Annotated in this window: 54 protein-coding genes (1 of these 54 cut by a window edge); 29 read left to right on the top strand and 25 right to left on the bottom strand. The window is 32.0% G+C overall.

Annotated features, from left to right (window positions below):
* From B0A81_RS09805 to B0A81_RS09790, 4 genes are all read right to left on the bottom strand, one after another.
* On the bottom strand, positions 1 to 835 hold the 5' portion of the coding sequence (locus tag B0A81_RS09805; protein ID WP_089057854.1) for a bestrophin family protein. It extends 29 nt beyond the left edge of the window; the window shows 835 of its 864 coding nt (coding positions 1-835); it begins with the start codon at positions 833 to 835; the stop codon falls past the left edge of the window.
* Between the two features lie 25 nt (positions 836 to 860).
* Entirely contained in the window at positions 861 to 2,171 is a 1,311-nt protein-coding gene (locus B0A81_RS09800) for a TolC family protein (protein ID WP_089057927.1), read from the bottom strand.
* A gap of 68 nt (positions 2,172 to 2,239) precedes the next feature.
* Positions 2,240 to 5,338, bottom strand: coding sequence for an efflux RND transporter permease subunit (locus B0A81_RS09795; RefSeq protein WP_089057853.1), 3,099 nt, complete (start codon positions 5,336 to 5,338; stop codon positions 2,240 to 2,242).
* 129 nt (positions 5,339 to 5,467) lie between these two features.
* A complete protein-coding gene (locus B0A81_RS09790) occupies positions 5,468 to 6,526 on the bottom strand; it encodes an efflux RND transporter periplasmic adaptor subunit (RefSeq protein WP_089057852.1) in 1,059 nt (352 codons plus the stop codon).
* A 573-nt stretch (positions 6,527 to 7,099) separates the two neighbouring features.
* On the opposite strand from B0A81_RS09790, the gene B0A81_RS09785 reads away from it, so the two are divergent.
* The 3 genes from B0A81_RS09785 to B0A81_RS09775 all read left to right on the top strand — a co-directional run bounded on the left by B0A81_RS09785 (position 7,100) and on the right by B0A81_RS09775 (position 9,307).
* Positions 7,100 to 7,699: a DUF6436 domain-containing protein gene (locus B0A81_RS09785; protein WP_089057851.1), complete on the top strand. Its 600-nt coding sequence runs from the start codon at positions 7,100 to 7,102 to the stop codon at positions 7,697 to 7,699.
* 28 nt (positions 7,700 to 7,727) lie between these two features.
* Complete coding sequence (locus tag B0A81_RS09780; protein WP_089057850.1) at positions 7,728 to 8,582, top strand: hypothetical protein; 855 nt, start codon at positions 7,728 to 7,730, stop codon at positions 8,580 to 8,582.
* Between the two features lie 122 nt (positions 8,583 to 8,704).
* Positions 8,705 to 9,307 (top strand): PAS domain-containing protein, encoded by a 603-nt coding sequence (locus tag B0A81_RS09775; protein WP_089057849.1) that lies wholly within the window; start codon positions 8,705 to 8,707, stop codon positions 9,305 to 9,307.
* Between the two features lie 247 nt (positions 9,308 to 9,554).
* Here the strand turns inward: B0A81_RS09775 and recG are convergent, their stop codons facing one another.
* Positions 9,555 to 11,663: an ATP-dependent DNA helicase RecG gene (recG, locus tag B0A81_RS09770; protein ID WP_089057848.1), complete on the bottom strand. Its 2,109-nt coding sequence runs from the start codon at positions 11,661 to 11,663 to the stop codon at positions 9,555 to 9,557.
* Positions 11,664 to 11,950: 287 nt separating this feature from the next.
* Between recG and B0A81_RS09765 the strand changes: the two genes are divergently transcribed.
* Together B0A81_RS09765 and B0A81_RS09760 are read left to right on the top strand one after the other, a co-directional pair.
* The gene (locus B0A81_RS09765; RefSeq protein ID WP_089057847.1) at positions 11,951 to 12,385 is read left to right on the top strand and encodes a hypothetical protein; all 435 of its coding nucleotides are present in this window, start codon (positions 11,951 to 11,953) and stop codon (positions 12,383 to 12,385) included.
* 159 nt (positions 12,386 to 12,544) lie between these two features.
* Positions 12,545 to 13,087 carry a DUF1697 domain-containing protein gene (locus B0A81_RS09760; protein ID WP_089057846.1) on the top strand — a complete coding sequence of 181 codons (543 nt, stop codon included), beginning with the start codon at positions 12,545 to 12,547 and terminating at the stop codon, positions 13,085 to 13,087.
* Positions 13,088 to 13,200: 113 nt separating this feature from the next.
* Here the strand turns inward: B0A81_RS09760 and B0A81_RS09755 are convergent, their stop codons facing one another.
* Positions 13,201 to 13,944: a Dph6-related ATP pyrophosphatase gene (locus B0A81_RS09755; RefSeq protein WP_244281351.1), complete on the bottom strand. Its 744-nt coding sequence runs from the start codon at positions 13,942 to 13,944 to the stop codon at positions 13,201 to 13,203.
* Between the two features lie 88 nt (positions 13,945 to 14,032).
* Here B0A81_RS09755 and B0A81_RS09750 point away from each other — a divergent pair, with 88 nt between their 5' ends.
* From B0A81_RS09750 to B0A81_RS09735, 4 genes are all read left to right on the top strand, one after another.
* Positions 14,033 to 14,665, top strand: a complete 633-nt coding sequence (locus B0A81_RS09750) for a transposase (RefSeq protein WP_089057844.1) — start codon at positions 14,033 to 14,035, stop codon at positions 14,663 to 14,665.
* The gene (locus B0A81_RS09745) at positions 14,662 to 16,722 is read left to right on the top strand and encodes a M1 family metallopeptidase (RefSeq protein WP_089057843.1); all 2,061 of its coding nucleotides are present in this window, start codon (positions 14,662 to 14,664) and stop codon (positions 16,720 to 16,722) included. The genes B0A81_RS09750 and B0A81_RS09745 overlap by 4 nt, the downstream gene beginning before the upstream one ends.
* Positions 16,723 to 16,829: 107 nt before the next feature.
* The gene (locus B0A81_RS09740) at positions 16,830 to 17,729 is read left to right on the top strand and encodes a patatin-like phospholipase family protein (RefSeq protein WP_089057842.1); all 900 of its coding nucleotides are present in this window, start codon (positions 16,830 to 16,832) and stop codon (positions 17,727 to 17,729) included.
* Positions 17,730 to 17,777: 48 nt separating this feature from the next.
* Positions 17,778 to 18,506: an SIMPL domain-containing protein gene (locus B0A81_RS09735; RefSeq protein WP_089057841.1), complete on the top strand. Its 729-nt coding sequence runs from the start codon at positions 17,778 to 17,780 to the stop codon at positions 18,504 to 18,506.
* A 59-nt stretch (positions 18,507 to 18,565) separates the two neighbouring features.
* Here B0A81_RS09735 and B0A81_RS09730 read toward each other — a convergent pair whose 3' ends face one another.
* A complete protein-coding gene (locus tag B0A81_RS09730; protein WP_089057840.1) occupies positions 18,566 to 19,087 on the bottom strand; it encodes a DUF7935 family protein in 522 nt (173 codons plus the stop codon).
* A 126-nt stretch (positions 19,088 to 19,213) separates the two neighbouring features.
* On the opposite strand from B0A81_RS09730, the gene B0A81_RS09725 reads away from it, so the two are divergent.
* From B0A81_RS09725 to B0A81_RS09715, 3 genes are all read left to right on the top strand, one after another.
* Positions 19,214 to 19,981: a sulfite exporter TauE/SafE family protein gene (locus B0A81_RS09725; protein WP_089057839.1), complete on the top strand. Its 768-nt coding sequence runs from the start codon at positions 19,214 to 19,216 to the stop codon at positions 19,979 to 19,981.
* Positions 19,982 to 20,339: 358 nt separating this feature from the next.
* Positions 20,340 to 22,676: an ATP-dependent helicase gene (locus B0A81_RS09720; RefSeq protein ID WP_089057926.1), complete on the top strand. Its 2,337-nt coding sequence runs from the start codon at positions 20,340 to 20,342 to the stop codon at positions 22,674 to 22,676.
* A gap of 119 nt (positions 22,677 to 22,795) precedes the next feature.
* The gene (locus B0A81_RS09715) at positions 22,796 to 23,416 is read left to right on the top strand and encodes an L-threonylcarbamoyladenylate synthase (protein WP_089057838.1); all 621 of its coding nucleotides are present in this window, start codon (positions 22,796 to 22,798) and stop codon (positions 23,414 to 23,416) included.
* 188 nt (positions 23,417 to 23,604) lie between these two features.
* Here B0A81_RS09715 and B0A81_RS09710 read toward each other — a convergent pair whose 3' ends face one another.
* Genes B0A81_RS09710 through B0A81_RS09700 form a run of 3 tightly spaced genes read right to left on the bottom strand, consistent with a single transcriptional unit; the run spans position 23,605 to position 25,968 of the window.
* Positions 23,605 to 24,438 carry an OmpA/MotB family protein gene (locus tag B0A81_RS09710; protein ID WP_089057837.1) on the bottom strand — a complete coding sequence of 278 codons (834 nt, stop codon included), beginning with the start codon at positions 24,436 to 24,438 and terminating at the stop codon, positions 23,605 to 23,607.
* 34 nt (positions 24,439 to 24,472) lie between these two features.
* Complete coding sequence (locus tag B0A81_RS09705; RefSeq protein WP_089057836.1) at positions 24,473 to 25,492, bottom strand: glycosyltransferase family 2 protein; 1,020 nt, start codon at positions 25,490 to 25,492, stop codon at positions 24,473 to 24,475.
* A 29-nt stretch (positions 25,493 to 25,521) separates the two neighbouring features.
* Positions 25,522 to 25,968, bottom strand: coding sequence for a type I restriction enzyme HsdR N-terminal domain-containing protein (locus B0A81_RS09700; RefSeq protein WP_089055670.1), 447 nt, complete (start codon positions 25,966 to 25,968; stop codon positions 25,522 to 25,524).
* 109 nt (positions 25,969 to 26,077) lie between these two features.
* Between B0A81_RS09700 and holA the strand changes: the two genes are divergently transcribed.
* The 3 genes from holA (at position 26,078) to ettA (ending at position 29,090) form a co-directional block, all read left to right on the top strand.
* Positions 26,078 to 27,082 (top strand): DNA polymerase III subunit delta, encoded by a 1,005-nt coding sequence (gene holA, locus B0A81_RS09695; protein WP_089057835.1) that lies wholly within the window; start codon positions 26,078 to 26,080, stop codon positions 27,080 to 27,082.
* A gap of 66 nt (positions 27,083 to 27,148) precedes the next feature.
* A complete protein-coding gene (locus tag B0A81_RS09690) occupies positions 27,149 to 27,331 on the top strand; it encodes a CAL67264 family membrane protein (RefSeq protein WP_071637907.1) in 183 nt (60 codons plus the stop codon).
* A gap of 67 nt (positions 27,332 to 27,398) precedes the next feature.
* Positions 27,399 to 29,090, top strand: coding sequence for an energy-dependent translational throttle protein EttA (gene ettA / locus B0A81_RS09685; protein ID WP_089057834.1), 1,692 nt, complete (start codon positions 27,399 to 27,401; stop codon positions 29,088 to 29,090).
* 81 nt (positions 29,091 to 29,171) lie between these two features.
* On the opposite strand, the gene B0A81_RS09680 is transcribed toward ettA, so the two are convergent.
* Together B0A81_RS09680 and B0A81_RS09675 are read right to left on the bottom strand one after the other, a co-directional pair.
* Entirely contained in the window at positions 29,172 to 30,431 is a 1,260-nt protein-coding gene (locus tag B0A81_RS09680; RefSeq protein WP_089057833.1) for a mechanosensitive ion channel family protein, read from the bottom strand.
* The gene (locus B0A81_RS09675; RefSeq protein WP_089055674.1) at positions 30,424 to 30,711 is read right to left on the bottom strand and encodes a DUF3817 domain-containing protein; all 288 of its coding nucleotides are present in this window, start codon (positions 30,709 to 30,711) and stop codon (positions 30,424 to 30,426) included. The genes B0A81_RS09680 and B0A81_RS09675 overlap by 8 nt, the downstream gene beginning before the upstream one ends.
* A gap of 104 nt (positions 30,712 to 30,815) precedes the next feature.
* On the opposite strand from B0A81_RS09675, the gene B0A81_RS09670 reads away from it, so the two are divergent.
* The 4 genes from B0A81_RS09670 to B0A81_RS09655 all read left to right on the top strand — a co-directional run bounded on the left by B0A81_RS09670 (position 30,816) and on the right by B0A81_RS09655 (position 35,881).
* Complete coding sequence (locus B0A81_RS09670) at positions 30,816 to 31,349, top strand: DUF6155 family protein (protein ID WP_089057832.1); 534 nt, start codon at positions 30,816 to 30,818, stop codon at positions 31,347 to 31,349.
* Positions 31,350 to 31,458: 109 nt separating this feature from the next.
* Positions 31,459 to 32,997 (top strand): DEAD/DEAH box helicase, encoded by a 1,539-nt coding sequence (locus B0A81_RS09665; protein WP_089055676.1) that lies wholly within the window; start codon positions 31,459 to 31,461, stop codon positions 32,995 to 32,997.
* Positions 32,998 to 33,202: 205 nt separating this feature from the next.
* Positions 33,203 to 34,537, top strand: a complete 1,335-nt coding sequence (locus tag B0A81_RS09660; RefSeq protein ID WP_089057831.1) for a DEAD/DEAH box helicase — start codon at positions 33,203 to 33,205, stop codon at positions 34,535 to 34,537.
* Between the two features lie 84 nt (positions 34,538 to 34,621).
* The gene (locus B0A81_RS09655; protein WP_089057830.1) at positions 34,622 to 35,881 is read left to right on the top strand and encodes an NAD(P)/FAD-dependent oxidoreductase; all 1,260 of its coding nucleotides are present in this window, start codon (positions 34,622 to 34,624) and stop codon (positions 35,879 to 35,881) included.
* 118 nt (positions 35,882 to 35,999) lie between these two features.
* Here B0A81_RS09655 and B0A81_RS09650 read toward each other — a convergent pair whose 3' ends face one another.
* Entirely contained in the window at positions 36,000 to 37,229 is a 1,230-nt protein-coding gene (locus B0A81_RS09650; protein ID WP_089057925.1) for a multidrug effflux MFS transporter, read from the bottom strand.
* 117 nt (positions 37,230 to 37,346) lie between these two features.
* Between B0A81_RS09650 and B0A81_RS09645 the strand changes: the two genes are divergently transcribed.
* Together B0A81_RS09645 and B0A81_RS09640 are read left to right on the top strand one after the other, a co-directional pair.
* Positions 37,347 to 37,769 (top strand): hypothetical protein, encoded by a 423-nt coding sequence (locus tag B0A81_RS09645; RefSeq protein ID WP_089057829.1) that lies wholly within the window; start codon positions 37,347 to 37,349, stop codon positions 37,767 to 37,769.
* Between the two features lie 401 nt (positions 37,770 to 38,170).
* Positions 38,171 to 38,899, top strand: coding sequence for a hypothetical protein (locus B0A81_RS09640; protein ID WP_089057828.1), 729 nt, complete (start codon positions 38,171 to 38,173; stop codon positions 38,897 to 38,899).
* 167 nt (positions 38,900 to 39,066) lie between these two features.
* Here the strand turns inward: B0A81_RS09640 and B0A81_RS09635 are convergent, their stop codons facing one another.
* The gene (locus tag B0A81_RS09635) at positions 39,067 to 39,318 is read right to left on the bottom strand and encodes a hypothetical protein (RefSeq protein ID WP_089057827.1); all 252 of its coding nucleotides are present in this window, start codon (positions 39,316 to 39,318) and stop codon (positions 39,067 to 39,069) included.
* 25 nt (positions 39,319 to 39,343) lie between these two features.
* Positions 39,344 to 39,790 (bottom strand): hypothetical protein, encoded by a 447-nt coding sequence (locus B0A81_RS09630; RefSeq protein ID WP_089057826.1) that lies wholly within the window; start codon positions 39,788 to 39,790, stop codon positions 39,344 to 39,346.
* A 94-nt stretch (positions 39,791 to 39,884) separates the two neighbouring features.
* Here B0A81_RS09630 and B0A81_RS09625 point away from each other — a divergent pair, with 94 nt between their 5' ends.
* Positions 39,885 to 40,301, top strand: coding sequence for a hypothetical protein (locus B0A81_RS09625; RefSeq protein WP_089057825.1), 417 nt, complete (start codon positions 39,885 to 39,887; stop codon positions 40,299 to 40,301).
* A 296-nt stretch (positions 40,302 to 40,597) separates the two neighbouring features.
* Here B0A81_RS09625 and B0A81_RS09620 read toward each other — a convergent pair whose 3' ends face one another.
* From B0A81_RS09620 to B0A81_RS09585, 9 genes are all read right to left on the bottom strand, one after another.
* On the bottom strand, positions 40,598 to 41,248 hold the full coding sequence (locus tag B0A81_RS09620) for a hypothetical protein (RefSeq protein ID WP_089057824.1): 651 nt from the start codon (positions 41,246 to 41,248) through the stop codon (positions 40,598 to 40,600).
* Position 41,249: 1 nt separating this feature from the next.
* Positions 41,250 to 41,771 (bottom strand): hypothetical protein, encoded by a 522-nt coding sequence (locus B0A81_RS09615; RefSeq protein ID WP_089057823.1) that lies wholly within the window; start codon positions 41,769 to 41,771, stop codon positions 41,250 to 41,252.
* Positions 41,772 to 41,928: 157 nt separating this feature from the next.
* The gene (locus B0A81_RS09610; RefSeq protein ID WP_089057822.1) at positions 41,929 to 42,474 is read right to left on the bottom strand and encodes a hypothetical protein; all 546 of its coding nucleotides are present in this window, start codon (positions 42,472 to 42,474) and stop codon (positions 41,929 to 41,931) included.
* The gene (locus tag B0A81_RS21615; protein WP_165768051.1) at positions 42,467 to 42,643 is read right to left on the bottom strand and encodes a hypothetical protein; all 177 of its coding nucleotides are present in this window, start codon (positions 42,641 to 42,643) and stop codon (positions 42,467 to 42,469) included. Before B0A81_RS21615 ends, B0A81_RS09610 begins: the two co-directional genes overlap by 8 nt.
* A 103-nt stretch (positions 42,644 to 42,746) precedes the next feature.
* Complete coding sequence (locus B0A81_RS09605; RefSeq protein ID WP_089057821.1) at positions 42,747 to 43,148, bottom strand: hypothetical protein; 402 nt, start codon at positions 43,146 to 43,148, stop codon at positions 42,747 to 42,749.
* A gap of 114 nt (positions 43,149 to 43,262) precedes the next feature.
* Positions 43,263 to 43,739: a hypothetical protein gene (locus B0A81_RS09600; RefSeq protein ID WP_089057820.1), complete on the bottom strand. Its 477-nt coding sequence runs from the start codon at positions 43,737 to 43,739 to the stop codon at positions 43,263 to 43,265.
* A gap of 3 nt (positions 43,740 to 43,742) precedes the next feature.
* The gene (locus tag B0A81_RS09595) at positions 43,743 to 44,462 is read right to left on the bottom strand and encodes a hypothetical protein (RefSeq protein WP_089057819.1); all 720 of its coding nucleotides are present in this window, start codon (positions 44,460 to 44,462) and stop codon (positions 43,743 to 43,745) included.
* A gap of 276 nt (positions 44,463 to 44,738) precedes the next feature.
* Entirely contained in the window at positions 44,739 to 45,932 is a 1,194-nt protein-coding gene (locus B0A81_RS22005) for a hypothetical protein (RefSeq protein WP_089057818.1), read from the bottom strand.
* A gap of 85 nt (positions 45,933 to 46,017) precedes the next feature.
* On the bottom strand, positions 46,018 to 46,344 hold the full coding sequence (locus tag B0A81_RS09585; RefSeq protein WP_089057817.1) for a hypothetical protein: 327 nt from the start codon (positions 46,342 to 46,344) through the stop codon (positions 46,018 to 46,020).
* A 639-nt stretch (positions 46,345 to 46,983) separates the two neighbouring features.
* Between B0A81_RS09585 and B0A81_RS09580 the strand changes: the two genes are divergently transcribed.
* Positions 46,984 to 48,897: a DUF294 nucleotidyltransferase-like domain-containing protein gene (locus tag B0A81_RS09580; RefSeq protein WP_089057816.1), complete on the top strand. Its 1,914-nt coding sequence runs from the start codon at positions 46,984 to 46,986 to the stop codon at positions 48,895 to 48,897.
* 2 nt (positions 48,898 to 48,899) lie between these two features.
* Positions 48,900 to 49,496, top strand: a complete 597-nt coding sequence (locus B0A81_RS09575; protein WP_089055690.1) for a 3'-5' exonuclease — start codon at positions 48,900 to 48,902, stop codon at positions 49,494 to 49,496.
* A gap of 65 nt (positions 49,497 to 49,561) precedes the next feature.
* Here B0A81_RS09575 and B0A81_RS09570 read toward each other — a convergent pair whose 3' ends face one another.
* Positions 49,562 to 50,731, bottom strand: a complete 1,170-nt coding sequence (locus B0A81_RS09570) for a proline dehydrogenase family protein (RefSeq protein WP_089057815.1) — start codon at positions 50,729 to 50,731, stop codon at positions 49,562 to 49,564.
* Positions 50,732 to 51,001: 270 nt separating this feature from the next.
* Between B0A81_RS09570 and aroB the strand changes: the two genes are divergently transcribed.
* From aroB to recQ, 5 genes are all read left to right on the top strand, one after another.
* A complete protein-coding gene (gene aroB / locus B0A81_RS09565) occupies positions 51,002 to 52,069 on the top strand; it encodes a 3-dehydroquinate synthase (RefSeq protein ID WP_089057814.1) in 1,068 nt (355 codons plus the stop codon).
* Between the two features lie 297 nt (positions 52,070 to 52,366).
* Positions 52,367 to 53,770 carry a type III PLP-dependent enzyme domain-containing protein gene (locus tag B0A81_RS09560; protein ID WP_089057813.1) on the top strand — a complete coding sequence of 468 codons (1,404 nt, stop codon included), beginning with the start codon at positions 52,367 to 52,369 and terminating at the stop codon, positions 53,768 to 53,770.
* A gap of 110 nt (positions 53,771 to 53,880) precedes the next feature.
* Positions 53,881 to 54,849, top strand: coding sequence for a deoxyhypusine synthase family protein (locus B0A81_RS09555; RefSeq protein ID WP_089055694.1), 969 nt, complete (start codon positions 53,881 to 53,883; stop codon positions 54,847 to 54,849).
* Positions 54,850 to 54,858: 9 nt separating this feature from the next.
* Positions 54,859 to 55,266, top strand: a complete 408-nt coding sequence (locus B0A81_RS09550) for a DNA primase (RefSeq protein ID WP_089057812.1) — start codon at positions 54,859 to 54,861, stop codon at positions 55,264 to 55,266.
* A 136-nt stretch (positions 55,267 to 55,402) separates the two neighbouring features.
* The gene (gene recQ, locus B0A81_RS09545; protein ID WP_089057811.1) at positions 55,403 to 57,511 is read left to right on the top strand and encodes a DNA helicase RecQ; all 2,109 of its coding nucleotides are present in this window, start codon (positions 55,403 to 55,405) and stop codon (positions 57,509 to 57,511) included.
* The last annotated feature ends 160 nt before the right edge of the window (positions 57,512 to 57,671 follow it).

Genomic DNA, 57,671 nt, shown 5'->3' with positions numbered 1-57,671 from the left:
TATTTTCAGCCATTTTTCTTGTTGGAAGATCATTTTCGTCATCACCAAAAGGGTCTTCAATTTCTTCTGCGATAAGCTCTAAACTCGCTAAAACATAAAAAATAAAAACAACTACAGGAATTACATAATAGCCTAATGTAAATACGTAACTAAAAGGGAGTGTGAGGACAAAAATAAATATAAATTTCTTGATGAAAGCGCTGTAAGAGTAGGGAATAGGAGTGTTTTTTATTCTCTCACAGGCTCCACAAATATCTGTAAACGCTGTTACTTCATTGTTTAAGGTAATGAGCTGTTCGCCTGAAATTTTATTAGTCACATAAAGATCGTGGATTTTTTTGAACATTATTTTAGCAACCTGATTCGGTCTGTGCTTGTGATGATCCAGTTCTAAATCTACATTATCAAACAATTGCATTCCAGTTTCTTCGTCCTTCAAATGTTTGTTTAAGATAGAAGCATATCCTGGAATCATCTTTCTAAAAAATGCTTTATCTTTTTCGTCCTCTAAAATAACCGAAAGTTTCATGGCGAAATTACGACTGTTGTTTACCAGACTTCCCCACATCCTGCGTCCTTCCCACCAGCGATCATAGGCTGTATTGGTACGATACGCAAGTAATAATGAAATTACAAAACCCAACATGCTGTGCATTGTTGAGATGTTTTTAACCTTACTGTCTTCTGGTAAATCCCAATATTCAAGTTCAAGATAAGCAATTCCGCCGCAATATATTGCCATAAAAAACATTACGGGAATTAATTTACGGAAAGTATCGGCTTTGCTAAAATGAAAAATAAAACTAAACCAGTCTTTTGGATTATACGAAGTCATTACTTTTTTTTGCAGTAAATTTACTTTAAAAATTAATATTTCCTGCTAATTCTTTTAAAGCAATTTCAGATAACTTTGCCTCATATTGTGCATTGCTGTATCGCACTTTTGCATTTACATAATTCAGCTGAGCTGTTCTAAAATCAAGAGTTGTAATCGTTCCGATTCTAAATTTATCTAAGGTAATGTCTAAATTTTGTTTTGCAATTGCTTCGTTATCTTCTTCTAAATCGATCAATTCTAGATTGGTTAAATAAGTCTGAAAAGCAGTACTTAACTGTGTATTCAAAATCATATTTTGCTGTTCGATAGCAATTTGAGAATTTTCGATTTGAAGCTTGGCTACCTTTTCATTTCGATGCTGATTAAAACCGTCAAAAATGTTTAAAGTTGCATTAAAACCATAATTTAAACCTCGTGATGAAGCTTGACTGGTAAAACCTAAACTCGACTGACTTTCGTTAAAATTATAACCAGATGTTAAGTTTACAACAGGATATCGATCTGCTTTTACTTGTTTAAGCTGCAGTTCGGCTATACGTTTATTAATGATCTGCGCTTCTAAAGCTGGATTTTGTTTTTGAGCCAAATTCATAAGATCAGCCAAAATCAATTTATTATCAACAGTAACTAAATCTGTAACAGTAAAATTTATTTTAGGATCTCTAGCTAAATATTGATTCAATATGATTTTAGCATTAGCATATGATTCTTTTTGTCTCAATAAAGCAACTTGATCTGAATTTAAATCAACTTGAGCATTTAAAACTTCCAATTTTGAAGCTTTTCCGATGCTGAAACGGTTTTGAGCTAAAGTTAGTCTTTGCTTCGAAATTACAATTGTAGTATCTAAAGCAGCTAATTGATGCTGCTGTTGAACCAAATCATAATAAGCAGAGTTTACTTGACCAATTTTGATCAAAATGGTTCTCTTTAATTCAGCGTCTCCTAATTTTTGAAGTTCTTTTAATTGATCTAGTTTAGCAAACATTTTCAAACCATCAAAAACAGTCCAGCCTAAACTCACTCCATAATTTAAGCTGTTATTTTTAGCGTTATCCAATGAAGTTGTTGTTCCGTCCTGACGCGTCTGCGAAGAATTTGTTACGCTGTTATTGTCTGTAATCGAAGCGCCTGCATTTGGAAGCATTCCTGCATTTCCTAAAGTAACATTCGTTTCGCTTATTTTTGAGTTATTCTTGGCTATTTTAATCTCAAAATTGTTCTCTAAAGCAATTTTCATAGCATCTTCAATAGTCAAAACTTCTTGCGCATTAGTTTTTGTAATGCTTAGAAAGAGTAATAACAAACTGCTAATTAAAATTTTAATATTCATATTGTTTTTTCTTTTGCCTTGAATTTCTGAATTAGTCAATCGCAATTCAGAAATTCAAGGCTAATAAATTATTTACTTACTTCTTTTTCGTATTCTTCTATATGATCAAATTCCGGATAATGTTTACGTGCTTTTGACCACATCATATAGATGGCAGGAATAACAAAAAGTGTTAATGCTAATGAAAATATAGTTCCACCAACAATTACAACTCCCATACCAATTCTACTAGTCGAAGCGGCTCCAAGCGACATTGCAATTGGCAACGCACCTAAAGCAATGGCTAAACTGGTCATTAAAATTGGACGTAAACGCGCTTCTGAAGCTTCAAGAATTGCTTCTAATTTTGGTTTTCCTTGTTCTCGTAATTGATTAGCAAATTCAACGATCAAAATACCATTTTTAGTCACCAGACCAATAAGCATTACAGTTCCAATCTGGCTGAAAATATTCCAAGTTTGATTGAATAACCATAATGAAAATAAGGCTCCAGCAACCGCCATTGGTACAGTCAGAATAATAATAAAAGGATCTATAAAGCTTTCAAACTGAGCGGCAAGAATTAAAAATATTAATAATAAAGCTAATCCAAAAGCAAAAGAAGTATTCGAGCTGCTCTCCACAAAATCTCTCGATTCTCCACTCAAATCGGTTGTAAAACTATCATCTAATACTTTAGCTTTAATTCTGTCCATTTCAGCAATTCCGTCGCTGATACTTTTGCCTGGAGCTAAACCTGCAGAAACGGTTGCCGACATATAACGGTTGTTGTGGTATAACTGTGGAGGATTACTTTGTTCTTCGACATTTACAACGTTATCCATCTGAATTAACTCTCCTTTTTTGTTCTTCACAAACATCGAAGTTAAATCCAATGGTTTTGATCTGTCTTTTTGATCAAATTGACCTATAACCTGATATTGCTTTCCGTTTTTGATAAAATAACCAAAACGCTGTCCGCTTAAAGAAAGCTGTAAAGTTTGCGCAATATCAATAATTGAGATTCCTAAGCTTTCGGCTTTTTCACGATTAATACTAACGTTTATTTCAGGTTTGTTGAATTTTAAATTAACATCACTGATAGAAAAAACATCGCTTTTACCTACTTCATCCATAAAAACAGGAATTTTTTCTCTTAATTTTTCAAAATTCGGAGCCTGAATAATGTATTGAATTGGTAATCCGCCGCGTCTGTTTACAGCAATTGTAGGCTGTTGGATAACAGATGTTTTTGCATCAGGATATTGCTTTGTCCATTTTGTTAATTGGTCGGCAATTTCTTTTTGTGATCTCTTTCTTTCATGAGGTTCTTTTAATGAAAGTCGGATAAAACCAGTATTTGTAGCCGAAGCTCCAAAACCAGGTGCGGTAATCACCAAACTTACTTTTTTCTCCGGAATTGAATCATCAACCAATCTTGAGATTTCCTGCATAAAACGATCTGTATATTCGTATGACGATCCTTCTGGCGTTGTCATACGCATGGTTACAGAACTTCGATCATCATAAGGAGCTGTTTCTTTTGGTAATATGGTAAAAAACAAATAAATCAATCCAAAACAAGCAATTAGAATAGGAAAACTAATCCATTTTCTTTCCATGAATTTTGAAAGAGCTTCAGCATAACTGCTGTTCATCTTCTCGAAAAATGGCTCCGTTCTTATATAGAACTTAGATTTTTTCTGTTCTCCGCCTTTCATTAAATAGGCATTTAACATTGGTGTTAAGGTAAGAGAAACAAATGCCGAAATTAATACTGCGGCACCAATTACAACCCCAAATTCCCTAAAGAGTCGGCCAACGAAACCTTCTAAGAAAATTACTGGCAGGAATACAGCCGCTAATGTTACCGAAATCGAAATTACAGCATAAAAAATCTCATTTGATCCTTTAATCGCAGCTTCAATAGGCGACATTCCTTCTTCGACTTTCTTAAAGATATTTTCAGTTACAACAATTCCGTCATCCACAACCAAACCTGTGGCTAAAACAATCGCTAATAAAGTCAGTACATTTATTGAAAAGCCAAAAAGCCACATTATAAAGAACGTTGCAATTAACGAAACGGGAATATCTATTAAAGGTCTAAAGGCAATTGCCCAGTCTCTAAAAAACAGGTAAATAATAATAATTACAAGTATTACTGATATTCCAAGAGTTTCAGCAACTTCAAGTACCGATTTTTTTACAAATATGGTATTGTCAAGTGCTATATTAAGTTTGATATCTTTTGGAAGATCTTTTTTTAAAGCTTCGTATTTTTTATAAAATTCAGCCGAAATATCTAAGTAATTCGCTCCAGGCATTGGTACAATTGCCAGTCCAATCATTGGTAATCCAGACTGACTTAGTTTAGTTTCGATATTCTCTGGACCTAATTCTGCACCGCCAACATCACTTAGACGTACAATTTTATCTCCATCTGTACGAATAATGATATTATTGAATTCTTCTGGTTTCGAAAGATTTCCAACTGTTTTTACCGTTAATTCAGTGTTGTTTCCTGTTAGTTTACCAGAAGGTAATTCGACATTTTGAGCGTTAAGTGCGTTACGAACATCTGAAACAGTGCAGCCATAAGCAGTTAGCTTTACAGGGTCAATCCATAAACGCATAGCGTAACGTTTTTGTCCCCAGATTTGAACACCGCTGACTCCCGGAATTGTTTCTAAACGCTGCGAAATAACATTTTCGGCATAATCACTTAATTCTAATGAATTTCGACTGTCACTTTGTACCGTCATCGAAATAATAGCATCACTATCTGCATCAGCTTTTGATACAACTGGCGGCGCATCGATATCTTGCGGTAAACTTCTTATGGCTTGTGAAACTTTGTCACGTACGTCATTTGCAGCTTCTTCCAGATCCTTATCTAAGTTAAACTCGATAGTAATGTTACTGCTTCCTTGGTTACTTGATGAAGTTATATTTCGGATTCCGTCAATCGCATTTACAGCTTTTTCAAGCGGTTCCGTAATCTGTGATTCAATAATATCAGCATTAGCACCAGTATAATTGGTTCTAATGGAAACCTGCGCAGGATCTATTGAGGGAAATTCGCGGACACCCAAAAATGTATAACCAATGAAACCGAATAATATAATTAATAAATTCAGAACAATGGTTAAAACGGGTCTTTTTATACTTGTGGTTGATAAACTCATTATGGTTTTAGATTTTAGATTTTAGACTGCTGATTTTAGATTTATTGTTAAATCTTATTATCATCTTTAAATCTATGATTTAGGATTTCTAACATCTCTATTTAAGTCTTATGTCTTTCGACTTTAAGACTATTTTACTTTAACGATTATTGGTGCTTCATTTTTTAATGACATAACACCACTTGTAATTAAAGTATCTCCTGCTTTTAATCCTGATAAAATCAAAATCGAAGAATCTGTTCTTGTTGTTGCATCAACCATAACTTCTTTAGCTTTGCCCATATTGGCTACATACACTTTTTTACCACTTTGCACAGGAACTATAGCTTCTGACGGAACTACTATTGCATCTTTAATAATGTTTAACGGCAGTTTTATGTCGGCAAATGTTCCAGGGAAAAGTTTTCCATCTGTATTATCGGCAATGGCACGAATTTGCAGTGTACGAGTAGCAACAGCAACTTCTGGCTCTATAGCATAAATTTTTCCGTTATAAGTTTTATCTGAACCAGATACTGTAAAATCAATTATAGAACCTGTTTTTACTTGTGAAGCATATTTTTCTGGAATCGAAAAGGTAATTTTTAGTTTTCCTGTATTTACAAGTTTTGCTACTACAACTGTTGGAGTAATATAGGTACCTGGAGAAATTGAACGTAAACCAATTTTTCCTGAAAAAGGTGCTTTTACAGAAGTTTTAGCAATTTGCGCTCTTATTAACTGACTTTGAGCTTGCGCTGATGCATGATCCGCTCTGGCAACATCTGCTTCTTCTTGGCTGATTGCTTCTTTTTGCAGCAGTAGTTTTGCTCTTCTTTCATTCTCAGCGGCTAGACCTTCTCTTGTAACAGCTTGTCTTAATTGTGCTTTTAACTCAATATCATTTACTTTAAAAAGTACTTGACCTTTATTAACATAGCTGCCTTCATTAAAATAAATTCCCTCTACAATTCCTGATACTTCGCTGTGAATCTCAATTTGCTCGTTGGCTTCGATAGAACCAGATAAAGACAAATTATTGTCAAACGTTGATGTTTGAACTACTATTCCGGTTACTGTCGTTGGTTTGTCTTTGTCGCCAAACTTCTTTGAGTCTTCATTTTTACTTTTGTTAGATACTATCCTATAAGTGATAAATCCTCCAAAAATAATGATAATCAAGGCGTAGATTAGGTGTTTAATTTTCATAAAATTTAGGTGAATGTGATTTTTTTGGTGTATGTTTTTTGCAACTCACAAATTTAACTTTTTGTACTGAAATCAAATGACGTTAGGTTTTATTTAACACTTGTATTACTATAAACCTGAAAGTACTGTTTCTAGGGAGTTAACGGCAAAACTTTGCACCTTAGATAGCCATTTTCGGAAAAGGTTTAATGACGCGAACTCATTTTGTTGGGTTATTTTTAACACAGGATCATGATTTATGTGTATGTATTTGTAAATCAATTGTTTGTTTGGATTTTATTTTTGAATATTAATTAATTCTAAAACATAAGAAAGTACTGAAAAAGCTATCATTTAATGAATTGTAAAAAAAATATGCAGTTTGTCGAATTTATATTGTATTTCATCGATTTTATTTGTAACATTGATACGTTAGACAAAATAATTAATAGAGCAGTATAATCAGCGTGTTTTTGCAGAATTAAGTGTTAAAAAACAGAAGTTACAGCGGTTTTTTAGCTATTAAAGAGAAAATTAGTATTAATTGTTTTAACAAGTGTTTATGTTTTTATTCTTAATTATAAAAAATAATAGATGAAGAAAAAAATACTCCTAGCATTATGGTTTTCATTTTTACTTGCTGCAATTGGTTTTCTTTTTTGGCAGAATGAGTTTAAGTACAGTCTGCCAACGCCAATTCCGAAAAATTATCACAGCATTGCAATGGGATCCAAAATTGATTTATCTCAATGCTGTCCTTTTGATAGCAAACCTGTTTTTTTTCATTTCTTTAATCCAGATTGTCCCTGCTCACGATTCAATGTGCCGCATGTGGCTGGTTTGATAAAAAAGTACGGTGACAGGATTAATTTTAAAATTGTTGTTTTAAACAAACAGAAAACTTTTACAATCGAAGAAATACAGAAAAAGTTCGACGCACAGATTCCTGTTTATTTTGATCAAAATATTGCTAAAAAATGTGGTGTTATTTCGACTCCGCAAGCAGTTTTATTAGACTCATCGCATAATTTATATTTTCGAGGTAATTATAATAAAACAAGATATTGCACAGATGCCGACAGTAATTATGCTCAAATGGCTATTGACTCATTGTTAAAGCAGACTAATTCGCCCTCTTTTAATGCTTTGGCTCTTAGAGCTTATGGATGTTCGTTACCAAATTGCACTAAATAAATCTATCCCTAACTAAAATTTTTAACCTATGAAAAGAAAAGCCAGTTTGAATGAGCAAGATTACTTGCACAGTTTTATGTCTACAATGACACAAAAGTCTGATAGTATTATTAATTATGTTCTCGCGGTTTATTTCCTTCTCGGAATCGCATTGTCATTTAAGTATGACACTTTTGAAATTGGAGTAGGAGTAGGAACCTTGAATCTTCTATTGTATTATTCTGCAAAGTTTTTTATTAAAAATTCAAAATTCTATCAGTACGTTTTGTCTGTTGTTCTGGCTATATTTATGGCACAGTACATTTATCAAATGCATGGTATGTTCGAAATGCATTTTACTGTTTTTATTGCCAGCACGATTTTAATTATTTATCAAAACTGGAGACTTCAAATTCCACTTACCCTTTTAGTAGTGCTTCATCACGCTGGTTTGGCGTATTTGCAGAACTATATTTATAACGACGCAAATGGACTTCAGGTTTATTTTTCGCAGGTAAATTTTGATCTCGAGACTTTAATTATTCATACTGTTTTAGCGGCAGTTGTATTTTTTATGAATGGCTATTGGGCTTATTATTTTAAGGAACACAGTGAAAATCATATTTCTAAAATCTCCGACGAATATGAACTGGAAAACATGAAACTTGCATCGGCTAAATACAGTTCATTATCAGCAACTAAAGAATATAACGACTTTATTCACAGAACAACTTTAGATTTAAAACTACCTGTAACTTCTGTCTTAAAATTAATTGATGTTTCAAAAGGACATACAGACAATGATCAAATTTTGACTTATCTGGATATGATGAGAGAAAGTGCTAAAAAAATTGATGATCTCGTGAATGATATTCATGTAAAATCAACTAATACAAGAAAGTAAAAATTACAAAACAACTTCCAAAAATGAAAAAAATCTCGAAAGATGCTTTAAAAACAAGGTTTTAGAGAGTTTATTCTACAAGTAAAAACACTCATGCCAATTAATTTTTAATATAAAATTTTATGGAGACCAGAACTACACGTCCGACTCCTTCTGACAGAGAAGTCGATTGGAATAAAAGCAAAGTACTGCTTAGTAAAACAGATAAAAACGGAACTATTTTGTATGCCAATGAAGATTTTATCGATGTTTCTGGCTATGATGAGTTTGAATTAATCGGACAGCCTCACAATATTGTGAGGCATCCTGATATGCCTAAGGTGATTTTTAAATTTTTGTGGGATAGTATTAAATCCAGTCAAAACATTCATGTTGTTTTGAAAAACATGGCAAAAACGGGTCGTTATTATTGGGTTGTCACCGAATTTAAAATCATTGCAGATACTGATGGCGAGATCGTTGGTTTTTTTGGAACAAGAAAATCGGTTCCCGAAAATATCATTGTAAAATTCATCGAACCATTATATAAAAAACTTTTACAAATAGAAGAAGCAAGCGGTTTAACAGCTTCTGAAGAATATTTAGTTGGTTTTCTAGAAGAGCGTAAAAAAACGTATATGGAATATATCGATCATTTAATTGCTACAGGAAAAGATGATAAAAATAAAGTTAGTAAAGGTTTGTTCAGCGGTCTTTTTGAAAAGAAAACTCCAACAAAGAAATAATAAAAAAATCTGCTGAATCTGCGTGAAAAAAAAATGAACACGCAGAAACATAAGTTTTGTTATTGTTAAAAGGTATTTTACCTGCATCAACAAACATGACTATGTCTCTATGTGTTCAATTTTTTTTCAACATATAGCCATATTTAGGTTGAAAGATTTATTGCATCAGATATGACGTAATTGAACCTATTTTTAACTCAAGAAACCTTAGAATCTTTGCATCTCTGTATCTTTGAACCTAAAAAAACTAACTAATATAATTCCAGATACTTTTCTTTTTAGTAAGTTCAATAAAAACAGCTTTAAGAATTGCATGTTCTGGTTTGTTTAAAGGACCGTCTTCTTTTAGGATTTTCATTGCGTAATTTCTAGCTAATCCTAAAATATCTCTATCACGAACAATATCTGCAATTTGAAGATTTAAAACTCCGCTTTGCTGTGTTCCCATTAAATCACCTGGACCGCGAAGTTTTAAGTCAACTTCAGCGATTTCAAAACCATCATTTGTCTGAACCATCGTTTCCATTCGGGTTTTACTGTCCGTGCTTAATTTGTGTCCCGTCATCAAAATACAATAACTTTGTTCGGCTCCACGACCAACTCGGCCGCGCAATTGGTGCAATTGTGACAAACCAAAACGTTCGGCACTTTCGATAATCATAACACTGGCATTTGGTACATTTACACCAACCTCAATTACCGTTGTCGCCACCATAATATTCGTTTTTCCTTCAGAGAAACGCTTCATTTCAGCATCTTTATCAGCGGGTTTCATTTTTCCGTGCAAAATCGAAATCGAATATTGAGGCAATGGAAAATCGCGAGAAATACTCTCGTAGCCATCCATTAAATCCTTGTAATCCATTTTTTCCGATTCTTGAATTAGCGGATATACAATATAAATTTGTCTTCCAAGTGCAATTTCATCACGGAGAAACTTCCAAACTTTTAATCGGTTACTATCAAAACGATGAACCGTTTGTATTGGTTTTCGTCCCGGCGGAAGTTCATCAATTACAGAAATATCAAGATCTCCATACAAACTCATTGCTAAAGTTCTTGGAATTGGTGTTGCCGTCATAACCAAAACGTGAGGCGGAATTTCATTTTTCTTCCACAATTTAGAGCGCTGCTCAACACCAAAACGATGCTGCTCATCAATAACAGCCAATCCAAGATTTTGAAACTTCACTTTATCTTCCAGCAAAGCATGTGTGCCTATTAAAATCTGTAAAGTACCATTTTCGAGTTCCTCATGAATAACTTTTCGAGCTGCAGTTTTTGTTGAACCCGTTAATATTTTTATATTAATATTCAAAGTGTTAGCAAATTCTGATAAACCAATAAAATGCTGATTGGCAAGAATCTCCGTCGGTGCCATTAAGCAGGCCTGAAAACCATTATCCATTGCCAAAAGCATGCTCATAAAAGCCACAATTGTTTTTCCAGAACCAACATCTCCCTGCAATAATCGGTTCATTTGAGCATTGCTGCCCATGTCTGAACGAATTTCTTTAACCACTCTTTTTTGAGCATTAGTAAGTTCAAAAGGAAGGTGGTTTTGATAAAATTCAGTAAAGAAATCACCCACTTTGGTAAATGGATGCCCTTTTATTTTATGCTTTCTAATTAGATTTTTGGTAATTAACTGTAATTGAATAAAAAACAATTCTTCAAACTTCAATCTAAATTGGGCTTTCGCCAAAGCATCGGTACTTTTTGGGAAATGTATATTAAATAAAGCAGCTCTTTTTGAGATCAGCTTTAATTCTTCGATTAAGTACAATGGAAAAGTTTCGGTAAACAAAGCTTGAGTTTCGATAAACAATTGTTCCATTAATTTGTTAATCGTTCTATTTGAAATACCTCTGTTTGTTAATGTTTCCGTAGATGGATAAACGGGCTGCATGGCAGAACGCAGACTTTTTTCATGTTCTTTCAGCAACTCAATTTCGGGATGTGCCATGCTGAATTGACTTCCGTACAAAGAACATTTTCCAAAAATAACACAAGGTTCGTTTAGTTTTAAACTTTCACGAATCCATTTATGACCTTGAAACCAATTAAGGTCTAGTTGTCCTGTATCATCTACAAATGTGGCAACTAAACGCTTTTTATTCTTAGCAAATTCAACTGTTTTTATATTGATTATTTTGCCAATAATCTGAACCTCAGAACCTGTATTTTGAAGTTCGTTTATTTTGTAATAACGAGTTCTGTCAATATATCTATTCGGAAAAAAGTTTACTAAATCTCCATATTTATGAATTCCTAATTCCTTGCGAAGTAGTTGACCGCGACTTGGGCCAACACCTTTTAAGTATTCGATTGGAGTTTCAAGCAGATTATTAGACATTCTTTATTTAGACTTCTTAGATTATTAGACTGGCATAAATTTTAGAAAATAGAGTAAAGAAAATAAGAACAAGAGTAAAAAGTAAAAATGTATGTTCTTTACTCTTGTCGCTATTTTCTTTTGTCTTTCTTTTGGAAAAGCGAAGATAGATTTTAATTGGGAAATTTGGAAATGAATTAACTTCTTAAGATTTTGAATATTAAGTTATCGTTAAGCCGTAAAATTAGACGCAACCATTTTAAGAACGATTAATCTTAGTAATAACTAACCTTTAAAACTTAAAAAAAATGAAGAAAATTGGACTTTTAATAGTTTTGTTTATTTCTCTTGTTTCTTGTTCTAATGACGACAATGACAATAAACCAACTGAAGACTATCATGGAAAATGGAAATTAACAGGCATGAGTAGAAATAAAAATCCAGCAGCAAATTCTATAGATGTTATAGAATGGGAGGAAAACTATGTTTTTAGCTCTAATGGGAAGTTTTCTAAAACAAGAATAAAAGACAAGAAAACTTCTAGTGCATCAGGAACTTATTCTGTTGCAAAAACTTCAGAACAAACTCAGTTTAAATTAATTTATAGTACTCAAAGTGATATAATAGGAACTTGCAGCGGTGACTTAATAGAAAATCTCTATATAATTCATGCTGCTGGAAAAATGTACAGTACTTGGGGAACATGTGATGGACCTTTACTTACATATGATAAATTAAAGTAATATTTTAAACAATGCTTACTAATTCAAATTGTTTGGCTCCGTCGGTTTTCTGGCGGAGTTTTTATTTTAATAAAGCGGCTTTTTTTAAATAAAGTTTGATACGGAGGAATTGTAATATAAAACTAAAATGAATTTTTATCTTTGAATAAAATTTTAAAAATGACAACGCACTTAGTTCTTTTACGAGGAATCAATGTTTCTGGGCATAATATGATGAAAATGGATGCTTTGAAAATAATGTTGGAAAATATTGGTTTTCAAAATATTCGAACTTATCTGCAAACAGGAAATGTTTTTGTAGACAGCGAAGAAGATGCTTCTAAAGTTGGTTTTATGATCAAACAGGAAATATTTAAAGTTTTTGGACATGAAGTTCCAACGATTGTAATAACAAAAGAAGATCTAGAATTATGCTTTAAGAATAATCCTTTTTTGAAGGAAAAAGATATCGATACCAAAAAATTATATGTGGCTTTTGTCTCAACTCAATTGAAAAAAGAAAACATAAACGATTTAAAGATCAGTCAATTTAAACCTGATGAAGCAAGTATTGATGGAAATAGGATTTTTATTAAATACGCCGTTGGTGCCGGAAAAACTAGATTCGACCAAAAATATATCGAGAAAAAACTAAATATTACAGCAACAATTAGAAACTGGAATACAGTTACTAATTTATTGGCAATGTATTCTGAAGAGTAAAAGAATCTAATCATGTCACACTAAGCGAAGTCGAAGTGTCGCCGCGAATTGCACAAATTAACACAAATCAATTGGTGAAAATTCGTGAAATTCGTGGCAAACTTTTTTAGAAACTATTTAGGGATTAAATCACAATACCAAAATCCAAAATCGAAAGCATCAGAAGCACTGGTGTCGCAGGCAGTATCTAAGGAATCTTCTTTCTCTGGTTTTTCATATTTACGATAAACGATTTCTCCTATTTCAAAATCTATTGGCTGCGAGAAAATTGGACCGTCAAAAGCAAAAGTGTGAAACTCTCCATTTTCTCCGCAAACATCAACATTTTCAGGTAAATCGTTTATAAAATCCTGATCTATAATTCGGCCGACAAAACTTTTATCTAAATAACGTTCATTTACACAAACCACAATAGTTTTAAATCCTAATGAAATAAACTCTTGAATTAAATCTTTTGTTGGTATTTTCCAAAGTGGAAAAACGCCTTGAAAACCGATCTTAGCCAATTGATCTTCGCGATATTTTCGTAAATCTTCCAGAAAAATATCTCCAAAAACAGAATGTGTAATGCCATTATTTTTTAATTCGGTTAAGGTTTTGGTCATTACATCTTCATAAGCTTCCATAGTCGGCATTTCTGGAATCTGCATAACTTTTAATGGCAGTCCAATGCTTTTTGCCTGTGCATTCAACAATTCAACACGAACGCCATGCATTGAAATTCGTTGATATTGCTGATTCACACTTGTCAATAAACAATCGATTTTATACTCAGAATTTTGAAGGATTTTGTATAATGCAAGAGCCGAATCTTTTCCGCTGCTCCAGTTAAATAAGGCTTTTTTGGGTGTAAACACGTTTTGGGATTTTAGTGTGGTAAACTTACAAATTTCATTCGATTTGTTGATGAAACCTTTGTAACTTTGATTTCTTACAAGCCATATTATGACATTATTTAAAGATAAGTTTAAAATTGATTCAAAAAGATTGAAAGGCTGGGATTATTCTAGTGAAGGAATCTATTTTATTACAATAGTTTCTAAAGGTAGAAAATGTATTTTTGGCACTATTGATGAAGAAAGGATGATTTTAAATAAAAACGGAATAATTGTCGAAAACGAACTTTTAAAATCAATTAATATTCGTGAAAATTGGTTTTTCCATAATTGGATTGTCATGCCTAATCATATTCATTTATTAATTGAAATTCAAAACACAGACCATAATCAAAACACAACGCATATCGTAGAGTCGCACATTGTAGAGACGCACGGCAGTGCGTCTACGTCCAGCATACCAATAAAAACCATCACAACAAAACCGGAGGCGCACTGCCGTGCGCCTCTACAGAGCCAATCGGAATCTGCTTTTTCTCGAAAACCCAATTCAATTTCTTCATTTGTGGCTATTTTAAAATCAATTACAACCAAACAAATAAATGGGACAGAATCTATTTGGCAGAATAATTATCACGATCATATTGTTAAAAATTACAGAACATTTGAAAGGATTTACAATTACATAAAAAATAATCCACGATCTTGGGACACGGATTCTATAAATTCAACATTTCAATGAAATATATATTCTTATTATTTACCACTTTCCTTTTTGCGCAGCAAACTAAATTTGTCGATTTTAAATCGGTTAATGCACAATTGACTATCGATAATGTACAAAAAACAATTGCAGGAAAAGTCGTTTACGATTTTAGCGTTTTGCAGTCTGTTGATACGATAAAAATGGATGCTAAAAATATGGAATTCTCTAATGTTCAAATAAATGGTGAAAATGCTGTTTTTGTAAATACGGGTAAAGAATTACAAATTGTTAGTCATTTTGAAAAAGGAAACAAGCAGTTAACATTCAATTATACTGTAAAGCCAAAACAAGCATTGTACTTTGTTGAAATTGAAAATGATGATGTTCAAATCTGGACGCAAGGACAGGGAAGATACACCAGTAACTGGTTTCCGAGTTTTGATGATGTCAATGAGAAATTGATTTTTAATTTAGGCATTACTTACAATAACCAGTATCAGGTAATTTCAAATGGTATTTTAAAAGAAAAAACAAGCAAAGACGATTTGTTTCACTGGCAATACGAAATGGAGAAACCAATGAGTTCTTATTTATTGATGCTTGCAATTGGCAAATATGATAAAACAGAAATGCTTTCAAAATCTAGAATTCCGTTAGAATATTATCTAGAACCAAAAGATAAAAAACGTTTTGAGCCAACGTATCGCTATTCTAAACGTATTTTTGATTTTTTAGAGAAAGAAATCGGAGTAAAATATCCTTGGAAAATTTACAGACAAATTCCTGTCCGCGATTTTTTATACGCTGGAATGGAGAATACAACTTCCACACTTTTGGCAACTCGTTATGTAGTAGATTCTATAGGTTTTGAAGATAGAAGTTATACAAATGTCGATGCACACGAGTTGGCACATCATTGGTTTGGAGATTTAATTACAGCTGAAAGCAGCAAGCATCATTGGCTTCAAGAAGGTTTCGCAACTTATTTTGCTGCTTTGGCAGAAAGAGAAATTTATGGAGACGATTTCTTTTACTCGAAATTATACAATACTGCGCAGCAAATAAAATTTGCCTCACGAACAGATTCTATTCCGGTTTTGAATGCAAAAGCAAGTTCGCTCACTTTTTATGAAAAAGGAGCTTGGGCATTGTTTGTACTGCATGAATCAATTGGAGACAAGGCTTTTAAAAAAGCAATAAAAAGCTATTTGAAAAAGTTTGCTTATCAAACCGTAACAACTCAAGATTTCTTTGACGAAATAAAAAAAGTATCTGATTTTGATCTTGATAAATTTCAAAAAACTTGGCTGGAATCGACAGTTTTTGATACGCCGACAGCAAATGCTTTACTGAGTAAAAATAAAGCAATTCAAACTCGTTTAGAGATTGACAAACTTAAAAAAACGCCATTATCTGAGAAAGAAGATGTTTTAAGAAAAACTTTAGAGTCTGATGTTTATGAATCTGTAAAAGAAGCAATTGTAGATCAATTAGGAATTGAAAAATACGAAGCAAAGAAAACTCTTTTACAAACTGCATTAAAAACAAATAATACTCAAGTAAGACAAGCTGTTGCAGGTTCATTGGCTAAAATTCCAGAAGATTTTAGAGCTGAATATGAAACTTTGCTTGATGATAAATCGTATCAAACACAAGAAATCGCACTGTTTTATTTGTGGAAAAACTTCCCAAATCATAGAGCAGATTACTTGAATAAATCTAAAGACTGGATTGGGTTTAATGACTTTAATCTTCGAACATTATGGCTTTCGCTGGCTTTATCAACACCTGATTACAGTACAAATTCTGAAGAATTAGTAAACGAACTTATTGCTTTTTCTTCAACTAAATATGAAGCTCCAACACGTCAGAATGCCCTTGAAAAACTGATTGCTTTTAAAATTATAAACGATCAGGTTTTAACTAATTTAGTGAGTGCAACAACACATCATATGTGGCAGTTTTCAAAATTTGGAAGAGATTCTATTAGGATTTTATTAAAAAATTCAGAAATGCGTGCTTCGTTTAATAGAATTTTACCTAATTTAAACCCCGATGAACAATATCAATTGAATCGTTTGCTGAAAGAGTAGAATAGAAAATAGAAGCAATAAGAGAGATGCAAGAAACTAGCGATTAAAAGAAGTCTTTATTCTTGTTTCTTTTAAAAAAATCAAAAAACAAACCTACATTAAATTTTATGAAAGCATTAGTTATTTCTGGCGGTGGAAGTAAAGGCGCATTTGCCGGCGGAGTTGCACAATATTTGATTGAAGAAAAAAGAAATGAATATGATTTGTTTATCGGAACATCTACAGGAAGTCTTCTAATTCCGCATCTCGCACTTGGTCATATTAAAAAAATCCATTCCGTTTATACTAATGTCACCATGGCTAGTATTTTTAATATTTGCCCGTTTGTAGTTAAAGTAAAAGAAGGAATAGATATTGTTACCATCAATCACTTCAATGTATTACGTCAATTCTTTAAAGGAAAAAGAACTTTTGGTGAAAGTAAAGGTTTAAGAAAATATATTCAGAATAATTTCTCGCTGTCCGATTTTAATAAATTGAAAAAATTAGATACTGATGTTGTTATAACTGTAACCAATTTTACCAAAAACGAATCGGAGTATAAATCGGTTAAAGACTGCAGTTACGAAGAGTTTTGCGAATGGTCGTGGATTTCCAGTAATTATGTTCCGTTTATGAGTTTAGTTACTAAAAACAATTCAGAATATGGCGATGGAGGATTTTCAAGTTTAGTTCCTATTCGCGAAGCTATTAATCGCGGCGCAACCGAAATTGATGTTATAATCCTTGAAACCGAAGTTAATACAACAAAGACAGTAATTGGTAAAAATCCGTTTTCCTTGATGATTGATTTGTTTCGAATTGCCTTAGATCAAGTCGAAAAACACGATATCGCAATAGGAAAGCTTATGGCAAACAATAAAGATGTGAAACTTAATTTGTATTACACGCCAACCAAACTGACAGATAATGCCTTGATCTTTAATAAAGAGGTAATGAAAGAATGGTGGGAACAAGGTTATGAATATGCTCAGAATAAATCTGAGGTTATGAGTGATAATAGGTGATTTTAGAATTTACATTATGAAATAACAACATTTAAAATAGTATTGATAATGAGAAAAATAATTACAGTTTTATTTTTTTTAGCTTATGTAATTCCAGTATTTTCACAAGTAAACATAGGTAGTGAAATAACCGCTGAAGGAAATTCTAGAATCAAAGTTAAACCTGATTGTGCAAGATTTAAAGTTACAATTGAGAAGCAAAATTTAATTGAAACAACAGCCATTAAAGAGTTAAACGAAGAAATTGAAAAACTTCAAAAAGGGCTTTTTAATATTGGTTTTACTGAAAAAAATATAAAAATTTCTGAATACAGAATATCCAGCAGTGAGAATAGTGATCATAAAAAGGAATATACTGTTACTAATTCCTTATCAATAAATTTTGCTTTGGATAACAAGATAATCGAAGCATTTTATCAGGAAATACAAAGCGAAAATATCAAAGATTTGGACGCTGAATTTGAAACTTTTCTCTCTGAAGGATTGGAAAAAACTTCGAGATTGAAATTAGTTCAGAGTGCGATTAATGATGCTAAGAATAATGCTGATAATATTGCAAAAGCATTAGACGTAAAAATTGTAAATGTAAAACAGGTATCGAAATATGCTTTGCGAGATATGGTTGCTTATGATAGAGTAAACGAAGTGAAAGCAGGTCGAATTATGGCAGCAGGAGCTTCAAGCCCTAAAACGTCATTTGATAAATTTGAAGTTGAAGAAAAAGAATTAGAGGAAACGATAAATATTATTTATTGGATCACTAAAAACAAAAGATAATATAAAAACTTAGAGTTCATATTCTAGATTAAATCTAAAGTCTGAACTCTAAGTTTTTTTTACCAAAGTTCAGCAACTTCATTTTTAATATATCCTAAAGCTGCGTTGCTTGGAGATTGTTTTTCTAGTAGGTCATTCAGGATTACTTCACGCAGTTTATCGGCATTTTCTACTTTATCGCTCATTGCAGCTTTACGAATCATTTGGATTGTAGCATTTTTGGCTGTAGTTATAATTGTCCAACACTCGTCAGACATATAAATTTGCTGCGTTAAGTTATGTTCAAACTCTTGTTCAATTTGATCGATTACGTAATTTTCATAATCATGCTTATCGTTTGAAATAGGAGAAATTCTAATTAATAATTTTGTTAAATTAATACGTTCCAAAAATAAAGTCATACGTTCGTACGCCTGTAAACGTATAGGTAAAGATTGCTTTTGATATTCTCTATTCAATAAAAAAGCACGCTTTTTGTCGTTGTTTTTAATGTGCAGTTCAAAAAAACTGTACGCAACAAATCCAGTCACAATTGCAGGTAAAGTATAACTGGCTAATTCTATAATTTTTGTAAAATCCATTTGGGTAATTTTTTAGCAAAAATATGCTTTTTGAGTAAAAATCTAGTTTAAATTTATCGCAATAAACAAAATGTAAGCTTTACTTTTGCATTCAGATTCTCAAAATCTACCAAAAATATACTTTTAATGGATTCATACGTAATACTTTTTCTTTGTTTGGCAGCGTTCGCAGCAGGATTTATCGATGCTATTGTGGGCGGCGGCGGATTAATTCAAACTCCAATGGGGTTAATTTTATTACCAAATCTTCCCGTTTCAACAGTTATTGGAAGTTTAAAAATTCCGGCTTTCACTGGAACCGCTTTTGCTGCATTTCAATATCTTAAAAAAGTAGTAATTCAATGGAAATCGCTCTTGATTATGATGTGTTTAGCTGTTCCATCGGCTTTTTTGGGATCTACAATATTAACTATGGTCAGCAATGATTTTATGAAACCGCTTCTACTTGTTGTTTTATCATTGTTGTTTATATACACGTATGCTAAGAAAAACTTTGGTCAGCATGCTGCGAAAGACCATTCAGAAACCACTCAGATAATTTATGCAGTGGTAATTAGTGTAATTGTTGGTTTTTATGATGGTTTTATTGGTCCTGGAACAGGAAGTTTTTTTGTAGTAGCTTTTATTGCACTTTTGGGTTTTGACTTTTTGCACGCTTCTGCAAATGCTAAAATGGTTAATCTGGCGACTAATTTTGGTTCGATTTGTTTATTTATGATTAAAGGAAAAATCATTTGGGCAATTGCAATTCCAATGGCAATTAGTAACGGACTTGGTGGATGGCTTGGTGCAAAATTGGCCATTAATAAAGGAAATGGATTTATTAGGATTTTCTTTCTAGTTGTAGTTGTCGGAACATTGATTCGATTTGCCTACGACGTTTTCTTCAAATAGTTTACTTAAACCATATAAGTGATATAAGAAATTATAAGCTTTATTTTTAATATGTTTTTCGAAATTGCACTTAATATAAGCATTTTCAGTGTTTTACTTACAATAGAATTAAATAAACTCATATCTTATAAGGTTCAAAATATTTAAAGAAAGTCAATTGTTTGATTTTAGCCCTGATAGAGGCGATATCCTCTCCTCCCGATGGCTATCGGGAGGAGAGATAAAGCCGAAAGCAGGAAATCATATTTAATAAAATGCCTATTCTTCAGCTTCAAAAAAACTTAGAACCTTAGCGTCTTAGTATCTTAGGAACTTTCTCTTTAAATTCTTATTTTTGCATCATATGGAGAAAAATTTCATGCAAAAGTACATTGATCAACTCAATGAAGCGCAACGACAACCCGTTCTAAAAAAAGACGGGCCAATGATTATTATTGCTGGTGCAGGTTCGGGGAAAACCCGTGTTTTAACAATTAGAATTGCTTATTTGATGGCTCAAGGTATTGATGCCTTCAATATTTTATCGCTGACTTTTACCAATAAAGCGGCTCGTGAAATGAAACACAGGATTTCGGATATTGTGGGAGCATCTGAAGCAAAAAACCTTTGGATGGGAACTTTTCACTCCATTTTTGCTCGTATTCTGCGTTCAGAATCAGATCATTTAGGGTATCCATCGAATTTTACTATTTACGATTCTCAGGATTCTGCTAGATTAATTTCTTCGATTATTAAAGAAATGCAGCTGGATCGTGATGTTTATAAACCGAAACAGATTTTAGGACGTATTTCAAGTTATAAAAACAGTTTAATTACGGTAAAAGCCTATTTCAACAATCCAGAATTAGTTGAGGCCGATGCAATGGCAAAAAGACCTAGATTAGGAGATATTTATCAGCAATATGTAGAGCGTTGTTTTAAAGCAGGTGCAATGGATTTTGATGATTTATTATTGAAAACCAACGAATTACTAACTCGTTTTCCTGAGGTTTTGGCTAAATATCAAAACCGTTTTCGTTATATTTTGGTTGATGAGTACCAAGATACGAATCACTCTCAGTATTTGATTGTAAGAGCTTTATCAGATAAATTCCAGAATATTTGTGTGGTTGGAGATGATGCTCAAAGTATCTATGCATTTCGTGGAGCAAATATTAATAACATTCTGAATTTCCAGAAGGATTACGAGGGTGTTATAATGTTCCGTTTAGAGCAAAATTACCGATCAACCCGTAATATTGTTGAAGCCGCAAATACGGTAATGGAGCATAACAAAACCAAACTTGATAAAGTAGTTTGGACAGCAAATGATTTTGGACCTAAAATTAAAGTCCACCGAAGTTTGACTGATGCTGAAGAAGGTCGTTTTGTAGCAAGTACGATTTTTGAACAAAAAATGCAGAATCAGCTTCATAATGGCTCTTTTGCGATTTTGTACCGTACCAATGCGCAGTCTCGTGCAATGGAAGATGCGTTAAGAAAACGTGATATTCCGTATAGAATTTATGGAGGATTATCGTTCTATCAACGTAAAGAAATAAAGGATGTTTTGTGTTATTTGCGTTTAGTAATTAATCCAAAAGATGAAGAAGCGTTGATTCGTGTTATCAATTATCCTGCTCGTGGAATTGGAGATACAACTGTAGAAAAACTTACTATTGCTGCCAATCATTACAAACGATCGATTTGGGAAGTAATGGTTAATATTGATAAAATTGACTTAAAGCTGAATGCTGGAACGAAGAATAAACTGAAGGATTTCGTAACAATGATTCAGAGTTTTCAGGTTATTGATCAAAATCAGGATGCTTTTTATATAACGGACCATGTTGCGAAAAAAACGGGTCTGGTTCAAGAATTGAAAAAAGATGCGACTCCTGAAGGAATGGCAAAAATTCAGAATATTGAAGAACTTTTAAACGGTATTAAAGATTTTACTGAAGGACAAAAAGAAATTGATGGTGCAAGAGGTGCTTTGGCTGAATTTATGGAAGATGTAGCTTTGGCAACAGATTTGGATAAAGATACTAATGATGATGATCGTGTAGCATTGATGACGATTCACTTAGCAAAAGGACTTGAGTTTCCTCATGTTTTTGTAGTTGGTATGGAGGAAGATTTGTTTCCGAGTGCGATGAGTATGAGTACTAGAAGTGAATTGGAAGAAGAACGTAGATTATTTTACGTAGCTTTAACACGTGCAGAACACCAAGCTTATTTAACGTATGCACAATCTCGTTATCGCTGGGGGAAATTGACTGATAGTGAGCCTTCACGTTTTATTGAAGAAATCGACGGACAGTTTCTAGAATATTTGACTCCTGCGGAGACTAATTATCGTTATAAATCGCCTATTGACGGAGACATTTTTGGAGATGTTGATAAATCGAAATTGAGATTAGCAAAACCAGTAGGAGGAACGCCTCCAAAACATATAACGGATAATAATCCGAAGCCAGATTTAAATATTCGAAAGTTAAAACCTGTTGCAGGAAATGCGCCGGTAAGTTCAGGTGCTAATTTATTTGATAATAAGTTAACGGTTGGAAATGTTGTAATGCACGAACGTTTTGGAAAAGGTGAAGTGGTTAATCTTGAAGGTGTTGGAGCTGATAAAAAAGCAGAGATCAAATTTGAAGTAGGAGGTATTAAAAAGCTTTTGCTGAGATTTGCTAAATTAGATGTGGTGGGATAAATATATGTTTCAAGTTTCAGGTTTGAAGTTTCAAGTTTTGGAGCACAAACTTGAAACTTGACTCGAGGCAGAATGCCGAACAGGCGAAGCAAACAAAAAAAACTTGAAACAAAAATATTATGGCGGAATTTATAAAAATATACCCAGATAAACCTAGTGAAGCTGCTATTGCAAAGGTTGTAAAAGTGCTTCAAAATGGAGGTTTGGTAATTTATCCAACAGATACTGTTTACGGTTTAGGTTGTGATATTACTAATTCGCGTGCTTTAGAAAAAATCGCAAAAATTAAAGGAGTTAAGCTAGAGAAAGCAAATTTTTCGTTTATTTGTCATGATTTAAGTAATTTATCAGATTATGTACGCCAGATTAATACATCAACTTTTAAAATACTAAAAAGAGCTTTACCAGGACCCTATACTTTTATTTTGCCAGGGAATAATAATTTGCCTAAAGAGTTTAAAAAGAAAACTACTGTGGGTATTCGTGTTCCTGATAATAATATTATTTTAGAAATTGTTCGCCAATTAGGGAATCCAGTTGTTTCAACTTCGATTCGAGATGAAGATGATGTAATTGAATACACAACAGATCCTGAATTAATTTTTGAAAAATGGCAAAATCTTGTAGATTTGGTAATTGATGGAGGTTATGGAGATAATGTAGGATCGACAATTATTGACTTGTCAGAACACGAGCCGGTTATTGTCAGAGAAGGAAAGGGAGATATAGGAATTTTGTAAAAAAAAACTTAAATCGTATAAAAGTTAAAAATAAATACCTAACTTTAATAAAGTTATAATTTAGTTAGTTAATTTAAAAATAATGCTATTCTTGATTTATATTTAATTGGTTATTAAAAAAATTAAGGATACATAAAAGCAGGTCAATTGACCTGCTTTTTCTGTATAATAAAGTATGTTACTTTAAATTATTTTGCTTGTTTTTTCATTTCTTTTTCAATCATGTCGTAGAACTGATCGATTTTTGGCATAACAACAATACGAGTTCTTCTGTTACGAGCTCTGTCATCTGGAGTATCATTAGCTACTAATGGTACATAAGAACTTCTACCAGCTGCGATTAATTTTGCAGGGTTAACACCAAGGTCATTTGTTAATACACGTACAATAGAAGTTGAACGTTTAACACTTAAATCCCAGTTGTCTAACAAGATTCCGTTGCTTTTGTATGGTACATTATCTGTGTGACCTTCAACCATACATTCAAAATCAGGTTTGTCGTTTACTACTTTTGCAACTTTAGCCAAAACACCTTTAGCTTTGTCAGTTACATCATAGCTACCACTTTTGAATAATAATTTGTCTGCGATAGAAATAAATACAACTCCTTTTTCTACGTTGATTTCGATATCTGGATCATTGATTCCAACAGCACCTTTCAAGCTTGTAACTAAAGCTAAAGTTACACTGTCTTTTTTAGTAAGTGCGTCTTGAAGTCTAGAGATTTTTAAATCTTTTTCTTTCAAGCTTTCTAAAGATTTTTCAAGGTTTTCAGCTCCTTTAGTAGTTAAAACAGTTAAGTCTTTAGAAGTACTGATTAAGTCTTGATTGTGTTGTTTATAGCTTTCTGCTGTAGCGGCCAATGCAGCTTTTTCAGTTAAACAAGAATTTAACTTAACAGTACAAGAGTTTAGTAAGTCTTGAGTTTCTTTGTTCTTAGCTTCTAATGCTGCGTATTGCTTTTTCGATACACACGAAGTTAAGGCCATTAATACTGATAGTGCGATAACTATTTTTCTCATAGGTATTATATTTAATTAAACGTTGATTACAAATTTAGTTTTTAATATTTTGATTACTGTTAAAGATTTCTTTAAAAACCAGTAATTTCTTTATGTAATACAAGTAAACGACACTTTTTACGGTATAGTATTTTTGTATTTGAAAATCTTTGCGGTGTCTTAGATACTTTAAAGATATGCAATAAAATGAAAAATGTGCTTTTAGAATGGCAAAAGTATGTTTGAACTTACCTTGTGTAAGAAAACGGATACCAGCAATTCCGTCTAAAACCATTCTAAAGAAAATCACAAAAAATAATCCTTTTTTTGGAAGGTTTTTAACCAGCATTAATAGAGAATTTCTAAAATTTAAGAAAGTTTTCTTCGGATTTCCTTGTTGTAATGTAGCGCCGCCAACGTGATACACTACAGATTTCGAATTGTACTTTATTATATGTCCTTCATTTGCGGCACGCCAGCATAAATCAATTTCTTCTTGATGCGCAAAAAAGGTCTCATCAAAACCACCTAATTCATGGTATACTTTCTTTCTAATAAAAAAGCAAGCTCCCGAAGCCCAAAATAATTCGCAATTATCATCGTATTGACCATTGTCTTTTTCTATTGTATCAAAGATTCTTCCTCTGCAAAAGGGAAAACCATATTTATCAATAAAACCTCCAGCTGCTCCCGCATATTCAAAGTATTCTCTATTTTTGAAATCAAGAATTTTAGGCTGAATAATGGCTGTTTGCTTTTCTTTCTCAAAAGTATCAACAATAGGCTGCAGCCAATTTTCGGTTACTTCAATATCAGAATTTACTAATGCATAAATTTCTGCATCTATATGCTGAAGCGCATCATTGTAACCTTTTGCAAAACCATGGTTGCCGGTATTTTGTACAATTTTTATAGTGGGGAAATTTCTCTTTACGAAATCAATAGAATCATCTGTTGAAGCATTATCTGCTACATATATAGAGGCCTCTTCTGAATACTGTAAAACAGACGGTAAAAATTGCTCTAACAATTTTACTCCGTTCCAGTTTAAAATGACAACAGCTATTTTATCCAAAAGTAATTTTTATTTATTTTAATATTATTTTATTCGCCGTAATTTGGCAGACCTCTTAAAAACTGATATTTTTCATTCTCAAAATCCATTTGACAGTAAAAATGACTCAGTCCGTTTGTTACATTCAAAAACCGTGCCTGCATTGTCATATTGTAACGTGCAATTTGATCAAAAGTTGTTTGTGATATTTTAACCTCTGGAGCTTTGCACTCTACCAATATGTGTATAGTGCCGTCTGAATTAAAAACGACGACATCATATCTTTTTCGCAAACCATTGACTGTTAAAACTTTCTCTACGTTTATAAGCGATTTAGGATATTTTTTTTCGTTCATTAAATAATGAACTACATGCTGACGAACCCATTCTTCTGGAGTAAGAATGATAAATTTTTTCCTGATTTCATCAAAAATAGACACTTTATTTTCGCTATTTTTGAATCGGAAAGTATAAGAAGGGAAATTTAGCTTTAACATAAAGCAAAAATATAAAATAGTTTCAGGTTTCTCCCGAAGTCTCGGGATAAAGTTTCAAGTTATTGAGGCGGGAAATTTGAAGCTTGAAAGGTGAAACAAAAAAAATTGAATGGACGAAGTTATAAAAATTGTTAATGATATAAAGGCAGGGAATATAAAGCCTATTTACTTTTTAATGGGTGAAGAACCTTATTATATAGATAAGCTGTCTGAATATATAGAACAAAATGTACTGGCTGAAGAAGAGAGAGGTTTTAATCAAACTGTTTTATACGGAAGAGATGTTTCTGTAGAAGATATTGTTTCAACGGCCAAGCGCTATCCTATGATGGCTGATCGTCAGGTTGTTATTGTGAAAGAAGCGCAGGATTTATCAAGAACAATAGATAAAATAGAGTCGTACGTTAATAATCCGATGGAAACTACGGTTTTGGTTTTTTGCTATAAATACAAAACTCTTGATAAGCGAAAAAAAGTGACTAAACTTTTAGCTCAAAACGGAATTGTTTTCGAGAGTAAAAAATTATACGAAAATCAAGTTGGAGATTGGATAAAGCGTATCCTTGCAGGAAAAAAATACACAATTGATCCAAAAGCAAATGCAATGCTGGTTGAGTTTTTAGGAACTGATTTGAGTAAAATCAATAATGAGTTAGAGAAATTACAAATCATTTTACCGCAAGGAACAATGATTACGCCTCAGCATATTGAGGAAAATATTGGTTTTAGTAAAGATTATAATGTTTTTGAACTTCGTAAAGCCATTGGAGAACGCAATCAGTTAAAAGCCTATAAAATTGCTGAAAATTTTGCGCATAACCCAAAAGAATATCCATTAGTTATGACTACGGGATTAGTGTTTGGTTTTTTTATTCAGCTTTTAAAATACCACGGACTTAAAGATAAGAATCCTAAAAATGTTGCTGCTGCAATTGGTGTAAATCCTTATTTTTTAAAGGAATATGATTTAGCTGTAAAAAATTATCCAATGCGAAAAGTAAGTCAAATCGTTGGTGCATTACGTGATATTGATGTGAAAAGTAAAGGAGTTGGAGCGAATGCTTTACCACAGTCGGATTTGTTAAAAGAAATGCTGTATAAAATATTTAATTAAGCCGTTAAAATTCACGATATTTGCCTTTCTAAAAAATTTACTACTTAAAATAATAATTACACAATTATGGGAATGAATAAAAATACCGTTTTAGGATGGGCTACTTTTATAATGGTACTTATGGGATTGTTGCTTATAGGTCTTGGTGCTTTTAGATACAGAGATGTTTCTGGCTGGGGATTTGCGGCGGCAGGTGTTGGTTTTTTTGCCAACGCTTGGGTTTTTAATGCATTGAAAGGCAGAGTTTAGTTTAAGTTTGCCAAATTGAATTATGGCATAAAATCATATAGAAAATAAATAATTAAAAATAAATAGAATGTCAGACGATAAGAAAGTAATTTTCTCAATGCAGAAATTGAGTAAAACCTATCAAGGAGCAGACAAACCGGTACTTAAAAACATTTATTTGAGTTTCTTTTACGGAGCTAAAATTGGTATTTTAGGACTTAACGGTTCTGGAAAATCTTCTCTTTTAAAAATTATTGCAGGAGTTGATAAAAATTATCAAGGAGATGTAGTTTTTCAACCAGGTTATACAGTAGGTTATTTAGAGCAAGAGCCAATTCTTGATGATTCTAAAACTGTTATCGAAATTGTGCGTGAAGGAGCAGCTGAAACGATGGCTGTTTTAGAAGAATACAACCAAATTAATGATTTATTTGGTCTTGAAGAGAATTACTCAGATCCAGATAAAATGGATAAATTGATGGATCGTCAGGCAGCTTTACAAGACAAAATTGATGCTCTTGGTGCTTGGGAAATCGATACTAAATTAGAAATCGCAATGGATGCTTTGCGTACACCGGAAGGTGATACTCCAATTAAAAATCTTTCTGGAGGTGAGCGTCGTCGTGTAGCTTTATGTCGTTTGTTATTGCAGCAACCAGATGTATTATTATTAGATGAGCCTACCAACCACCTTGATGCCGAGTCTGTACTTTGGTTAGAGCAGCATTTAGCACAATATTCAGGAACTGTTATTGCAGTAACGCACGACCGTTATTTCCTTGATAATGTTGCTGGATGGATTCTGGAATTGGATAGAGGAGAAGGTATTCCATGGAAAGGGAATTATTCTTCTTGGTTAGATCAAAAATCAAACCGTATGGCTCAAGAAGAAAAAGTAGCTTCAAAACGAAGAAAAACTTTAGAACGTGAGTTAGAATGGGTTCGTCAAGGTGCAAAAGGACGTCAAACCAAACAAAAAGCACGTTTGCAGAATTACGATAAATTATTAAATGAAGACCAAAAACAATTGGATGAAAACTTGGAAATCTACATTCCAAATGGTCCTCGTTTAGGTACAAATGTTATCGAAGCGAAGAATGTTGCCAAAGCTTTTGGAGACAAATTATTATACGATAATTTGAACTTTACTTTGCCGCAAGCTGGTATTGTTGGAATTATTGGACCAAACGGTGCTGGTAAATCTACCATTTTTAAAATGATTATGGGTGAGGAAAAAACAGATAGTGGAGAATTTTCAGTTGGTGATACTGTAAAAATCGCTTATGTAGATCAATCTCACTCAAACATTGATCCTAATAAATCTATTTGGGAAAATTTTGCTGATGGTCAGGAGTTGATTATGATGGGAGGAAAGCAGGTTAATTCAAGAGCTTATCTATCTCGTTTCAATTTTGGCGGCGGTGAGCAAAATAAAAAAGTATCTATGTTATCAGGTGGTGAGCGTAACCGTTTACACTTAGCAATGACTTTGAAAGAAGAAGGAAACGTACTTTTACTGGATGAGCCAACGAATGACTTGGATGTGAATACACTTCGTGCTCTTGAAGAAGGTTTAGAGAATTTTGCTGGTTGTGCAGTAATTATTTCTCACGACAGATGGTTCTTAGATAGAATTTGTACACACATCTTAGCTTTTGAAGGAGATTCTGAAGTTTATTTCTTCGAAGGAAGTTTCTCTGATTATGAAGAAAATAAAAAGAAACGTCTTGGTGGTGATTTAACTCCAAAGCGTTTGAAATACAGAAAATTAATTAGATAATAATTGATTTCTAAAAATGTAAAAAGCCTCAAGTTCAATTGAATTTGAGGCTTTTTTTAATATCTTATTTTTAAGAGTAAACTATCTGTCTAAATGACCAATCTGTGACGGCAGTTCAAATATTTCAAGATCAAAATAAATTACCGATGCCATTATGTGATCGAAAATATCAGACATAATGTATTCGTAATTTGCCCAGCGTTTATCACTAGAAAAAGCATAAATTTCTAATGGTACGCCATGAGCACTAGATTGCAATTGTCGACACATAATATGCATGTCCTTATTTAATCCTGGGTGTGTTACAAGATACTGCATGATGTATTTTCTAAACAATCCTAAGTTGGTCATATTGCGGCCATTAAGAGCAAGAGACTTATCAATTCCTCGAAGATCGTTATATTTTTCAATTTCGGCTTGTCTTGTTTCGATATAAGAACTTATCAGCTGCACTTTTTTCATATGATTAAGATCATCATTATTCAAAAAGCGAATACTGCTGCTTTTTATCAAAACGTGTCGTTTTATACGTCTTCCATCAGATTTTTGCATTCCGCGCCAGTTCTGAAAAGAATCGGAACTCAAGGCATACGTTGGAATCGTTGTTATCGTATTATCAAAATTTCGAACTTTTACAGTTGTCAAGTTAATTTCGATAACATCACCATCTGCGCCAAATTTGTCCATTGTGATCCAGTCACCAATACGAACCATGTCATTAATGGCAACTTGAACACTTGAAACAAATCCTAAAATTGTATCTCTAAAAATTAAAATAATAATTGCCGAAAGTGTCCCTAGAATAGTCAGCAATTCGCCTTTCTTGATTCCGAATAAAGTCGAAATAATCATGGCAACACCAAAAATCCAAAGCACGATCATAATAACCTGAACAAAACTGTCAATTGGTTTGTCGCTGTATTCTGGTTTCTGCTTTAAATAATCACGAAGCGCATTAAAAATAGTTCTGATGATCCATAAACTAATCAAAACAATATAAATTCCGACTATTTTTCCAAACATCAATTCCCAATACTCATACTTATCTAGAATGATTGGAACAGCTTTATAAATAAAGAAAAACGGAATTAAATAGGCAGTATATTTAGTTGTTTTGTTATGAATTAAATAATCATCAAATTTTGTTTTTGTACGCTGTGCAAAAACAGCAGTTAAGGTAACCAGAACAAATTTTGCGGCATAATAAATGGCATAAGCCAAAGCTATCATAACGACAATATTAAAAACCAGGCTGATGTACGACGCAACATTGCGGTTCATTCCCCAATCTCTAAAAAGCGGATATAAAAAATTAAATATTTTATCCAAAAATTTATGCATTACTTTCTAAATACTTTTTCTCAATATAGAATGTTCCAAAAGGAATTAATGATGCAACAAGAATAATTAAAAACGTTTTAAAATCCCAGTTTTGAGATTTTCTCAATAATACCGCTAATATAATGTAACCAATAAATAAAACGCCATGTGTCATTCCTAATGGACGTAATAAAGTATGATATAGTTCTGGGTTGTTAGTTTTAATAAAAAGCATATTAGCAAATAATACTAAATAAGAGATTCCCTCTAAAATCGCAGTAACTTTAAAAATCTTGAGCATATATCTATTTTTTTGAAATTATAGCAGCAAAATTAAGGATTCTTGTTGGTTTTTGAGTTATGTATCAATAAAGTAATTTACTTTTACAATCTTAAACTTTGATAATGAGCAAGCGTGATTTAAAAAAATATTTGACCGAATTGAGTAAAGAACAACTCGAGGAGCAGCTTATGGAGTTGTATGAGAAATTCAGTCCCGTAAAAGTTTATTATGATTTTGTTTTTAATCCAAAAGAAGACAAACTTTTACAAGAATCTAAGGTTAAAATTTCGCAAGAATATTTTCCTGTAAAAAAAGCAGGTGCAAAACGGTATCCAAAAGCAAAAATGCGTCGCTCTGTAGCTCAGAAGATTATCAAACATTTTATCATGCTTGGAGTTGATTCGTTCATTACAGCAGATATAATGTTGTATAATATAGAAATTGCTCAAACTTATTCTTCTCAAAATTTTGTAAAACAGGAATTATTTTACAAAAGCATGTTAAATTCATTTGAACAAGCTGTTAACTTTATAGTTTCAAATGGAATTTTAGCTGAGTTTAAAACAAGAATTGAGGGAATAAATGAAATGGTTTTAGAACAAAAATGGAGAAATAAGTACGATTTTGAAGCTATTTTAGACAAATTAAGCCTCTAAAATGCATTCCCATAAAAAATCTTATTTATAAAAAAACATTTATTTTAGGTTAAAATAAGATGAATAACTGTTTTTTCGGTGTATTTTTGCAAAAATCCAAAAACAAACAATGTCTCAAAACACTTTAGAAATAGAAAGAGAAGAGAAAAAAGAACTTTATGCATACCAAAAAGGCGATATCGATGCCATTTTTGAACGTTTAGATAATGCTCCTTCAAAACATCATTTATTATATCAATTGCCTACAGGTGGTGGAAAAACTGTGATTTTTTCTGAAATCGTTCGTCGCTATTTATCTAATAATGATAAAAAAGTAGTGGTATTAACACACCGTATTGAACTTTGTAAACAAACCTCAAAAATGCTTAAGGGGTTTGGCGTAAGCAATAAAATCATTAACAGTAAAGTAAAAGAACTTCCTGACCAAAATGATTTTTCATGTTTTGTCGCAATGGTTGAAACTTTAAAAAACCGTATCAATGATGAAAAACTGCATCTTGATAATATTGGTTTGGTTATTATTGATGAAGCACATTACAATTCATTTAGAAAATTATTAAACTCATTTAAAAATGCTTTTATTCTTGGAGTAACTGCAACACCTTTGAGTTCGAATATAAAATTACCAATGCATCAAAGTTATGATGAACTTATTGTAGGTGATACAATTGGTTCATTGATTGATCAAGGATTTTTGGCTAGAGCAACTACATATAGTTATGATGTTGGTTTAACTTCGCTTAAAGTTGGTATAAATGGTGATTATACAGTAAAATCATCTGATGATTTATATACTAATACTTTAATGCAGGAGAAATTACTGCATGCCTATACTGAACGCTCTTTAGGTAAAAAAACGTTGATTTTTAATAACGGTATTCATACTTCTTTATATGTTTATGAAACTTTTAGAGAAGCAGGTTATGATATTAGACATTTAGACAACACGAGCAGTTCTGAGGAACGTAAAGATATTTTGCAGTGGTTCAAGAAAACTCCGGATGCGATTTTAACTTCAGTTGGAATTTTGACAACTGGATTTGATGAACCTACAGTTGAAACTATTATTTTAAACAGAGCGACAAAATCATTAACTTTATACTATCAGATGATTGGTCGTGGTTCTCGTAAATTGCCTGGAAAAGATGAGTTTACGGTTATTGATTTAGGTAACAATGCAGCTCGTTTTGGATTATGGAGTGAACCAGTAAACTGGCAGCACATTTTTAAATCTCCAGAATTTTATCTTGAAAATCTAAGAGATGATACTGAGATCGAAATGTTCTTTAAATACACTATGCCTCCTGAGTTAAGAGCAAAATTCAGCAAAACAGCTGAAGTTACTTTTGATGTAGATGAGGAGCATAAATTGGCAATAAAACAAAATTTACGTTCTAAAATTGTATTAGACAAATCGTTGGATCAACACGCTGCAATGTGTGTAGATAATACAGAAACGCTTCAGGAAGCAAAATCATTATCTAAAGAATTAGATGACGATATTGAGTGCCGTATTAAGCGTTATGCAAAATGTTTAAGTCAATGCAGTAAAAACTACCGCGAGTGGCTTCTAGATGATTACAAGCAAAGATTAACCTTATTAGTAGGTAAAAAATATCGTGAAAAAATCATGAACGAACCAGATTGATAATTTGAAGTTCCATTTGTTTCAGGTTTCATGTTTCAAGTTATTGAAATCTAAACAAAATAATGATCTTAAAAGGAGAAATCACATTTCAGAGTAATTCATTCTATTGTGATTTCTCCTTTTCGAATTAATAAAACTTATTTTTAAGTTTTGAAAGTAACTTAAAACTTGAAACAAATAAAAACAAAACAAACAAAGATAAAAGATGTCTAAACAATTCTCAACATTAGGTCTATCAGCACCAATTTTAAAAGCTTTAGGCGAATTAAACATTGTTGAACCTACAGAAATCCAACAAAAAACAATTCCGCTTTTATTGACTGAAACCCATGATGTTGTAGGTTTAGCCAAAACAGGAACAGGAAAAACAGCTGCTTTCGGATTGCCTTTATTACAATTAATTGATACTGAACTGCCAGTTGTTCAAGCTGTTATTCTGGTGCCAACAAGAGAGCTTGGTCATCAGATTTTTAGAAATTTAGAAGATTTCTCAAAACATATTCCAAATATTTCCATTGCTGCAACTTGCGGCGGAATTCCAATAAAACCTCAAATCGAGCGTCTTACTTCGCCAACACATATTGTTGTGGCAACACCAGGACGTTTAATTGATTTGATTCAAAGAAAAGCAGTTGATTTAAAACAAACGCAATATTTGGTTTTAGATGAAGCTGATGAAATGGTTTCAATTCTAAAAGAAAGCCTGGATGAAATCATTACTGAACTTCCTAAAAAACACCGTACTTTATTATTCTCAGCTACTTTGCCGGGAACAATTAAGCAATTGATTCAGAATTACTTAAATAAAAATGTAGTTCAGGTAAGTGCTAGTATGGAAGTGATTGGAAACCAAGGTATTGATCATGAATATATTGTAGTAGATCCAATTGAAAAATTAGATGTTTTAATGCATTTTCTTAATTCAAAAGATGGTGAACGTGGTATTATCTTCTGTAAAACTAAAGCTGCTGTAAATAAACTAGCTAAAAATCTGGCTATAAATCGTTTTTCTTCGGGAGCAATTCACGGAAGTTTAACTCAGGGAATTCGTGATAGAATTATGGAGCAGTTTCGTGAAGGACATATCAATATATTGGTAGCGACTGATTTAGCTGCGAGAGGAATTGACGTAAAAGAAATTTCTTATGTTGTAAATTACCATTTGCCAGATGCTTATGAAACTTATGTTCATAGAAGCGGAAGAACAGCAAGAGCAGGAGCAAAGGGACTTTCTTTAACGGTTTTGCAGGAAGAAGAAGTTGCAGAAATTGCAGATTTCGAAAGAGAATTGGGGCTGAAGTTTTCTGAGTTTAAAAAACCTTCAGCATTAAGTATTGAAGAAAATAATACGCTTTTGTGGGCGAAACAAATCTTCAAAACGAAACCAAATCATGATATTTCAAATGATTTAAAAACAAAAGTTAAAACAGTTTTTCATCATCTTACAAAAGAAGAATTGATAGAAAAATTATTAGCCAATTATGTCCTTCAGAACAAAATCGATGTAGTTGAAAAACCTGTTAAAAAATTCAAAAAGTAACAAGCATGACATTTATCATTGCATATTAAAGTTGTATATTTATAAGGTATTATTCTATAATCCTACTTAATAACAACATATAATATGAAGATAGTCATCATAGGAGGTGGTTTTGCAGGAATCAATCTAGCAAAGGAACTTGTAAACCACCCTCAAATACAGGTTACTCTTGTAGATAAAAACAATTATAACTTTTTTCCACCGCTTATATATCAAGTTGCTACAGCTTTTTTAGAACCTTCAAGCATTAGCTATCCTTTTAGAAAATTTTTTGCAGGAAAGAAAAACCTGCAGTTCCGTTTAGGCGAATTACTTTCAGTAGTTCCTGCTGAGAATAAAATTATCCTTAATAACGGCGAATTGACCTACGATCATTTGGTTTTTGCAACTGGAGCTGAAACTAGTTACTTTGGAATGGAAAATGTAATGAAAAACGCTATTCCGATGAAAACCTTAAATGATGCCATCGAAATGCGTAATACACTGCTTAAAAACCTTGAAAAAGCAGCAATCACAAAAGATATCCGTAAACGTCGTAAATTATTAACTATTGTTGTTGCAGGTGGCGGACCAACAGGAGTAGAGGTTTCAGGGATGTTTGCTGAAATGCGAAAAAACATTCTGCTAAAAGAATATCCTGAACTAGAAACATCTGCCAGCAATGTTTATTTAGTCGATGGGGGAGACGCTCTCCTTTCGCCAATGAGTAAAGCTTCGCAAAAAGATACTTTAGAAGCACTTACAAATTTAGGAGTTGTTGTAAAATTACACACAAGAGTAACGGATTATGTTGATGATACAGTCTTTTTTGAAAATGGAGAAAAAATTCAAACCAAAAACTTAATTTGGGCTGCTGGAGTTTCTGCTAAACTTTTTGACGGAATTCCACAAGAAAGCTACGGACGCGGCAGACGTATGGCGACAAATGAGCACAATAAAGTAAACGGTTTTGAAAATATTTATGCAATTGGTGATACCGCAATTTTAGCTGGAGATAAAAATTTTCCTGACGGACATCCGCAAGTTGCACAAGTTGCCATACAACAAGGGTTAAATCTAGCCAAAAACTTTAAAGCAATAGCACAGAATAAGCCTTTAAAAGCATTTGCTTATATAGACAAAGGATCAATGGCAATTATTGGAAAAAATAAAGCTGTAGTAGATTTACCAAGTCCTAAATGGCATTTTAAAGGATTCTTTGCCTGGGTAATTTGGTTATTTATTCACTTAATTTCCTTAATAACATACAGAAACAGATTAAATACTTTCTGGAATTGGATGGTTGCTTATTTCGCAAGAGATCAATCACTTAGAATGATCATTAGACCTGATAAGAGATCTTAGAACGGAAAATCTCAATATTAAAAATTCCAAAACTGGAACAAGCATAAAAAAACAGAATCTAAAAAGATTCTGTTTTTTTTTTTTTTATAAGTATACGAAATTTTTGGAACTTAAAAATCTAGTGCCCAATAACAACATCGTCATTTTCTAATAGTTCTACTTTATGTTTAATAAAACGTTTTCCAATATTTAGAACAATAAAAGCTGTTATTGTTGTTGTTGTCATAATAGCAACCATTGGCGCAATAGAATCTTTTACAAAAATACCAATCGCAAATGATGCAAAAGCACCAATTCCTAATTGAATTGCACCCATTAATGCGGAAGCACTTCCAGTATTTTTTGCAAACGGAGCTAAAGTTAATCCAGCAGTATTTGGATTTGAAATTCCTAAACAAGCCAAGAATAAAAACAACATTCCAATAGTTTCATATAATCCCAAAAGATTATTTAAAGATAAAATTAGAAAAACAATACTTACCACAGATTGCGAAATCAAAGCGCCATATATCATTTGCTCACTAGAAAATCGCTTCAGTAAAATAGAATTTAATTGACTGGAACCAATAAAACTTACAGACATAAAGGCAAAAATCCAACCATAAGTTTTGGCATCAACATGATAAATATCCATAAAAATGATAGGAGAGGCCGCTACATACGAAAATAATCCAGAAAAAGCGATTGCTCCAGTAAAAGCATAAGTGTAAAACTGAGGTTCTTTTAATACTTTTAGAAAATTGGTAATAATGGGTTTTGGTTTTAAAGATATTGACGGATCTGGTTTATAGGTGTTTGGCAGACCAATTTGTGAAGCTGCCAGAATAAAAATTCCCATAAACATTAAAATTAAAAACACAGTATGCCAGCCAAAATCCTCAGTAACATATCCGCCAACTGTTGGCGCCAGCATTGGCGAAAGCCCAACGACAAGCATTAATAACGAAAAAACCTTAGGAATATCTTTAACAGGAAATAAATCTCTAACCATTGCAACTGATGCAACTGTTGCGGCACAACTTCCAATGGCTTGAACAAAACGTAAAAATATAAACGAATCAATATTAGTAACATATATACAGCCTAATGAAGCTAAGATATAGACTAATAAACCAATAAATAATGGTTTTTTTCGTCCAAATCTGTCCAATAAAGGACCATAAAGTAACTGTCCAGCTGAAATCCCTACAAAATAACTAGACAAACTCATAGAAACTTTTGCAACAGTTGTGTTCAAATCTTTTGCAATATCTGAGAAACCAGGTAAATACATATCGATTGAAAAAGGACCAAGCGCAGTCAAAGAACCTAAAATAAGTATGAGTTTAATATATTTTTTTGTAGTCATTTTTTGAAATAAAAGGCGTTTAATTTTTTGCAAAGGTAAAGATTTCATATCTTGTATTAGAATTAAACACATTTATATCTAAAACAAAGCATTATTAATCTTAAAAATTAAGAAATTATGAAGAAGTATATTTTGTTGTTATCGCTAGTTTTTACAGCTGTTTCATTTGCACAGACAATTACATCTAAAAAAGAAGATGTCAGTATTGAACAGTACGAATTATTAAAAAAAGTAAATCAGTATTATCCTGATATCACATTAAACAAGACAATTACAAATTTTTACGCTGACGGAAATATAATTGATTCTCAGCAAGAATTTGACGTAAGTTCGTCAAAATTTTCCAGCTATAAAATTGGTATTGAACCGGGAAATAAAAAATTATCATTTGAATATGTTTCTGATGAAACTGGAAAAGTTTACGGTGATGTTTCAATTTTTAAAGGAAATGCCTTAAGAACAACTTTTTCCGAGAAAAATAACGAAATAAACGTTTCTTTAAATGGTAAGTCAGTTTATCTGAAGAAATTAAAACAGTAGACAATATTACAGTAAATTTGTTTTCTCAAAAGAAGGCAATAAAAAAAGGGTAATGATCACAAAGATTGTAGCCCTTTTTTATTGCGACGGGGCGTTCGATACTTATTTTTGCGAGAAAATGTAAACTAAACTTATAGCACCAACAACTAAGACAATAAAAGCAATTATAGATGTTGCAATTTGATTAATGTTTTGTGTTTTCTGCTATTTTTCTTTTCAAAAAATTCACTTTTAAAGCCTTGTGTCCTAACTTTATTACACCTTTTGTATTTCAATTGTTATTAGAATTAATTTTTGCAAGAATCAAATCTAGAGATTTACAAGAAAAAAAGTTTACGGTTTTCCGTAATAATTTATTATTTGAATAATTTATATTGCTTAATTAAAAACAAATAAAATTTATGATATCACTAATTGCATTTATCAAAACAACACCAACAGAGGTAGTACCTAGTCCACCAATAGCTCCTCTTAATGAAACCTTAGAAATTCTAACTAAAGTCAATGAGTTTTATGATTCAGCTTGGAGTAAATTGATTTTTTTGCTTGCTGGAGGATTTGCGATACTTGGTATTATTATGCCTTTTGTTATTCAACACTTTCAAAACAAAGCATTAAAGGCAAGTGAAAAAGAACTTGAAACTAAATACAACTCGAAGCTTAGTGAACTCAGACAAGTTTTAGAAAACGATTTAAATAAAAAATTAGAAGAGCAAATAGAGATTTTCAAAGATCAAATAGAAAAGAAGATGGAGAAAAATTATGAAAGTGCAAATGCATCAACTCTACATATGCAAGCAAATGTCAATAGAGATAAGAAATTTTATCAATCTGCTATAAGAGATTATTTGCATTCTTCTACAAGTTACGCTATAGCGGAAGAATTTATAAATCTAAAAGCCACATTAACGGGAGTTACGTATTGCCTTGATTTCTTAAAGAAAAGTGAAATTGATTATCTTGAAGAAGTGGAAAATATTAAGTTGTTAGAAACTCTAGATATTATTGAAAACAAAACAATAAGCGGTTCTTTTACTAGGGAAATTAGAGGAATTAAGGGTAAATTACATACCATAAAGAACAAACCTGAAGAAGAAAAAGAAGTTCAAGAAGAACCGAAAAAGCCATAACCTATTTTGAACTATAATTTATAGTATGATTTGCAGTATGTCCAAGAAGATGTTAACAACTTTATTAACAGTACATTTTACCTCTATTTTCAAGAAATCTAAAGGTATAAAAAAAATATGGACATAAAAAAACCCCGTTTTATTGGGGTTCATTTATTGTGTTATTGTCAATTATATTTTAAAAAATTTTTAGGTAAAACTAAGCCCAAACTTTCAGCAACTTCGTCAATATCTTTCTGATACCTGAAAGAATCAACTTCAGCACAACAAAAAACATCAAATACACCACTTCCATGTCGCGAGGGTTCAAAATCCATATCAGTAATTAACAATTTTTTTTCAGAATTATCTAAAGGTTTGCCGACTACCTTATCATGATAAAACTCAATTAACTTAAAAGCATCTTTTTGACTATACATATTTATATTTCTTAATTTAATATTGTTATCCTTTTACTTCGTTTATTAATTTACCATCGATAAAATATTGAAGAATCCTTGTTTTATCTTGCACCTTATATAAAGTTCGAACCACAGAACCTGCAAAAAGACGAATATCTCCGTAAATTATAGTTCCATCTTTTAATTTATAGAAGTAATCTAAAGCAGTATTTGACTTGCCAATTGATACGGTATAAGCATCACAATCTTTTGGAGTCTCGTAAAGAAAAGTAGTTGTTAATATTTGTTGAACTTTTAAATTATTGACAATATTATTTACAACTTGTTTACTTACGAGTATATCGGGATAGAACTGATTTACTTTCTTAATGAAATCATATTGGTCAAAAGAGACAGTTTCTGTTTTCTCGATGTAAATTTTCATATCAGTATCCTGAGCAAAAACTGGAATATAAAGTAATATAAAAAGTAATAAAGTAATTTTTTTCATGTGGTTTAGTTTGTGAGTTTATAATTACTAAAGATTTCCAAATATAGTGCCAATAATTTTATACTTTTGATTTTATCAAAACAAATTTCATATTATGAAAGTAGAAAAATTTAATAAATTTATAATTAAAAAAAAATTAAGAATGGCGTTATTAAAAGTACTAGAAGTGAAATATCATTTATCTTATGATACAATAGAAGGGTCAGAAGATTTTACAAATCATACTGAAGCAAGAAATTATATTTTGTGTGTTTTAAAAAAAACAGGTTTCTCTTCAATTGATTCATTTAACAATTCTAGCTTTATTATAACATACAGCGATAGGTACAAAAATCCTGATGAATTATTCGCAATTTTAAATGAAAATCTAAAATCTAAGTTCCACTATTCGATATCATTAATAGGAAAAAGTACTAATTCGAGACATTTTGTATCGCATAATCCAAGAAAACATCTTAATAGTAATCTCCAAGATATTTTAAGCAAACTTTCTTGTGATAATTATCAATAATAATTTATACATTACTTACGTATAGCTATAAAAGAATAAATAATTATACCTTAAAAAATAAGCCTTTGTAAATTAATACAAAGGCTTATCTATTATATACTCATTGAAATATTGTCGAGAAATGTATTTTCCAGTTTTTCGATTATAAATATTAATATAATGGTAATCGAATTTGATATTCTTGCACCAGTTATGCAAATAAAATATTGATTTACAAAACTCAACTTTTATTGGTCTTATACTTTTATCTTTATTAAAGATTGTACAGCTGTAAGGCGTTGGAGTAGTATTAGCCATTATTCATAAACAGTAATATGAACATACATCCTAAAATCGGCAGATGAAGAATCATAAAAAACAGCAACAGAATTAGAATCAGATATTCCCGCTCTGTAATTTGGTAAATCATCATTATGAATTTTTTGAACATAAATATCTGAATTCATCATACCCGTACCATCATCAGAACCAAAACCACCATTTAAACGCCCAATCATTCTATCTCCAAAAAGATTTTCCCAAGCAACATCGCCCTTTAATGTATTTTTCAAAACCTTAACAGCCAATCCTGCTGAGGATGAACCAAAATAAACGATAGCTTTATATTCCTTTGTTTTAGAAACAACAGCATCAGAAATATATGGAATTGTCAAAATTGAAGAATGGACAAAAACTACCGTATCATACGCATTGTAAAATGCATTTAAAGGAATGACAGAGGTATCATTAGTTGATAAATCATTTATAAAACCAATAACATCTAAATTAGGATTTCCTAAAATAGTTACACCCGTAATTCTCGAACCATCAACATATAAAGCAGTTGGAAAGAATTGAGAACTAACTCCATTTAAAGTATAACAACGTCTACCATCTATAATAGATTCAAAAACCTCTTTAGTTTTTAAAGCAAAATTTTCATCGAAATATTGTATAAATGCAATCATATTATTTAAATAATGGGACTTTCTTTAAGTCCGAGGTTGATAAATATTTTTTCAAGTCAGCCTTTAAATCACGTCTTGTAATAACATAATAACAGCCGATTACTAAAGGAACAGTTGTAACTTGTTTCACTTTCAATAACTCATTAATCGTCTCTCTTTCATTTTCGAAATTCGACATTGGTTCAGTTATCCAAGTATACCAAGGCGAATCTTTTGTTTGCTTATTTGTTCCTAACCAAACAGCCAAAGATTCTGCTATATCATGAACTTCCTTACGAGGTGTAATTTTGTTCAATTCAATTTCCTTTGTCATTGGGTTTGAAACTGCAATTCTTAAATCCTTTTCCGCATCTTCTAAAGCTTTTTCTTCAGCATCTTGTGTGAATTTAGCATACCATTTTTTTATTAATGGATAACACACAATGATACCAACGCATAAAAGCCAGTATTTTTGCAGAAAATCAAAGAGCCAAACAGTATTGGCTTGGCTCTTTGTTCTATTAACTATCTCTCTTTGAGCCATAATTATTTTTTCTTAAATAATTTATAAGCTAAAAGTCCTGCTAAAGCAACTAATACAACATTTGCAATAGTTTTATTGTTTGCGTAAAAAAGTTTGATTTTATCTAACATCTTGTTTAAATTTTGAATTAATAATTTTTATCGTTTTGGGCGTTTGTTTAGACTGTAACGCTGTAAACAGTATAAAAAAAAAGCAGTACGGGAATAATCAAATAATTGAATTTGAATCTCTTTTTAGCCGTTACGGTAACGGTTGCAAGGTTGTAATCTCCCATAATGTCAATAGCATCCTGAATATCGGAATCGTAAATTAAATTATGATCTGGACTACATTCGTGTTTAATAATTGCTCTTGCAATCACTAAATAAAACTTTGCATCTACGATTTTGATTGTTTGGTCAGGGTTTAAACCGACAGCTTTTGCAATAACTTCAATGTACTTTTGCGTATCATTTTCAAATGGCGGTGCATATTCTGTTATAAGCTTTCTTATGGTATTTTTACCTTTATCAATATCATTCGTCAAATCTCGCAACATGGCACGAATACCATATTTTACTTCTGTAAATTGCTCAAAATGTTTATCTGTATTTTGTGCATTTGGTATTTTTCCCTGCCAAGAAATATTTGTCAAAACCAAGTTACCCGGATTATTATTTCGAATACCTCTTGTTAAATCCTTTCTACCTAAAAAGCTACTCATTTTCTTCTTTGATTAAAGTTTTGGCAGGGGTTTCAGGTTCGTCTTTTCCAAAATCAAGCTTACTTAATTCATCGGACACAACTTGAATACCTTTTAAAATTGCAGTTACAACCGCACCATATTTTACGATAATACCGATTATCGAAACAATTCCTTTCAAATTTTTCATGACTTATTTTGTTTTAATTGTTTTATTTTTTCTAAATACTCTTTGAGTAAATCCACCCCCTCATGAAGTATAAGAGGGAGGAACTTTAATATGACCTTAAACATTAGTTCGAACGAATAAATGTACCTGCATAACCTCCGTTTTTTGCACGTGGATTAATCACAAATGCCATACTATCAATTACGACTTTACCACCGTTTTTCTGCATTGTCCCCCAGTGGAATGATTGAACGCCTGTTTTGGTATTAGTAAATGTGCATGCTACAGAACCAAACCAACCTTTTTCTGAAAGATTTGACTTAGTAGTTGTTACACATTTAATCGCTATCAATTCTCCATTAGACAATCTCCAACCAGTTGTTAAATGCTGTTCAACACCTTTATTAGGTCCTGAATTAGGTGTATAAGTGGTAGACTTTGCACCTGAATGCTTTACTTTTTGTTGGTTATTATTGCTGTTATAATTCTGATTATTAGAATTATAATTCTTTTTATTTTGTGCCATTACTTTATAATGTGTTTAATTAATAATATGATTTCAGCCAGTTTTTTAATTATGATTACTGCCGAATCTATCAGAAATACAATAAGATAGATTCGATAGTAATTTTTCGGCTTGCTATCTCTTTCTAGCAACTCTTTTGCCTGAGTTATTGCGGTCACGTCTTAAAAACCAAATCAATGCAATAAGACCAGCGACAGCACCTAAAACAATTTTCCAGTTTCTTTGAAACCACACCTTAATAGTTGAACTTACGACAGTAGCACCAACTTGACCAGAACCCTCTACAAATCCAGCACTTAAACCATCATTAACGCCAGTTGTTACAGCTTTTGCGAAAATCTGAGAACCTGCATTGGCAACAGCTCCAACTGTTTGACTTGCAGTATTCAAAGCAAGTTGCCTATTATATTCTTCCTCAGCCTGCCTATTTGCTTTTTTTGCTTCATGAGCATCTTGCAAATTTTGTGACACACTTTGAACTGCGCCACCTACGAAAGGTATTGCCCCCATAATAGGAGTGGCGACCTTTACCAAATTTTTGAACGAAACATTTTTCTTAATAGCTTGTCCGATTTTTTTAAAGAATCCCATACGTTACACAGCTTTTAAACATCTTACGACGAAATTAATAATCGAGCCTTGAGACTTATTAATCTCAATTCCAACGACAGCCACTAAAGGCAGGGTTAATCTATCCGTTAAACCTTGAATAACTTTTCCATCTGCCAAAACGGCTTGGATTGGGTCAATATCACGGCTTAATGTCTGCAATTCAAAAGGAAGATATTTTACAACCTGACCATTAGAAAACTGATAAGATAAATCACTTACAGATTCGTCAACAGTCATAACAGCCAAATCAAAACCTTGTACATCAATTTTTTTGTTGAATTCCTCAGAAGCGACAGATTTTTGTTCGAAAAAGAATAAATTGTTGGTTTGTTGTGGTTCTTCAATACCGTGTAAATCGTATCTTTTATCAGATTTCAAATCTTCAAGAGTAATTTTAATACTCTCTTTATCTGCAAGATAAATTGAACCTTCGTCTGCCAATTCACATAATGCAATCATAGCATTATCAACATCGGATTGAGTGTTTTCAGTTCCGTAAGTACTTTCTAGAATGAAATCTTTAAGCAATACTTTGTTTGCTAAAATGACATTCGAGCCGTTTCCACGTTCAATGTAAATACTAATTTTTTCAGTAGTCAAGGCTGATAAAGCCACATCACTTGAAAGAATCAAAGCACCGATTGCTTTTGTTACTTGTAATTCTGGCGATTTTGTAACGCCTGTAATAGTTGCAATTTTCATTTGTTATAAATTTTATTTGTTTAATTTCTTTCACAAAGGTTATTGCAACTATTATTTGACGTTCCCTAAAATTCCCTATAATTCCACAATTTTGCCTAATTTTCCCTATAATATACCGTACTTAATTAGGTCTTGGACAGTTAAATAACTCCTTTTTAATTCTAAGGAATCGAGTATAACTTGATATTCTTTGCAAGCAGTTTTATAGCTTAATTCAAGAATATGCATTAACTGGGTTTTAGTTACTTTTTGGCTTGTATTCTGTGTTTTCATGGCTTATAAAAATAAAAGTTGGTGTTCGTGGAATAATTCAGAATCAAAATCATTTACTAATTTTTCCTTTGTTCTAAATTCGTGGAGATAGAAATGTAATTTATTATTGAACCAGTTTATAAGTGGTTTTTCGGTAATCATGTCTAAATCTTCTAGTAAAAGATTTAGAGCAACTATATAAGATACATCTTGATTGTTCGCGTAATATTCTCTAAACAGAGATTTTGCAAGACGTTTCTTTATTGTTGTCGAAGAAAGAACAACCTTTTTTAAACGCTTGATTATAGGACTGAATTTTGTTATTTGAGATTGTAAAAAATCAAAATCAAAAAGAGTAATAAGTTTTTCTTTATTGATTTGGCTTTTTCCAGTATTCTCTCGGAGTTCAAAAAAACCTTTATTTGCTATCTTCAATAACTCATAAAGATTTGCTTTATCAAAAACACCCCAAGTCATTGTCTGACTGATATTTAAATCTAATTTAGAATATTCGTTTAAACCTCTAAAAAACGCCGAATTTAACTGATATTCAAAACGCCAAACATTGTCATTTTTTAAACCATTATTTGCGTAATATTCGTTTATATATGGTTTTTCAGTCAGTTGCAAAGACAGCGTTTTGTTATAACATCGTATTATTTTGTCAGATGTTCTTTTTCCAATTTGGAAACCATTAAGTATTGATTTTCCTTTGTACGTTTCAAAATAGCTTTGTAAATTTTTCGGACGCCCTGAAATAAGGTAGTTACCTGCAACAACATTACTATATAAATTACGGTAAGAATTGTTGATATCAGACTTGTCAAGGCAAATATCCAGTCTATTAACAGACTTAAATAAGTAGTTCGTTTCATCGCAAAAAGCGTTTATGATACCTCTTAAGGCATCGTTAGACAGTGTGTAAAATAGATTATTTTCGAATTGTAGTTGTGCAAATTGTTCGCTCATGATTGCTGAGCGTGGTCTTGCAGTATAAATTCCAATTTTCAAATCTTCATAATATAAATCTGCTCTAAGCTCAAAAATCTTAGTTCCATATTCGTATGGTTTTAAACGAAACTTTGAATGTTCGGGAAATTCTCCAAACGGTTGACCCTCTAGATTAATAATTAAGTAGTCTATATTTATAAGAGTAGGTTTTAAATTATTGTTTTTGAATTTAGTTTGGGCTTGATGCCTTTCTTTATATGAAATCATTGTTTTTATAGTAGGTTTGAGTGAGTTAGTTGCCGTTATACCCTACGGCAACAATTGAAAAATCGAAAGGGGAGTAGCAAAAAATTTAATTTTGGGAATCCTGCCAAAGTGAATAATGATTTTTTGGTAAATCATGTATCGTAAATTCTTTCTTTGATATTGCTTCGGTTATTTTCTTTTCAACTTCAAAAAATTTCTGCTTATAATTTGAAATTTGAGAATTAAAAAAAACATTTATCTGCTGACCAATATTTTTAATTTCTCTAATCGTAAAATCATGCTGATGTTTTAAACCCAATAAATCGACAGTCTCTACAGGATTTTTTGAATACTCGTTTAAATCGTGATTTAATCCAGCTAATTCCAAAAGCAAATTTTCTCGTTTTTGGATTAAAAGTAAAATTGTTGACATATATTAAGGTATTAGAAGATTATGTTTAAGAAGTTTTGAAATAAGCGTTTTTTGAGAATTGCAGTAAAAAATAAACTCGTGGACACAAAAAGATTGAGTTACTATAAAGCAATCCGTAGATACTTTAATTGTAATTCCTATATTTGAACCACGGATTCTTAGAAATAATGTTTTAAACTTTAAGTGTGATGTTTTGCAAAATGGGCGCATTTTTTTCAAGAATGTTTTTGCATTGAAATTTGTGTGACGCATCTTGTTTAATTCTACAAGTAATAGCGTATAATTCTCTAAAGAAGACCGTTTTAAAGCCATGTGGTATTTGTTAATAAGTTATACCACAAATGAACTATAATTTATATTATGTAAAATAGAAAATTAAAGCCGCGAGAATCTCATAAATACACTTGCATATTAAAATTTTGGAAATATTGAAATCTCAGCGATATATTATGAAGTACATTCTTTAGAAAGTCTATTGCGTAAAAGTTTTATTTGAAATGACAAAATGCATTTTAAAGCCTTGAATTTGCTAAATCTTAACATTTCTTTAAAATAATCACTTTCTAATCAAGATGCGTTCAAAGTGAAACTAAATTTTATTATTTTTACATTAGATACTTTAAAAAAAATATCAACTCTATGAATACAATTGCTGAGCATATTGCAGATTTTTTAAAAGAATACCCGCCGTTTGATAATTTAACTTTTCAGGAATTATCAGAGATTGCTACTAATATTCGTGTTATCAATTTAGAAAAACATGCTGTATTGTTTCAAAATAATGATTTATTACATGATAGTTTTTATGTTGTAGCATCTGGTGTTATTAATTTGACAACAATTGCCGATGCTGAGGAAACGATTATAAATAAATGTCATGAAGGTGATATTTTTGGTTTACGTCCGTTTTTTGCCAAAAACAACTACATGATGACTGCAAAAGCGCGTGAAGAAAGTATAATTTATGCTATTCCAATTGCTGTTTTTAGACCATTTGTGGCTAATAATCCTGACGTTTTAAATTTTTTATTGGAAAGTTTTGCAATAAATTCAAGACATACTAAAGATAATGTGCGTTCTAATGGAAAATTAGACGCTGACAACAGCTATATAGATCAGCAGTCAGAAATGCAATACATACAATCTTTAGCCTATAATAATTCTCCGTTAACAACTGAGGCGCATCATATTGTAAAAGACGTTGCGATTTTAATGACGGAATCAATGGTAGATAATATTGTGGTTACTGAGAAAACAAAACCAATTGGTATTGTTACAAATGCCGATTTGTCTTCAAAAATTGCAACGGGTCGTTATCCAATATCTGAAACTATAGACAAAATTATGTCCTCGCCTGTCGTTACAGTAATCGAGAATGTTTCTTTGGCCGAAGCGCAATTATTAATGCTGAAACACAATGTTTCGCATTTATGTGTAACAAAAGACGGTACAAGCAAATCTGCGGTAAAAGGAATTATTTCTGAGCACGATTTAATTGTAGCTCAAGCAAGTAACCCAGGTGTTTTAATTAAAGAAATTAAACGTTCGCAGTTACCAAAAGATTTAAAACAGATACGCGATCGATTATCAGATTTAATTCAGAATTCAATTCAAAAAAACATACCAATTTCTCATATCAGCAATATTGCTAGTGAGATTAATTTGGCAATTATTAAGCGTGCTGTCGAATTATCAATTTTAGATTTAGGCTCTCCTCCTGCCCGTTTTGCATGGTTAAGTATAGGAAGTCAAGGTCGTAAGGAACAGCTTTTATTAACAGATCAAGACAGTATTTTGATCTTTGAAGATGTAGCTCCTGAAAAATACAGAGAAGTAAAAGATTACTTTTTAAGACTGGCAAAAAGAACTACTTCTATTCTTGAAAAAGTAGGTTACGAATATTGTCCAAATGGACATATGGGAAGTAATATGCTTTGGTGTAAGTCGCTGACAGACTGGACGAAACAATATAACAGCTGGATGAATACTCCAGGTGAAAACAGTAATGATTTAAGTTCTATTTTCTTTGATTATGAGATTGTTTTTGGTGAGCCAAAAATTGAAGAAGTTATCGAAAATGTGATTTTTAAAAATGCTGTAAACAATACCTTATTCTTTGACTTTTTAGGAAATGATGCCTTAAAGAGAAATTCTCCTTTAAGCTTTTTCAAAAAATTCATTGTAGAAGAAGACGGTCCGCATAAAACTAAATTTGATATTAAAACCCGTGCTCTAATGCCGTTGATTGATGGCGCACGTTTGTTAATTTTGAATGCTAATATAAAAGGAATTAAAAATACCTATTTAAGATTCAAACAATTAGCAATTACCGATTCTAAGAATGCCGAAATATATTTAAGTTGTGCTGAAGCTTTTCTAACACTTTCAAAATTTAGAACTGTTGAAGGTTTGAAAAATGATGATTCAGGGCAATACATTAATTTAAGAGAAATGTCTAAAACAGACAAAGAAAAGTTAAAAAATGCTTTAACCCCGATGAAAGACCTTGAGGAACTTATTAAGAGTAAATTTCAACTTACACAATTCTCGTAAATATGCTAGACTGGCTTAAAAATATTAATAAAGAATATCCGGATTTTTGGAAGGATTATTTGACTAAATTAGAAACGAAACCTTCCAAGTTTGTGGTGTTGTCGACTGAAACATCTGGTTTAAATCCAAACAAAGACGTCATTTTGTCTTTGGGAGCATTTTCTGTTGTGGAAGACAGTATTTTAATTAAAGAAAATTTTGAAGCCGTTTTACTTCAATACAAATTTCTACAGGATAACGGACTCTCAAATGAGTTTATCATTGAAAGTAAAATGATGAAAATGCCTGAACCTGATGCGGTTGAAGCTTTTGTTAACTTTATTGGAAATGCAATTCTAGTGGGTCATCATATAAATTTTGATATAGAAATGCTTAATGCAGCTTTGGAACGATTAAATTGCGGCAGACTTAAAAATGAAGCTTTAGATGTTGATGTTATGTATCGTAAATTAACGGACATTAACGACAAGCAGTTTTCATTAAATGATCTATGTGAAATTTATAAAATCCCAAAAAGCGATCGAAACTCATCAGCTGAAGATGCGTATAAAATCGGACTCTTATTTCTGAAATTGAAATCTCGATTAGGAATTAAATAGTTTTAAAAAACAGCATAAAAAAAGCCTCTTAAATTTAAGAGGCTTTTTTTGTTCTTAAGGGAAGATTATTTTCCTTTTCTGCGTTTGCGTTCCGCTTTTATCATTGATAATTCGCGGCTTGTTTGTCCTGCAACCGAAGTATTTTCTTCAGCACGACGAATCAAGTACGGCATAACATCTTTTACAGGTCCAAAAGGAAGATATTTAGCAACATTATAACCGTTTTCGGCTAAGTTGTAACTAATATTATCGCTCATTCCGTATAACTGTCCAAACCAAATTTTGTTATCATTTTTTGCAATACCTCTTTGAGCCATCATTTCCATAAGCTTATAAGAGCTTAATTCGTTATGAGTACCTGCAAATATTGACATAGTTTCTAAATGGTCTAACATATAATGTACAGCGCTGTCATAGTTTACATCTGTAGCTTCTTTAGAAACACAAATTGGTGAAACATAACCTTTTTCTTCTGCACGTTTGTTTTCTTTTTCCATGTAAGCACCACGAACCAATTTCATTCCAATAAAAAAGCCTTCTTTTTTAGCGATTTCATGTAGTTTTCTCAAATAGTCCAAACGATCCCAACGATACATTTGCAATGTATTGAATACAATTGCTTTTTCTTTATTGTATTTGCGCATCATTTCGGTCACTAAATCATCGGCTGCATCTTGCATCCAGCTTTCTTCACCATCAATTAATAATGCAACGTCTTTTTTATGTGCTTCACTGCAAACTTGGTCAAAACGAGCTACTACTCTATCCCATTCTGCTTGCTCTGCAGGAGATAATGTCTGTTTTTCTCCTAGTTTTTCATACAATTCAAAACGTCCTAAACCAGTTGGTTTAAAAACTGCAAAAGGAATAGCTAAACGTTCTTTTGCAAATTCAATAGTTTTTAAGGTCATTTGTAAAGCAGCATCAAACTGCTCTTCCTCTTCTTTTCCTTCAACAGAGTAATCTAGTACAGATGAAACTCCTTTTGTAAACATTTTATCTACTACTGTAATACAATCGTCTTCATTTACACCACCACAAAAATGGTCAAAAACTGTGGCACGAATCAATCCTTCAACAGGAAGATGTGCTTTGATTGCAAAATTAGTAACAGCAGTTCCAATTCTTACTAAAGGCTCACTGTCAATCATTTTAAAAAGAAAATAAGCCCTATCAAGTTCCGTATCACTTTTTAGTGAAAATGCAACTTGTGTGTTATCGAATATTTTTTCCATTAAGTTTAGTTTTTATGCAAATATAAAGAGTGTTTTGAATATTATTTACTAAACAGGGGCAAATTTTTCGGTATCGTTAATAACATTCTTAGAAATATCAAATTATTTAGGTAAAACTTTACTTTTAAGGAAATATACATTTGTAAAAGTATCGATTAGCAGCTCTGAAAACAGTTGTACTGCTTGATTTTAAAACAAAATTGCATCAAAAATTGAATAATTATTGCTTAAAAATGCCTTATTTTGCGCTTTCAATTAACCTAAGAATTTATGAAGTCAATTCAAGCCAATAATTATCTGGTGCATTTTAACCAAAATGCATACGAAGCTTTAAATAAACATTTAAAAGAGAATAAATATTCAAACCTTTTTATAATTGTTGATGATAAAACAAATGAGTTTTGTCTGCCTAAGCTTTTGCCGGTAATTGAAACAGATCTTAATATAGAAATTATTGAGTTTGAGGCTGGAGAAGCTAACAAAAATATAGAAACATGTATTCAAATCTGGAATGTACTTACAGAACTTGGTGCAGACCGAAAATCACTTGTAATTAATCTTGGCGGTGGCGTTGTTACTGATTTAGGCGGTTTTGTGGCTTCTACTTTTAAAAGAGGGGTTGATTTTATTAATATTCCAACTACTCTATTATCTATGGTTGATGCTTCTGTTGGAGGAAAAACAGGAGTAGATTTAGGAAATCTTAAAAACCAAATAGGTGTTATTAATGTACCGCAAATGGTTTTAATTGATACAGATTATCTTCAAACTCTGCCACAAAGTGAAATGCGTTCTGGTTTAGCCGAAATGCTGAAACACGGTTTAATATACGATGCAGCATATTGGAAACAATTTTTAGACTTAAAAGAAATTGATTACGATACTCTGGATGAATTAATATATCGTTCTGTAGAGATTAAAAATGAAATCGTAATTCAGGATCCAACAGAAAAAAACATACGTAAAGCATTGAATTTTGGTCATACTTTAGGTCATGCGATAGAAAGTTACTTTTTAGAAAGTGAAAACAAAACTACTTTATTGCACGGTGAAGCAATTGCGATCGGTATGATACTAGAAAGCTATATTTCTTTGCATAAAAACTTAATTTCTGAAGCCGAATACAACGAGATTAAAACTGCAATTAAGAGTATTTATGATGATGTAAAAGTGGAAGAAAATGACATAGATCCGATCCTTGAATTGCTCGTTCACGACAAAAAAAATGAATACGGTTTAATTCAATTTGCCTTGATTGAAGGAATCGGTAAAATAAAAATTAATCAATCCGTTGAAAATAAATTGATTCTAGAGGCGTTTCAAGATTATAAATCTTAAACTTTTTTTAATAAAAAGCATTGCTTTAGGTATATATTATTTTTTACATTTGCCACGATGAAAACAAACAATAAACAAAGACAATTCAGCTCTTATAGAAACCGTCTCAACAGTTCTTTACTAAGAATGTTGAACCGTTTTTATAATAGTAAAAGTCCGTTTTGTTTTGATGTTTTCCAATGCTCAAAAGCCGAACACGAAAAACTGCAAATTATATTTGCCAATATTAGAGTTTGAATTTTAGATTTAGCACAGTACCTAAATTTAAAAATTACAACTTAAAATATTGAAAAATAAATGAATACAAAATATTCTGATCTAATAAATCAAACATACTACTTTCCACAAACGGAGTTTAAATTAAACAAAGACAACCTTCAGTTTCACAACATCGATTTGATGAAATTGGTTGAACAATATGGTACGCCATTAAAGTTTACTTATCTTCCTCAGATTTCTGAAAATATCAATAAAGCAAAAGCTTGGTTCAGAAAATCAATGGAAAAAAATAAATACGAAGCAAAATATTACTATTGTTATTGTACAAAAAGCTCTCATTTTGAATATATTATGAATGAAGCTTTCAAAAACAATATTCATATCGAAACATCTTCTGCTTTTGATGTTAACATTGTTGAGAACTTATTAGAGAACGGAAAAATCAACAAAAGTACTTATGTAATTTGTAATGGTTTTAAAAGAGACGAGTACATTACTAATATCGCTAGATTAATCAACAACGGACATAAAAATACTATTCCGATTATTGATAACTATGAAGAACTTGATTTACTTCAGGGTGAAATCAAAGGGAAATTCAAAATTGGAATTCGTATCGCTGCCGAGGAAGAGCCAAAATTTGAGTTTTATACTTCTAGATTAGGAATTGGATATAAGAATATCGTTTCATTCTACAAAAAACAGATTCAGGAAAATGATAAATTAGAGCTTAAAATGCTTCACTTTTTCATTAATACTGGAATTAATGATACATCATATTACTGGAATGAGCTTGTAAAATGTATTAAAGTATACATTGCACTTAAAAAGGAATGCCCTACTCTTGATGGTTTGAACATTGGAGGTGGTTTCCCAATTAAAAATTCACTTGCATTCGAATATGATTATCAATATATGATTGATGAAATTATCAATCAAATTAAAATTGCTTGTGATGAAGCTGAAGTTGATGTGCCAAATATTTTTACTGAATTTGGTTCATTTACAGTAGGCGAAAGCGGCGGGGCTATCTATCAAATCTTGTATCAAAAACAACAAAATGATAGAGAAAAATGGAATATGATCGACTCATCATTCATTACAACTTTGCCAGATACTTGGGCTATAAACAAACGTTTTATTATGCTGGCAATTAACCGCTGGAATGATACTTACGAACGGGTTTTATTAGGTGGTTTGACTTGTGATAGTGACGATTATTACAATTCAGAACAGAATATGAACGCGATTTATCTGCCTAAATACAACAAAGAAAAACCGCTTTATATTGGTTTCTTTAATACAGGTGCGTATCAAGAAACTATTGGAGGTTACGGAGGTTTACACCACTGTTTGATTCCACAGCCTAAGCATATTTTAATTGATCGTGATGAAAATGGTATACTGGCTACAGAGGTTTTCTCTGAACAGCAGACTTCAGACGATGTATTGAAGATTTTAGGGTACAAGAAAAAATTGTAAAAAAAAAGAATGCAAATTAAAAGTTCATACTTAAAAAATTATTAATTTGCATAACATCGTAAAAAGGTTAAAAGCTTTTAATTCAAAAAAAAAATAAAAAACAAAAAGAAATGAAAGGACCAATCAGTCAGTTTATTGAAAAACATTATTTACACTTTAATTCTGCTTCACTAGTAGATGCAGCCAAAGAGTATGAGCAACAATTAGCAAATGGATCTAAGATGTTGGTGAGTATGGCTGGAGCAATGAGTACCGCAGAAATTGGTAAAATTTTTGCTGAAATAATTAGACAAGATAAAGTACAAATTATTTCATGTACTGGAGCCAATCTAGAAGAGGATATTATGAATTTAGTAGCTCATTCTCATTACGAAAGAGTTCCTAATTACCGTGACTTGACACCAGAAGACGAATGGGCTTTACTTGAAAAAGGTTTGAATCGTGTTACAGATACTTGTATTCCTGAGCATGAAGCTTTTAGACGTTTACAAAAGCACATCTACAAAATCTGGAAAGACGCTGATGATAATGGAGAACGTTATTTTCCACATGAATTCATGTACAAAATGTTATTATCAGGTGTTCTTGAAGAGTACTATGAAATTGACTTAAAAGACAGCTGGATGTATGCAGCTGCCGAAAAAAATCTTCCAATTATTGTTCCTGGTTGGGAAGATAGTACAATGGGAAATATTTTCGCATCATATGTTATTAAAGGAGAATTAAAAGCCTCAACAATGAAATCAGGTATTGAGTACATGACTTTCCTAGCGGACTGGTACTCAAAAAACAGCCAAAACGGTATCGGGTTTTTCCAAATTGGTGGTGGTATTGCAGGAGATTTCCCTATCTGCGTTGTACCAATGCTTTACCAAGATATGGAAATGCATGACGTTCCATTCTGGAGTTATTTCTGTCAAATATCAGATTCTACAACAAGTTATGGTTCTTATTCTGGAGCTGTTCCAAATGAAAAAATTACTTGGGGTAAATTAGATATTAAAACTCCAAAATTTATTATTGAGTCGGATGCTACAATTGTTGCTCCATTAATTTTTGCATATTTATTAGATTTATAGGATATTTTTATGAAGAGAGTTATAGTAGACTACGCTAAACTTACCAATGAAATTTTAAACCTTTTAGTAGAAAAATTTCCTGATGGTTATGATGATTCGGATGTTATCCGTTTTAGAAACGCTAAAAACGAATTAGTAGAAGCTGTTGAAGTTCGTACTGAAGACACTATTTATTTAGTAAAAATTAGTACTAAGCTTGCAGATAGAATCGAAAATTACGACGAAGATGACGATATCGATCTTGATGTAGATACAATCGAGCCAGTAAAAGGAATCGATCTTGATAATGACGACGACGATGACGATGAAGAGGATGATAATCAAGACAAGCCTGATACAGATGGCGGTGATGATGAGGATGATGAAGATAAAGATGATATAGCTGACGACGACGAAGACGAGGATGATGAAGATTAGTCATTTTCTTTTTAAATAAAATAAGGGAACTCTTTTAGAGTTCCTTTTTTTTTATTAATTACAACAGTTTTAAAAGATAAGAAAATTACTATATTTATTGTTTTGAAATATTCTCAAAACATAAATTATCTACCCTATGACATCAGAATTACTACACGCCAAATTAAAAGAGAATTTTGGTTTCGAAAAATTCAGACCAAACCAAGAAACTATTATTAATACAGTACTTTCTGGTCAAGATACATTGGCAATTATGCCAACTGGCGGCGGAAAGTCAATTTGTTTTCAATTGCCGGCTTTAGTTTTGCCAGGAATTACAATTGTGATTTCGCCATTGATCGCCTTAATGAAAGATCAAGTTGACAGTTTGAAAACCAACGGAATTTCGGCATGTTATATCAACAGCAGTCAATCAAGTGAAGAGCAGCAATTTTATATAGACAACCTAAGATCCAATACTTTTAAGCTGGTTTATATTGCGCCAGAAAGTTTGTCTTACTTAGATTCAGTTTTCAATGAATTGACAATTAGCTTAATAGCGATTGATGAAGCGCACTGTATTTCTTCTTGGGGTCATGACTTTCGTCCTGCATATACTAATTTGGGTTATTTAAAAAGCCGCTTCCCTTCTACTCCAGTTTTAGCATTAACAGCAACGGCAGATAAAGCAACTCGTACCGATATTACAAAACAGCTTAATCTTAAAAATCCAAAAACATTTGTAGCTTCTTTTGATAGAAAAAATTTAAGTTTAGAAGTACGTCCAGCTTTGGATCGTGTTAAACAAATTATTGATTTTGTCGAAAGAAAACCAAATGAATCTGGAATAATTTATTGCTTAAGCCGAAAAACTACTGAAGAACTGGCAGAAAAACTTCAGAAAAACGGAATTACGGCGAAAGCGTATCATGCGGGTTTGGATAATAAGCTTCGTGCTAAAACACAAGATGAATTTATAAATGATGATTGTTCGGTAGTTTGTGCAACAATTGCTTTCGGGATGGGAATCGATAAATCGAATGTCCGCTGGGTAATTCATTATAATCTCCCAAAAAATATAGAAGGTTATTATCAGGAAATTGGTCGCGCCGGTCGTGACGGACTTCCAGCTGAAACGGTTCTCTTTGAAAGTTATGCAGATGTAATACAACTTCAGAAATTTGCATCTGACGGATTAAACTCCGATGTACAGCTTGCAAAGTTAGAAAGAATGAAACAATATGCAGATGCTGTAAGCTGCAGACGAAAAATTCTTCTTTCGTATTTTGGAGAATTAGTAACCGAAAATTGCGGTAATTGTGATATATGCAAAAATCCTCCAACATTTTTTGACGGAACGGTTTTAGCTCAAAAAGCACTGTCAGCTATTACTCGTTTGCAAGAAGCAGAATCTTTGGCGGTAATTGTTGATTTTTTAAGAGGCTCGAAAAATGCGTATATCTACGAAAAAAATTATCAAACGCTAAAAACGTACGGAATTGGCGCTGACATTTCGTGGTACGATTGGAATCAATATTTAATTCAGTTAATAAATCTTGGTTATTGTGAAATTGCCTTTCATCAGCACAATAAAATTTTATTGACTTCTTTTGCGAAGAAAGTTTTGTTCGAAGGTGAAAAAGTAAAATTAACAACAGTTGTCAAAAAAGTAATCGATAAAAATGAAATTAAAGAAGCAAAAGCAAAACCAGTAAAAAATTCTCTTTTTGAAACACTTCGAAAATTGCGTTACGAAATTGCACAAGAAGAAGAAGTTCCTGCTTATGTAATTTTTAGTGACGCTGCTTTAAGACAAATGGAAATTTTAAGACCAATGACTGATGATGATTTTCTTGCTGTTGATGGTGTTGGAAAAGTTAAGCTTGAAAAATATGGCTCAGAGTTTATAAACGCCATTATTGAGTTTCATAAAAATAAATCGGTAAAGAAAGAAAAAAAAGAAAGTACCTATGCTAAAACTTTAGAGCTTTTTTTAAGCGGACTTTCCGTTGAAGAAATTGCTGAGCGAAGAAGCGTAAGTAAAACAACAATAGTTTCGCATTTGGCAAAACTCTATGTAGATGGTCAGGATTTTGATTTAAGTCAGTTTGTTTCTAGAGATGAAATTACAGCAATTGAAAAAGCTCAAATTGAATTAGAAAAGCCAAGTGCCTTAAAACCATACTTTGATTATTTTGAAGAAAAAATGTCTTATGACAAAATAAGATTTGGTTTGGCTTTTATTGAGAAAAAACAATCTGTGTAATTTAGTAAAAGATTTTTTTTGTCATTTCGACGAAGGAGAAATCTTAGCGAGAAGATCGACAAAGATTGGATTTTATTTGAGTAGCTGTTTGTGGAGATTTCTCCTTCGTCGAAATGACAAACTGTGATTAGAAATTTCAATTAAACAAAAAATCCTGTGA

Origin of the sequence: Flavobacterium plurextorum, assembly GCF_002217395.1 — a bacterium.
Classification (GTDB): domain Bacteria; phylum Bacteroidota; class Bacteroidia; order Flavobacteriales; family Flavobacteriaceae; genus Flavobacterium; species Flavobacterium plurextorum.
The sequence above is the reverse complement of the archived record's forward strand: the minus strand, read 5'-3'. Positions and strand labels throughout refer to the sequence as shown.

Coding starts and splice junctions, on each gene's coding strand:
- B0A81_RS09670 (WP_089057832.1), top strand. CDS start 30,816: ATGAGCAAGCGTGATTTAAAAAAATATTTGACCGAATTGAGTAAAGAA.
- B0A81_RS09645 (WP_089057829.1), top strand. CDS start 37,347: ATGAAGAAGTATATTTTGTTGTTATCGCTAGTTTTTACAGCTGTTTCA.
- B0A81_RS09635 (WP_089057827.1), bottom strand. CDS start 39,318: ATGTATAGTCAAAAAGATGCTTTTAAGTTAATTGAGTTTTATCATGAT.
- B0A81_RS09700 (WP_089055670.1), bottom strand. CDS start 25,968: ATGTTAAAGCTAAATTTCCCTTCTTATACTTTCCGATTCAAAAATAGC.
- aroB (WP_089057814.1), top strand. CDS start 51,002: ATGAAGTCAATTCAAGCCAATAATTATCTGGTGCATTTTAACCAAAAT.
- B0A81_RS09690 (WP_071637907.1), top strand. CDS start 27,149: ATGGGAATGAATAAAAATACCGTTTTAGGATGGGCTACTTTTATAATG.
- B0A81_RS22005 (WP_089057818.1), bottom strand. CDS start 45,932: ATGATTTCATATAAAGAAAGGCATCAAGCCCAAACTAAATTCAAAAAC.
- B0A81_RS09790 (WP_089057852.1), bottom strand. CDS start 6,526: ATGAAAATTAAACACCTAATCTACGCCTTGATTATCATTATTTTTGGA.
- B0A81_RS09725 (WP_089057839.1), top strand. CDS start 19,214: ATGGATTCATACGTAATACTTTTTCTTTGTTTGGCAGCGTTCGCAGCA.
- B0A81_RS09775 (WP_089057849.1), top strand. CDS start 8,705: ATGGAGACCAGAACTACACGTCCGACTCCTTCTGACAGAGAAGTCGAT.
- B0A81_RS09780 (WP_089057850.1), top strand. CDS start 7,728: ATGAAAAGAAAAGCCAGTTTGAATGAGCAAGATTACTTGCACAGTTTT.
- B0A81_RS09735 (WP_089057841.1), top strand. CDS start 17,778: ATGAGAAAAATAATTACAGTTTTATTTTTTTTAGCTTATGTAATTCCA.
- B0A81_RS09560 (WP_089057813.1), top strand. CDS start 52,367: ATGAATACAAAATATTCTGATCTAATAAATCAAACATACTACTTTCCA.
- B0A81_RS09575 (WP_089055690.1), top strand. CDS start 48,900: ATGCTAGACTGGCTTAAAAATATTAATAAAGAATATCCGGATTTTTGG.
- B0A81_RS09680 (WP_089057833.1), bottom strand. CDS start 30,431: ATGCATAAATTTTTGGATAAAATATTTAATTTTTTATATCCGCTTTTT.
- B0A81_RS09765 (WP_089057847.1), top strand. CDS start 11,951: ATGAAGAAAATTGGACTTTTAATAGTTTTGTTTATTTCTCTTGTTTCT.
- B0A81_RS09640 (WP_089057828.1), top strand. CDS start 38,171: ATGATATCACTAATTGCATTTATCAAAACAACACCAACAGAGGTAGTA.
- B0A81_RS09665 (WP_089055676.1), top strand. CDS start 31,459: ATGTCTCAAAACACTTTAGAAATAGAAAGAGAAGAGAAAAAAGAACTT.
- B0A81_RS09630 (WP_089057826.1), bottom strand. CDS start 39,790: ATGAAAAAAATTACTTTATTACTTTTTATATTACTTTATATTCCAGTT.
- B0A81_RS09660 (WP_089057831.1), top strand. CDS start 33,203: ATGTCTAAACAATTCTCAACATTAGGTCTATCAGCACCAATTTTAAAA.
- B0A81_RS09615 (WP_089057823.1), bottom strand. CDS start 41,771: ATGGCTCAAAGAGAGATAGTTAATAGAACAAAGAGCCAAGCCAATACT.
- B0A81_RS09595 (WP_089057819.1), bottom strand. CDS start 44,462: ATGAAAATTGCAACTATTACAGGCGTTACAAAATCGCCAGAATTACAA.
- recG (WP_089057848.1), bottom strand. CDS start 11,663: ATGTCTAATAATCTGCTTGAAACTCCAATCGAATACTTAAAAGGTGTT.
- B0A81_RS09740 (WP_089057842.1), top strand. CDS start 16,830: ATGAAAGCATTAGTTATTTCTGGCGGTGGAAGTAAAGGCGCATTTGCC.
- B0A81_RS09585 (WP_089057817.1), bottom strand. CDS start 46,344: ATGTCAACAATTTTACTTTTAATCCAAAAACGAGAAAATTTGCTTTTG.
- B0A81_RS09730 (WP_089057840.1), bottom strand. CDS start 19,087: ATGGATTTTACAAAAATTATAGAATTAGCCAGTTATACTTTACCTGCA.
- B0A81_RS09605 (WP_089057821.1), bottom strand. CDS start 43,148: ATGGCACAAAATAAAAAGAATTATAATTCTAATAATCAGAATTATAAC.
- B0A81_RS09745 (WP_089057843.1), top strand. CDS start 14,662: ATGAAATATATATTCTTATTATTTACCACTTTCCTTTTTGCGCAGCAA.
- B0A81_RS09750 (WP_089057844.1), top strand. CDS start 14,033: ATGACATTATTTAAAGATAAGTTTAAAATTGATTCAAAAAGATTGAAA.
- B0A81_RS09555 (WP_089055694.1), top strand. CDS start 53,881: ATGAAAGGACCAATCAGTCAGTTTATTGAAAAACATTATTTACACTTT.
- B0A81_RS09620 (WP_089057824.1), bottom strand. CDS start 41,248: ATGATTGCATTTATACAATATTTCGATGAAAATTTTGCTTTAAAAACT.
- B0A81_RS09650 (WP_089057925.1), bottom strand. CDS start 37,229: ATGACTACAAAAAAATATATTAAACTCATACTTATTTTAGGTTCTTTG.
- B0A81_RS09800 (WP_089057927.1), bottom strand. CDS start 2,171: ATGAATATTAAAATTTTAATTAGCAGTTTGTTATTACTCTTTCTAAGC.
- holA (WP_089057835.1), top strand. CDS start 26,078: ATGGACGAAGTTATAAAAATTGTTAATGATATAAAGGCAGGGAATATA.
- B0A81_RS09795 (WP_089057853.1), bottom strand. CDS start 5,338: ATGAGTTTATCAACCACAAGTATAAAAAGACCCGTTTTAACCATTGTT.
- B0A81_RS09625 (WP_089057825.1), top strand. CDS start 39,885: ATGAAAGTAGAAAAATTTAATAAATTTATAATTAAAAAAAAATTAAGA.
- B0A81_RS21615 (WP_165768051.1), bottom strand. CDS start 42,643: ATGAAAAATTTGAAAGGAATTGTTTCGATAATCGGTATTATCGTAAAA.
- B0A81_RS09675 (WP_089055674.1), bottom strand. CDS start 30,711: ATGCTCAAGATTTTTAAAGTTACTGCGATTTTAGAGGGAATCTCTTAT.
- B0A81_RS09785 (WP_089057851.1), top strand. CDS start 7,100: ATGAAGAAAAAAATACTCCTAGCATTATGGTTTTCATTTTTACTTGCT.
- B0A81_RS09715 (WP_089057838.1), top strand. CDS start 22,796: ATGGCGGAATTTATAAAAATATACCCAGATAAACCTAGTGAAGCTGCT.
- B0A81_RS09570 (WP_089057815.1), bottom strand. CDS start 50,731: ATGGAAAAAATATTCGATAACACACAAGTTGCATTTTCACTAAAAAGT.
- B0A81_RS09710 (WP_089057837.1), bottom strand. CDS start 24,438: ATGAGAAAAATAGTTATCGCACTATCAGTATTAATGGCCTTAACTTCG.
- B0A81_RS09720 (WP_089057926.1), top strand. CDS start 20,340: ATGCAAAAGTACATTGATCAACTCAATGAAGCGCAACGACAACCCGTT.
- B0A81_RS09580 (WP_089057816.1), top strand. CDS start 46,984: ATGAATACAATTGCTGAGCATATTGCAGATTTTTTAAAAGAATACCCG.
- B0A81_RS09655 (WP_089057830.1), top strand. CDS start 34,622: ATGAAGATAGTCATCATAGGAGGTGGTTTTGCAGGAATCAATCTAGCA.
- ettA (WP_089057834.1), top strand. CDS start 27,399: ATGTCAGACGATAAGAAAGTAATTTTCTCAATGCAGAAATTGAGTAAA.
- B0A81_RS09600 (WP_089057820.1), bottom strand. CDS start 43,739: ATGGGATTCTTTAAAAAAATCGGACAAGCTATTAAGAAAAATGTTTCG.
- B0A81_RS09610 (WP_089057822.1), bottom strand. CDS start 42,474: ATGAGTAGCTTTTTAGGTAGAAAGGATTTAACAAGAGGTATTCGAAAT.
- B0A81_RS09760 (WP_089057846.1), top strand. CDS start 12,545: ATGACAACGCACTTAGTTCTTTTACGAGGAATCAATGTTTCTGGGCAT.
- B0A81_RS09550 (WP_089057812.1), top strand. CDS start 54,859: ATGAAGAGAGTTATAGTAGACTACGCTAAACTTACCAATGAAATTTTA.
- recQ (WP_089057811.1), top strand. CDS start 55,403: ATGACATCAGAATTACTACACGCCAAATTAAAAGAGAATTTTGGTTTC.